This window comes from Allobosea sp. AK1, assembly GCF_006714945.1.
Taxonomy (GTDB): Bacteria; Pseudomonadota; Alphaproteobacteria; order Rhizobiales; family Beijerinckiaceae; genus Allobosea; species Allobosea robiniae.
This window is the reverse complement of sequence record NZ_VFMG01000001.1, coordinates 4,756,032-4,812,366: the sequence shown is the minus strand read 5'-3', so window position 1 is coordinate 4,812,366 and position 56,335 is coordinate 4,756,032. Positions and strand designations below refer to the sequence as shown.

At 67.5% G+C, this 56,335-nt stretch carries 51 protein-coding genes (2 of these 51 only partly in view); 28 read left to right on the top strand and 23 right to left on the bottom strand.

What is annotated here, in order from left to right; all coding sequences use genetic code 11:
• Positions 1–639, top strand: the 3' portion of a protein-coding gene (locus tag FHT98_RS22965; protein WP_061963444.1) for a LysR substrate-binding domain-containing protein. Its footprint begins 240 nt before the window's first position; only the last 639 of its 879 coding nucleotides appear in the window; the start codon falls outside the window, past its left edge; the stop codon is at positions 637–639.
• A 64-nt stretch (positions 640–703) separates the two neighbouring features.
• On the opposite strand, the gene FHT98_RS22960 is transcribed toward FHT98_RS22965, so the two are convergent.
• Genes FHT98_RS22960 through FHT98_RS22945 form a run of 4 tightly spaced genes read right to left on the bottom strand, consistent with a single transcriptional unit; the run spans position 704 to position 5,875 of the window.
• The gene (locus tag FHT98_RS22960; RefSeq protein WP_142115418.1) at positions 704–1,351 is read right to left on the bottom strand and encodes a sarcosine oxidase subunit gamma; all 648 of its coding nucleotides are present in this window, start codon (positions 1,349–1,351) and stop codon (positions 704–706) included.
• Positions 1,344–4,328, bottom strand: a complete 2,985-nt coding sequence (locus FHT98_RS22955; protein ID WP_142115417.1) for a sarcosine oxidase subunit alpha family protein — start codon at positions 4,326–4,328, stop codon at positions 1,344–1,346. Before FHT98_RS22955 ends, FHT98_RS22960 begins: the two co-directional genes overlap by 8 nt.
• The gene (locus FHT98_RS22950; RefSeq protein ID WP_142115416.1) at positions 4,325–4,600 is read right to left on the bottom strand and encodes a sarcosine oxidase subunit delta; all 276 of its coding nucleotides are present in this window, start codon (positions 4,598–4,600) and stop codon (positions 4,325–4,327) included. The genes FHT98_RS22955 and FHT98_RS22950 overlap by 4 nt, the downstream gene beginning before the upstream one ends.
• A gap of 24 nt (positions 4,601–4,624) precedes the next feature.
• Complete coding sequence (locus FHT98_RS22945; RefSeq protein WP_142115415.1) at positions 4,625–5,875, bottom strand: sarcosine oxidase subunit beta family protein; 1,251 nt, start codon at positions 5,873–5,875, stop codon at positions 4,625–4,627.
• Between the two features lie 70 nt (positions 5,876–5,945).
• Here FHT98_RS22945 and FHT98_RS22940 point away from each other — a divergent pair, with 70 nt between their 5' ends.
• From FHT98_RS22940 to FHT98_RS22910, 7 genes are all read left to right on the top strand, one after another.
• Entirely contained in the window at positions 5,946–6,932 is a 987-nt protein-coding gene (locus tag FHT98_RS22940; protein WP_244492673.1) for a GlxA family transcriptional regulator, read from the top strand.
• 89 nt (positions 6,933–7,021) lie between these two features.
• Complete coding sequence (locus tag FHT98_RS22935; RefSeq protein WP_142115414.1) at positions 7,022–7,840, top strand: transporter substrate-binding domain-containing protein; 819 nt, start codon at positions 7,022–7,024, stop codon at positions 7,838–7,840.
• A gap of 155 nt (positions 7,841–7,995) precedes the next feature.
• Positions 7,996–8,736, top strand: coding sequence for an amino acid ABC transporter permease (locus tag FHT98_RS22930; protein WP_061963457.1), 741 nt, complete (start codon positions 7,996–7,998; stop codon positions 8,734–8,736).
• Complete coding sequence (locus tag FHT98_RS22925) at positions 8,733–9,584, top strand: amino acid ABC transporter permease (protein WP_142115413.1); 852 nt, start codon at positions 8,733–8,735, stop codon at positions 9,582–9,584. Before FHT98_RS22930 ends, FHT98_RS22925 begins: the two co-directional genes overlap by 4 nt.
• Positions 9,581–10,339 carry an amino acid ABC transporter ATP-binding protein gene (locus tag FHT98_RS22920; RefSeq protein WP_413813513.1) on the top strand — a complete coding sequence of 253 codons (759 nt, stop codon included), beginning with the start codon at positions 9,581–9,583 and terminating at the stop codon, positions 10,337–10,339. The genes FHT98_RS22925 and FHT98_RS22920 overlap by 4 nt, the downstream gene beginning before the upstream one ends.
• Positions 10,340–10,419: 80 nt before the next feature.
• On the top strand, positions 10,420–12,030 hold the full coding sequence (locus FHT98_RS22915) for an FAD-dependent oxidoreductase (RefSeq protein ID WP_142115412.1): 1,611 nt from the start codon (positions 10,420–10,422) through the stop codon (positions 12,028–12,030).
• A gap of 8 nt (positions 12,031–12,038) precedes the next feature.
• Positions 12,039–13,205, top strand: coding sequence for an NAD(P)/FAD-dependent oxidoreductase (locus FHT98_RS22910; RefSeq protein ID WP_142115411.1), 1,167 nt, complete (start codon positions 12,039–12,041; stop codon positions 13,203–13,205).
• Between the two features lie 21 nt (positions 13,206–13,226).
• Here the strand turns inward: FHT98_RS22910 and FHT98_RS22905 are convergent, their stop codons facing one another.
• The 4 genes from FHT98_RS22905 to FHT98_RS22890 are packed head-to-tail and all read right to left on the bottom strand — an operon-like array spanning position 13,227 to position 17,671.
• Complete coding sequence (locus FHT98_RS22905) at positions 13,227–14,390, bottom strand: serine hydrolase domain-containing protein (RefSeq protein WP_142115410.1); 1,164 nt, start codon at positions 14,388–14,390, stop codon at positions 13,227–13,229.
• Positions 14,387–15,967, bottom strand: coding sequence for an ABC transporter substrate-binding protein (locus tag FHT98_RS22900; RefSeq protein WP_091855332.1), 1,581 nt, complete (start codon positions 15,965–15,967; stop codon positions 14,387–14,389). Before FHT98_RS22900 ends, FHT98_RS22905 begins: the two co-directional genes overlap by 4 nt.
• Before the next feature lie 29 nt (positions 15,968–15,996).
• Positions 15,997–16,332, bottom strand: coding sequence for an AtuA-related protein (locus tag FHT98_RS22895; protein WP_142115409.1), 336 nt, complete (start codon positions 16,330–16,332; stop codon positions 15,997–15,999).
• 4 nt (positions 16,333–16,336) lie between these two features.
• On the bottom strand, positions 16,337–17,671 hold the full coding sequence (locus tag FHT98_RS22890; protein ID WP_142115408.1) for an acyclic terpene utilization AtuA family protein: 1,335 nt from the start codon (positions 17,669–17,671) through the stop codon (positions 16,337–16,339).
• 71 nt (positions 17,672–17,742) lie between these two features.
• Here FHT98_RS22890 and FHT98_RS22885 point away from each other — a divergent pair, with 71 nt between their 5' ends.
• On the top strand, positions 17,743–18,633 hold the full coding sequence (locus FHT98_RS22885) for a LysR family transcriptional regulator (RefSeq protein ID WP_142115407.1): 891 nt from the start codon (positions 17,743–17,745) through the stop codon (positions 18,631–18,633).
• A 126-nt stretch (positions 18,634–18,759) separates the two neighbouring features.
• Here the strand turns inward: FHT98_RS22885 and FHT98_RS22880 are convergent, their stop codons facing one another.
• The 7 genes from FHT98_RS22880 to FHT98_RS22850 are packed head-to-tail and all read right to left on the bottom strand — an operon-like array spanning position 18,760 to position 27,425.
• The gene (locus FHT98_RS22880) at positions 18,760–19,896 is read right to left on the bottom strand and encodes a M24 family metallopeptidase (RefSeq protein WP_142115406.1); all 1,137 of its coding nucleotides are present in this window, start codon (positions 19,894–19,896) and stop codon (positions 18,760–18,762) included.
• Positions 19,893–21,113 (bottom strand): M20 family metallopeptidase, encoded by a 1,221-nt coding sequence (locus tag FHT98_RS22875; RefSeq protein WP_142115405.1) that lies wholly within the window; start codon positions 21,111–21,113, stop codon positions 19,893–19,895. The genes FHT98_RS22880 and FHT98_RS22875 overlap by 4 nt, the downstream gene beginning before the upstream one ends.
• A 17-nt stretch (positions 21,114–21,130) precedes the next feature.
• Positions 21,131–22,750, bottom strand: a complete 1,620-nt coding sequence (locus FHT98_RS22870) for a dipeptide ABC transporter ATP-binding protein (RefSeq protein ID WP_142115404.1) — start codon at positions 22,748–22,750, stop codon at positions 21,131–21,133.
• 3 nt (positions 22,751–22,753) lie between these two features.
• Positions 22,754–23,578, bottom strand: a complete 825-nt coding sequence (locus FHT98_RS22865) for an ABC transporter permease (RefSeq protein WP_142115403.1) — start codon at positions 23,576–23,578, stop codon at positions 22,754–22,756.
• Entirely contained in the window at positions 23,571–24,518 is a 948-nt protein-coding gene (locus tag FHT98_RS22860) for an ABC transporter permease (protein ID WP_142115402.1), read from the bottom strand. The genes FHT98_RS22865 and FHT98_RS22860 overlap by 8 nt, the downstream gene beginning before the upstream one ends.
• A 19-nt stretch (positions 24,519–24,537) precedes the next feature.
• Positions 24,538–26,091 (bottom strand): ABC transporter substrate-binding protein, encoded by a 1,554-nt coding sequence (locus FHT98_RS22855; protein ID WP_142115401.1) that lies wholly within the window; start codon positions 26,089–26,091, stop codon positions 24,538–24,540.
• 11 nt (positions 26,092–26,102) lie between these two features.
• Positions 26,103–27,425, bottom strand: coding sequence for a M20 family metallopeptidase (locus FHT98_RS22850; RefSeq protein ID WP_142115400.1), 1,323 nt, complete (start codon positions 27,423–27,425; stop codon positions 26,103–26,105).
• Between the two features lie 135 nt (positions 27,426–27,560).
• Here FHT98_RS22850 and FHT98_RS22845 point away from each other — a divergent pair, with 135 nt between their 5' ends.
• Entirely contained in the window at positions 27,561–28,373 is an 813-nt protein-coding gene (locus FHT98_RS22845) for a GntR family transcriptional regulator (protein WP_142115399.1), read from the top strand.
• Positions 28,374–28,424: 51 nt separating this feature from the next.
• Here the strand turns inward: FHT98_RS22845 and FHT98_RS22840 are convergent, their stop codons facing one another.
• On the bottom strand, positions 28,425–29,330 hold the full coding sequence (locus tag FHT98_RS22840) for a GNAT family N-acetyltransferase (protein WP_142115398.1): 906 nt from the start codon (positions 29,328–29,330) through the stop codon (positions 28,425–28,427).
• Positions 29,331–29,611: 281 nt separating this feature from the next.
• Between FHT98_RS22840 and FHT98_RS22835 the strand changes: the two genes are divergently transcribed.
• From FHT98_RS22835 to FHT98_RS22815, 5 genes are all read left to right on the top strand, one after another.
• Positions 29,612–30,535 carry a 2-hydroxyacid dehydrogenase gene (locus tag FHT98_RS22835; RefSeq protein ID WP_061963494.1) on the top strand — a complete coding sequence of 308 codons (924 nt, stop codon included), beginning with the start codon at positions 29,612–29,614 and terminating at the stop codon, positions 30,533–30,535.
• A gap of 29 nt (positions 30,536–30,564) precedes the next feature.
• Positions 30,565–30,918, top strand: a complete 354-nt coding sequence (locus FHT98_RS22830) for a cupin domain-containing protein (RefSeq protein WP_091855344.1) — start codon at positions 30,565–30,567, stop codon at positions 30,916–30,918.
• 129 nt (positions 30,919–31,047) lie between these two features.
• On the top strand, positions 31,048–32,511 hold the full coding sequence (locus tag FHT98_RS22825) for an aldehyde dehydrogenase family protein (protein ID WP_142115397.1): 1,464 nt from the start codon (positions 31,048–31,050) through the stop codon (positions 32,509–32,511).
• A gap of 12 nt (positions 32,512–32,523) precedes the next feature.
• Positions 32,524–33,567, top strand: a complete 1,044-nt coding sequence (locus FHT98_RS22820) for a tartrate dehydrogenase (RefSeq protein ID WP_142115396.1) — start codon at positions 32,524–32,526, stop codon at positions 33,565–33,567.
• Between the two features lie 13 nt (positions 33,568–33,580).
• A complete protein-coding gene (locus FHT98_RS22815; protein ID WP_142115395.1) occupies positions 33,581–35,041 on the top strand; it encodes an NAD-dependent succinate-semialdehyde dehydrogenase in 1,461 nt (486 codons plus the stop codon).
• A 65-nt stretch (positions 35,042–35,106) separates the two neighbouring features.
• Here FHT98_RS22815 and FHT98_RS22810 read toward each other — a convergent pair whose 3' ends face one another.
• Both FHT98_RS22810 and FHT98_RS22805 read right to left on the bottom strand, forming a co-directional pair.
• On the bottom strand, positions 35,107–36,384 hold the full coding sequence (locus FHT98_RS22810; protein ID WP_142115394.1) for an NAD(P)/FAD-dependent oxidoreductase: 1,278 nt from the start codon (positions 36,382–36,384) through the stop codon (positions 35,107–35,109).
• Positions 36,385–36,409: 25 nt separating this feature from the next.
• On the bottom strand, positions 36,410–37,078 hold the full coding sequence (locus FHT98_RS22805) for a haloacid dehalogenase type II (RefSeq protein ID WP_142115393.1): 669 nt from the start codon (positions 37,076–37,078) through the stop codon (positions 36,410–36,412).
• A 320-nt stretch (positions 37,079–37,398) separates the two neighbouring features.
• Between FHT98_RS22805 and FHT98_RS22800 the strand changes: the two genes are divergently transcribed.
• From FHT98_RS22800 to FHT98_RS22770, 7 genes are all read left to right on the top strand, one after another.
• Positions 37,399–38,247 carry a GNAT family N-acetyltransferase gene (locus FHT98_RS22800; protein ID WP_142115392.1) on the top strand — a complete coding sequence of 283 codons (849 nt, stop codon included), beginning with the start codon at positions 37,399–37,401 and terminating at the stop codon, positions 38,245–38,247.
• Between the two features lie 14 nt (positions 38,248–38,261).
• A complete protein-coding gene (locus tag FHT98_RS22795; protein ID WP_142115391.1) occupies positions 38,262–39,638 on the top strand; it encodes an aspartate aminotransferase family protein in 1,377 nt (458 codons plus the stop codon).
• 292 nt (positions 39,639–39,930) lie between these two features.
• A complete protein-coding gene (locus FHT98_RS22790; protein ID WP_142115390.1) occupies positions 39,931–40,647 on the top strand; it encodes an HAD-IA family hydrolase in 717 nt (238 codons plus the stop codon).
• A 64-nt stretch (positions 40,648–40,711) separates the two neighbouring features.
• Positions 40,712–42,325 carry an ABC transporter substrate-binding protein gene (locus FHT98_RS22785; RefSeq protein ID WP_091856110.1) on the top strand — a complete coding sequence of 538 codons (1,614 nt, stop codon included), beginning with the start codon at positions 40,712–40,714 and terminating at the stop codon, positions 42,323–42,325.
• 88 nt (positions 42,326–42,413) lie between these two features.
• Complete coding sequence (locus FHT98_RS22780; protein WP_061963512.1) at positions 42,414–43,364, top strand: ABC transporter permease; 951 nt, start codon at positions 42,414–42,416, stop codon at positions 43,362–43,364.
• A 2-nt stretch (positions 43,365–43,366) separates the two neighbouring features.
• Positions 43,367–44,221: an ABC transporter permease gene (locus tag FHT98_RS22775; RefSeq protein ID WP_113585858.1), complete on the top strand. Its 855-nt coding sequence runs from the start codon at positions 43,367–43,369 to the stop codon at positions 44,219–44,221.
• Positions 44,221–45,888 carry an ABC transporter ATP-binding protein gene (locus tag FHT98_RS22770; protein WP_142115389.1) on the top strand — a complete coding sequence of 556 codons (1,668 nt, stop codon included), beginning with the start codon at positions 44,221–44,223 and terminating at the stop codon, positions 45,886–45,888. Before FHT98_RS22775 ends, FHT98_RS22770 begins: the two co-directional genes overlap by 1 nt.
• A 3-nt stretch (positions 45,889–45,891) precedes the next feature.
• Here FHT98_RS22770 and FHT98_RS22765 read toward each other — a convergent pair whose 3' ends face one another.
• A complete protein-coding gene (locus tag FHT98_RS22765) occupies positions 45,892–46,380 on the bottom strand; it encodes an Lrp/AsnC family transcriptional regulator (protein ID WP_113585860.1) in 489 nt (162 codons plus the stop codon).
• 250 nt (positions 46,381–46,630) lie between these two features.
• Here FHT98_RS22765 and FHT98_RS22760 point away from each other — a divergent pair, with 250 nt between their 5' ends.
• The 6 genes from FHT98_RS22760 (at position 46,631) to FHT98_RS22735 (ending at position 52,568) form a co-directional block, all read left to right on the top strand.
• Positions 46,631–47,956 (top strand): NAD(P)/FAD-dependent oxidoreductase, encoded by a 1,326-nt coding sequence (locus tag FHT98_RS22760; RefSeq protein ID WP_142115388.1) that lies wholly within the window; start codon positions 46,631–46,633, stop codon positions 47,954–47,956.
• A 146-nt stretch (positions 47,957–48,102) separates the two neighbouring features.
• Complete coding sequence (locus FHT98_RS22755; RefSeq protein WP_142115387.1) at positions 48,103–48,849, top strand: ABC transporter substrate-binding protein; 747 nt, start codon at positions 48,103–48,105, stop codon at positions 48,847–48,849.
• A gap of 21 nt (positions 48,850–48,870) precedes the next feature.
• Positions 48,871–49,527, top strand: coding sequence for an amino acid ABC transporter permease (locus tag FHT98_RS22750; protein WP_061963525.1), 657 nt, complete (start codon positions 48,871–48,873; stop codon positions 49,525–49,527).
• A gap of 2 nt (positions 49,528–49,529) precedes the next feature.
• A complete protein-coding gene (locus FHT98_RS22745; RefSeq protein ID WP_061965425.1) occupies positions 49,530–50,258 on the top strand; it encodes an amino acid ABC transporter ATP-binding protein in 729 nt (242 codons plus the stop codon).
• Between the two features lie 10 nt (positions 50,259–50,268).
• Complete coding sequence (locus FHT98_RS22740; protein WP_142115386.1) at positions 50,269–51,579, top strand: NAD(P)/FAD-dependent oxidoreductase; 1,311 nt, start codon at positions 50,269–50,271, stop codon at positions 51,577–51,579.
• An 89-nt stretch (positions 51,580–51,668) separates the two neighbouring features.
• On the top strand, positions 51,669–52,568 hold the full coding sequence (locus FHT98_RS22735) for a LysR family transcriptional regulator (protein WP_142115385.1): 900 nt from the start codon (positions 51,669–51,671) through the stop codon (positions 52,566–52,568).
• Positions 52,569–52,578: 10 nt separating this feature from the next.
• On the opposite strand, the gene FHT98_RS22730 is transcribed toward FHT98_RS22735, so the two are convergent.
• The 4 genes in view from FHT98_RS22730 to FHT98_RS22715 are tightly spaced (at most 5 nt apart) and all read right to left on the bottom strand, a layout consistent with a single transcriptional unit that may run on beyond the window.
• Positions 52,579–53,961, bottom strand: coding sequence for an FAD/NAD(P)-dependent oxidoreductase (locus tag FHT98_RS22730; protein ID WP_142115384.1), 1,383 nt, complete (start codon positions 53,959–53,961; stop codon positions 52,579–52,581).
• Positions 53,958–54,269, bottom strand: a complete 312-nt coding sequence (locus tag FHT98_RS22725; RefSeq protein ID WP_142115383.1) for a (2Fe-2S)-binding protein — start codon at positions 54,267–54,269, stop codon at positions 53,958–53,960. Before FHT98_RS22725 ends, FHT98_RS22730 begins: the two co-directional genes overlap by 4 nt.
• A 2-nt stretch (positions 54,270–54,271) precedes the next feature.
• A complete protein-coding gene (locus tag FHT98_RS22720) occupies positions 54,272–56,260 on the bottom strand; it encodes a hydantoinase B/oxoprolinase family protein (RefSeq protein ID WP_142115382.1) in 1,989 nt (662 codons plus the stop codon).
• A 5-nt stretch (positions 56,261–56,265) separates the two neighbouring features.
• Positions 56,266–56,335: the end of a hydantoinase/oxoprolinase family protein gene (locus FHT98_RS22715; RefSeq protein ID WP_142115381.1), read on the bottom strand. The gene runs 1,994 nt beyond the window's last position; the window shows 70 of its 2,064 coding nt (coding positions 1,995–2,064); its start codon lies beyond the right edge, outside the window; its stop codon occupies positions 56,266–56,268.

Below are 56,335 nucleotides of genomic sequence, written 5' to 3'. Positions count from 1 at the left end.
GAATCACTTCTCGCCGGCAGCCGTACATTGCAGCGTGGCCATCTGCGGATCGCGGCCGACAGCGCCACCCATGTGATGCCGGCGCTGGCGCGGATGCGCGAACGCTATCCGGGCCTGACCTTCTCCCTCAGCATCGGCAACTCCTCCGAAGTCGTTGACCGGATCATGGATTTCGCCGCCGACGTCGCGATCACCGCGCGCGCCAATTCCGACCCGCGCATTCACAGCGTCAGGCTGCGCTCGGACGATCTGGTCGCCTTCGTCTCCGACCAGCACGAGCTGGCACGGCACGACCAGATCCCGATCGAGGCTTTCGCCGGCCAGGACATCGTGCTGCGCGAGCGCGGCTCGATCACGCGGGAGGTCTTCGAGAGCCGGCTTTCGCTCGCCGGCATCAAGCCTGCGAACCTGCTGGAGGTGCAATCGCGCGAGGCCGTGCGCGAAGCCGTCGCCTTCGGTTTCGGGATCGGGGTGGTGTTCGCGGCGGAGTTCAAGCCGGAGGCCGGCCTGAAGCGGATCATCATCACCGGGGCCGATTTCGATGTTGGCGAATACATTGTCTGCCGGGCCGAGCGCCAGCGCCTGCCGCTGGTGCGCAGCTTCTTCGAGACCGTTCAGGACGTGATCGGTTCGCGCTGAGAAAGCCTGCGCACGCGCTTGTCCGGAAGCCCGTCGGCGGAGAGCCCTTTGCGGGTTTCGGCCCCTATCGCGGCCTTGGGGCCGGAGCTGCCGATATCGCGCAACCGAACTCGGCCGCCGATGCGGTGAACCAGGCCCAGAAGCTTCCCGCCATGCTGCGCGGAACCAGGATCTCGAACATGGCACCATCCGGCCCGTCGGCGAGCCGCCAGATCTGCACGCCGACATGGGCGATGCTGGTCAAGGCGACATCGCCCACCGCGAAGGCCGCAGGGTGGAGATCGAGCATCACGCCCTTCGCCAGCACGTCGCGGACACGCGGCCCCGAGAGCCTGACGGCGGCGCGCGCATCGCTCTGGTCGCTGACGGCGGCATGGGGGGCGAGTTCGGCAAGGAGCCCGGCAAAGCCGTCACGCGAGGCGGCGCGCAGCAGCCATTGGTCCGGACCAGCCCAGATCGCATCATGAGCCTGACCCGAGGCGATCTTCGGCGCCTGCGGCAGCGGGATGCCGAGCCGCGCCTCGACGATCCGCGACAGGGCCGGCGCCGCGCCCGGCGCAGCGATCAGGGTCGCCAGCCCGAAGCCATCGAGCAGCGTCGCGAGGACGCCGGCCCCTCCCGTTGCACCGAAGGAGCCGGGCTGCGCGATGCCGGCCCAGGCACCGCGCGGCGCCCAGGAAACCGCTGTCGACACGGTCGCGATCTCAGCCATGGAGGCGGGCTCCTTCCGGATCGACGAAGACGGGCGAACAGATCTCGACGACGATGTCGCCGTTGCGGACGGGGTCGTAGGCGCGCACGCGCTCGCCGATGCGGGCTGCGCCTCCCTTGATCAGGCCGAGCCCCATCCAGTGGTTCAGATGCGGGGAATAGGCGACGGAGGTCATGTAACCCTCGTCGTTCTCCATGATGTCCGCCTTACCGATGCCGATGAAATGGGCGCCGGCGCGCAGGCGCTGCGTCGGATCGACCGGCCTGAAGCCGACGAAGGACGGCCTGTCCTTCTCGACGAGAGCCTGACGGCCCGCCATCAGGCGGCCGAGATAGTCCTTTTTCGCCGACATCATCTTGCCGAGGCCGAGATCGCGCGCCGTGGTCTGGCCGTTGAGCTCGTTGCCGGCGACATGGCCCTTCTCGATACGCATCACGCCGAGCGCCTCGGTGCCGTAGGGCGTGATGCCGAAGCGCTCGCCCGCTCGCATCAGGGCCCGCATCATCGCGTCACCATGGTCAGCGGCAACGGCGAGCTCATAGGCCAGTTCACCCGAGAACGAGATCCGGAAGAGCCGGGCCGGGATGCCGCCACCGACAGTGACGGCGCGCGCCGCCAAATAGGGAAAGGCCTCGTTCGAAATGTCATGCGCGGGATCGACGACGGCACGCAGGGTCTCGCGCGCCTTCGGCCCGGCGACAGCGACCTGCGCCCATTGCTCGGAGACCGAGACCATGCGGATGTCGAGCTCCGGCCAGAGCACCTGATGGCAGAATTCCAGATGCTGCATCACCTTGCCGGCATTGGCCGTCGTGGTCGTCATCAGGAAATGGCTGTCGCCGAGGCGGGAGGTCGTGCCGTCATCCATGACGAAGCCGTCCTCGCGCAGCATCAGGCCGTAGCGCGCCTTGCCGACCGGCAGCGCCTTCCAGCCGTTGATGTAGACGCGCTCCAGGAATTCGGCGGCGTCCGCGCCCTGGATGTCGATCTTGCCCAGCGTCGAGACATCGCAGAGGCCGACGCCGGCCCGCACGGCCTGGACTTCGCGGTTGACGGTGGTCAGCCAGTCGGTCTCGCCGGGCTTCGGGTAGTATTGCGCCCGCAGCCACTGGCCGGCCTCGACGAAGACGGCGCCCTGCTCCTTCGACCAGTCATGGGTCGGCGCCAGCCGTACCGGCCGGAATTCCTTGCCACGGTGATGGCCGGCAAGGGCGCCGATCGCCACCGGCGTATAGGGCGGCCGGAAGGTCGTGGTTCCCGTCTGCGGGATCGTCTTACCCGTCTGCTCGGCCATGATGGCGAGGCCGGAGAGGTTCGAGGTCTTGCCCTGATCGGTCGCCATGCCGAGCGTGGTATAGCGCTTGAGATGCTCGACCGGCCGGAAGCCCTCGCGCGCCGCGAGTTCGACATCCTTGTCGGTGACGTCATTCTGGTAATCGACGAAGGCCTTGCCTTTCGCGCCCTTCACCCGCCAGACCGGCTGCAGCGCCGTCGTCTCGGGATCGGTCGTCGGCACCGGCCCCGCAGCGGCCGGCTTCAGCCCCGCCTCGGCGGCAGCCTCCCGGCCGAGCCGTGCGCCATCCTCCAGCGCCTGCGCCAGGGTGAAATGCCCGGCCGCGCTGCCAGCCACGGCCAGCCCCGCCGGTAGGGTTCCCGGCACGAAGCATTGCAGAGCCTCGTCCCAGACCGCCTTGCCGTTCTGATGCGAAGTCAGGTGCAGCGTCGGGTTCCAGCCGTTCGAGACGGCGAGCAGGTCGCAAGCGAGCGCCGTCGTCGCGCCGGAGGCATCGCGAATGGTGACGCCGTCGAGCTGACGGCCGCCCCGCGTGCCTTCGATCACGCCGCCGGCAAACAGCCGCGCCCCGAGCTTGTCGGCGAGCGCCTTTCGTGCCGGATCGGCTTCACCGCGCGCATCGACGATAGCTGCGACCTTGCCGCCGGCAGCCGCGATGTCACGCGCCGTCGTCCAGCCGTCGTCGCCGGCGGTAAACAGCACCGTCTCGCGCCCCGGCAGAACACCATAGCGATTGACGTAAGTGCGCGCCGCGCCGGCCAGCATGACGCCCGGCACATCGTTGCCGGGGAAGACGATCGGCCGTTCCAGCGCGCCTGCAGCGAGGATCGCCCGCCTGGCATGGATGCGCCAGCCGCGCTGACGCGGCTGATGGGGCGCCGGCTCCGGCAGATGATCGCCAACGCGCTCGACCGCACCATAGATGCCGTGGTCGTAGAGACCGAAGACGGTGGTGCGCGACATGATCCGCACCTCCGGCAGGCTTTCGAGCTCGGCCAGCGTCGCGGCCAGCCACTCGGCGGCCGGCTTGCTATCGATCTCGCGCTTCTCTGCCAGCAGGCGCCCGCCGAGGCGGAAATCCTCGTCGCAGAGAATGACGCGGGCGCCGCTGCGCCCCGCCGCCAGAGCGGCCGCGAGGCCCGCAGGGCCGCCGCCGATCACGAGCAGGTCGCAGAAGGCGAAGGCCTTCTCGTAATGGTCCGGGTCTTCGGCGTCAGCAGCGCGGCCGAGGCCGGCGGCACGGCGGATCAGCGGCTCATAGAGCTTCTCCCAGAAGGCCGCCGGCCACATGAAGGTCTTGTAGTAGAAGCCCGCGACGAGCGCCGGCGAGACCAGACCGTTGAGCGAGAGCATATCGAAGGCGAGCGAGGGCCAGCGGTTCTGACTGGTGGCATCGAGCCCGTCGAACAGCTCGGTGACAGTGGCGCGGGTGTTCGGTTCGCGGCGCGCGCCGGAGCGCAGTTCCACCAGCGCGTTCGGTTCCTCCGGTCCGGCCGAGAGCACGCCGCGCGGGCGATGGTATTTGAAGGAGCGTCCGACAAGGCGCACGCCGTTGGCGAGCAAGGCCGAAGCGAGCGAATCGCCGGCAAAGCCCCGATAGGGCTTGCCGTCGAAGCTGAAGTTCAGGGCCCGATCGCGGTCGACCAGGCCGCCGGAGACGAGCCGGAAGGACTGCCCGCTCATGCCGCCGCTCCGGTCTTGCGCGACTTCGCGGCCTCGACCGCAGCGATCGCATGGGTGCGGGTATCGCGGGTCACGATCAGCCAGGCGTGGCAGCCGGCGCCGTGATACCAGAGCTCGCGATGCGTGCCGGCAGGGTTTTCACGCTGGTAGACGTAATCGGTCATCGCGGCTTCGGTCGCCGTCATGCCGTCGGGCCGCTTGAGATCGGCCGCGCCGAGATAGGTGAATTCCTGGGCGTCGCGCGCGCCGCAATGGGGACAGGTGATGCGCATGGCAAGGTCCTCGGCAGCGCGCGGTCAGTGCAGGTTCGGCTGGGCGCCGGCGCCCTTTTCGTCGATCACTCGCCCGGTGGCGAAGCGATCGAGCCGATAGGCGGCCGCGACCGGATGCGGCTCTCCCGTCGCGATCAGATGGGCGAAGCAGAAGCCTGAGGCCGGCGTCGCCTTGAAGCCGCCATAGCACCAGCCGGAATTGAGGTAGAGCCCGTCGATCGGCGTCGTGTCGATGATCGGCGAGCCATCCATCGACATGTCCATGACGCCGCCCCAGTGGCGCAGCATGCGCACCCGGCCGAGGCCCGGCCACAGCGCCATGGCCGATTCCATCACGTCCTCGATCACCGGCAGGTTGCCGCGCTGGGCGTAGGAATTGTAGCCGTCGATATCGCCGCCGAAGACCAGCCCGCCCTTGTCGGATTGGCTGATGTAGAAATGCCCGGCGCCGAAGGTGACGACGGTGTCGATCAGTGGCTTGAGCCCCTCCGACACGAAGGCCTGGAGGACATGGGTCTCGATCGGCAGGCGCAGGCCGGCCATCGCCGCCACCCGCCCCGAGTTGCCGGCGACCGCCATAGCGATTTTCTTCGCCCGGATCGGCCCGCGCGAGGTCTCGACGCCGACGGCCCGTCCACCGACCATGGTAATGCCGGTGACCTCGCAGTTCTGGAGCATGTCGACGCCGCGACTGTCGGCGGCACGCGCATAGCCCCAGGCGACCGCATCGTGCCGGGCCGAGCCGCCGCGGCGCTGCAATAGCCCGCCCTGCACAGGGAAACGGGCATTGTCGTAATCGAGATAGGGCAGCATCGCCCTCACCTGCTCCTGGCCGAGCAGTTCGGAATCGACCCCGGCGAGCCGCATCGCGTTGCCGCGGCGGGCGAAGGCGTCGCGCTGCGCGTCGGAATGATAGAGATTGATCACGCCGCGCTGGCTGACCATGGCGTTGTAGTTCAGGTCCTGCTCCAGCCCTTCCCAGAGCTTCATCGACAATTCGTAGAACGGCGTATTGCCGGGCAGGAGATAGTTCGAGCGGATGATCGTGGTGTTGCGGCCGACATTGCCGGAGCCGAGATAGCCCTTCTCCAGCACCGCGACATTGGTGATGTCGTGCCGGCTGGCGAGGTAATGCGCCGTGGCGAGCCCATGTCCGCCGCCGCCGATGATGATGACGTCGTATTCAGCTTTGGGCTCAGGGTCGCGCCAGGCCGGCGTCCAACCCTTATGGCCCCGGAAAGCCTGGGCGAGCAGCGAGAAGGCGGAATAGCGCATCGGATGATCCGGTCGATCTTGTCATCGAGAGATTGACCGACATAAGTTCGACGACATGCTTGATAGCGACATGCGATTGTCTGGAAGCGACGACGGCACACCGACCCATGTCGGCTTCCTGCTGATCCCGGATTTCGCGCTGCTGCCCTATGCCTCGTCGATCGAGCCGCTGCGGGCCGCCAACCGGTTGTCGGGGCGCCCGCTCTATCGCTGGAGCCATATCTCGATCGACGGAGCGCCCGCCCCGGCATCGAACGGCGTCGCCATCGCGGCGGATGCTCCCGTCGGGGCCGAGCTCCGGCTCGATTACCTGTTCGTCTGCGCCGGGGGAAATCCCGCTCTCTTCCACCACCAGCCGACCTTTTCCTGGCTGCGGCAGCTGGCAAGGCGGGGCGTCCGGATCGGCGGCGTCTCGGGCGGCCCTTATCTGCTGGCGCGGGCCAATCTGCTGAGCGGCTACCGGTTCACGATCCATTGGGAGCATGCGGCCGCTTTCCTGGAAGAGTACCCGCGCCTCGACCTGCGCCGCTCGCTCTACGAGATCGACCGCGACCGGCTGACCTGCAGCGGCGGCACGGCCCCGCTCGACATGCTGCACGCCGTGATCGCCCGCGAGCATGGCAGCGACCTCGCGCTCGCCGTCAGCGAGTGGTTCCTGCAAACGCAGGTCCGGGAGGGCGCAGGGCCGCAGCGCATGCCGCTGCGCGAACGGCTGGGCATCGCGCATGCGCCATTGCTGCGGGTCATCGCCCGCATGGAGCAGACGCTGGAGGATCCGGAGCCGCGCGAAGCCCTCGCCCGCCTGGCCAATGTGTCGCTGCGCCAGCTCGAACGCCTGTTCCGCCAGCATCTCGGCCGGTCGCTGGGCGAGCACTACCTGGCCTTGCGCCTCGACCGGGCGCGCGACCTGCTGCGGCAGACCAGCCTGTCGATCCTGGAAATCGCCCTGGCCTGCGGCTTCGCCAGCGCCAGCCATTTCTCCCGCAGCTATAGCGGGCGCTTCGGCCATCCTCCCCGATCGGAGCGGCTGCCCCACCACCCCATCGCTCGGCGCTAAACGTCAAGAATGCGTCGCATGGGGTCAATTCTGCGTACCGATCCACCTGAAGTCTAAGGCTTCAAATAAAACACAGGGGATCGCGACCGATGAACAAGCTCACCGCTCTCGCGCTGGCGGTCGCCGCCACGCTCGCCGCCGCACCTGCCATGGCGCAGGACACCCTCGCCAAGATCAAGGAGAAGGGCGTCCTCACCGTCGGCGTGAAGAACGACTACAAGCCCTGGGGCTTCCTCGATCCGTCAGGCAAGATCGTCGGCCTCGAGATCGATCTCGCGCAGGAGGTTGCCGCCAAGCTCGGCGTCAAGCTGGAGATGGTGCCGGTCATCGCCGCCAATCGCATCGAGTTCCTGCGCCAGGGCCGCATCGACATGATCGCCGCAACGCTCGGCGACACGGCCGAGCGACGCAAGCAGATCGGCATGATCGAGCCGAACTACTATGCCGGCGCCACCAACGTGCTCGCGCCCAAGAGCGCCGGCCTCAAGAAATGGGAAGACCTGAAGGGCCGCAAGGTCTGCGCCGTGCAGGGCGCCTATTACAACCGCCGCGTCTCGCAGGTCTACTCGCCGGAGCTGGTCGTGTTCCCGTCGGTGCCGGATGGGCTGAACGCGCTGCTCGGCAACAACTGCGTCGCCTTCCTCTTCGACGACACGTTGATCGTCTCGACGCTCTCGGGCGGCGATCCGAAATGGGCGAATTACGAGATGCCGCTCAACTCGGAAGACCCGCAGCTCTGGGCCATCGCCGTGCGTCTCGACGATCTCGACGGCGCTTTCGGCAAGCTGCTCAAGGAGATGTCGGTCGAGTGGCACAAGAGCGGCAAGCTGCTGGCGCTCGAGACCAAATGGGGCATCAAGCAGAGCCCCTACCTGATCGAGACCAACAAGAAGCTGAAGGGCTCGTAAAACCGCCCGCCGATCCTGCTGCCTCCCTCGTCATTCCGGGCGAGCGAAGCGAGACCCGGAATCCATCGTAGAGCACCGACGCCGATCGATGGATTCCGGCTCCGCGCCGCTCGCGCGGCTTGGCCGGAATGACCCGGAGCCAAACGGAAGAGCTCATGATCGCAGCCTTCTTCGAGCGCCTGAACGATACGCAGGGGCTCAACTTCTCGATCTTCTACGATGCTTTCGATCGCTCCCGCTTCCTCACGGGATTGTGGACCACGACCTATATCTGCGTCGTCTCGATCCTGGCCTCGCTGGCGATCGGGCTCATCGGCGTCTGGGTTGCGGGCAGCGGCTCGCGGCTCGGCCGCCTCGTGGTGCGGATTTACGTCCAGTTCTTCCGCAACACGCCGCCGCTGGTGCAGCTCTCCTTCTTCTATTTCGCCGTCGGCAGCATGCTGCCGACGGTCTCGGACGGCTTCGGCGGGCAGTCCCCGCTGGTCAGCGGCACGGGCTGGGCGATCATCGCCTTCTCGCTCTTCGCCGGGGCGTTCAATGTCGAGATCTTCCGCGCCGGGATCGAGGCCGTGCCCGAGACGATGGTCGAGGCGGCGGAATCGCTCGGCTACACCCGCTTCCAGCTCTGGCGCCAGATCGTGCTGCCGCTGGCCTTCCGGATTTGCCTGCCGGCGCTCAACAACAACCTCGTCAATCTCGTGAAGACCACCACCCTCGCCTATGCGATCGGCGTACCCGAACTGCTCTACGCGGCATCGCAGATCTGGTCGGAGATGTTCAACGTCCGCGAGATGATGAACGTGCTGCTCGTCGTCTATGTGCTGCTTGTCGCGGTGCTGGTCTGGGTGATGCATCGCTGGGAGAAGGCCATGCGCATTCCGGGCTACATGCCATGAAGGCGGGCGCCACCGATCTCCCGGTCCTGAAACCGTTCCGCGCCGCGCCGATCGCGCCCAGCGGCCTTGCCGCACCGGCCCTGCTGAGCGCCAGCCTCGTCGCGGGCACGGCAATCGTCTTCGCGGCCTCGCTGGCCGTGGCGCAGGCGACCGGGCCGGCGGCGCGTGACGGCGCCGTAACCATCCTGTGGCGCTGGGCGCCGCTGATCTTCCAGGGCTTCCTGTTCAACCTGCTGATCAGCTTCCTCTCGATGGCGCTGGGTACGGCGGTCGGCGTGCTGTTCGGCATCGGCCAGGTCTCGCCATCCGCGGCGCTGCGCAAGCCGGCCTGGGCCGCGACGCAGTTCTTCCGCAACGCGCCCTGGCTCGTCCTGCTGTTCTACGCGATGTTCCTGCTGCCCTTCGAAATCAGGCTCGGCCCGGTCACCATCGCCTTCCCGGCCTGGATCAAGGCGATCATCGGACTGGCGCTGCCGGTCGCGGCCAACGTCTCCGAGATCGTGCGCGGCGGCATCCGCTCGATCCCCTCCGGCCAGTGGGAATCGGCCGAGGCGCTCGCCTTCACCCGCCGGCAGACGATGTGGATGATCATCCTGCCGCAGGCCTTCAAGCGGATGCTTCCGCCCTGGATGAACCTCTATGCCATCCTGACCATGGCGACGACGCTGATCTCCGTCGTTGGCATCCAGGACGGGCTGACGGTGACGCGCGCCGCGCTCGTCGCCGAGAGCCGGCCGGAGCTGATGCTGCCGATGTACCTGCTGCTGCTCCTGATGTTCTTCGCCTATTGCTACCCGATCGCACGCCTCACCATGGCGCTCGAACGCCGCTTCAACGTGAAGGGATGACCATGGTCGCCAGACACCAACTCGGCGAGCCGGTCGTCGTCATCGAAGGGGTCGAGAAGGCCTTCGGCGCCTTCCCGGTCCTCAGGGATGTCAGCCTCACCATCCGCCGCGGCGAGACCGTCTGCGTCATCGGCCCCTCCGGCTCCGGCAAGTCGACGCTGCTGCGCTGCATCAACGCGCTGGTGCCGATCAACAAGGGCTCGATCACCGTCGCCGGCCGGCAGGTCAACGATCCCGCGCTCGACAAGCTGGCGCTGCGCCGCGACGTCGGCATCGTCTTCCAGCAATACAATCTGTTCCCGCACAAGAACGCGCTGCAGAACGTGATGATGGCGCCGATCCATGTGCTGAAGCAGGACCGGGCCGAGGTCGAGGAGCGGGCCAGGCGCCTGCTCGCCAAGGTCGGGCTCTCGCACAAGCACGATGCCTATCCGGGCGAGCTCTCGGGCGGCCAGCAGCAGCGCGTCGCCATCGCCCGCTCGCTGGCGATGAACCCCAAGGTAATGCTGTTCGACGAGGTCACCGCCGCGCTCGACCCCGAGACCAAGAAGGAGGTGCTGGTCACCATCCGCGACCTCGCCGCGGAAGGCATGACCTGCATCCTCGTCACCCACGAGATGGGCTTCGCGCGCGAGGTCGCCGACCACGTCTATTTCACCGATGGCGGCGTCATCGTCGAGCATGCGCCGCCGGCAGACTTCTTCGGCGCGCCGCGCGAGCCGCGCACGCGCGCCTTCCTCGAACAGGTGCTCTGACACGCCACGCCGCACCAACCGGGCCGAACCTCCGCCGGTATCGACCCGAGACTGAACAGCGTCATTCGCAAGGGTGATCCATGAACATCCCGGCCCCAGACCCCAAATCCGTCACCGGCAAGCCCCTGCCCATCGACGAGAAGGTCGACGTGCTCGTCGTCGGCGGCGGACCGGCCGGGCTCGAAGCCGCGATCGGGGCCGCGGCGCGCGGGCTCGGTGTCCTGCTGGTCGACGAGAACCCGATTCCGTTCACGACGATGGGCGACGATGTGCCCCTGCATTTCGGGCAGGGCATCGCGGCGAATGCCCGCAACCGCAACGCCATGATGGAGGCCTTCATCGCCTCCGAACCGCGGATCGAGGAGGCTTTCGAAGCGGGGGTCGACGTCCGCCTCGGGACGGCCTGCTGGGGGCTCTACGCGAACGGGCCGACACTCGGCTGGATGCCGGGGCTGGTCGCAGGCCTCGCCGACGGAGAGCGCAGCGTCCTGGTGCAAGCCCGGCACGTCATCCTCGCCTGCGGCCGGCGCGACATGGGCCTCGGCTTTCCCGGCTGGGAGAAGCCGGGGGTGCTGGGCGCCACCGCTGCCCTCAATCTCGCGATGCGCTACGGCGCCTTCGGCCCGCGCAAGGTGGTCATTCTCGGCTCGAACACGGAAGCGCTGGCCACCGCGATCGCCTTGCGCGAGGCAGGCGTCACGATCGCAGCGATCGTCGAGCAGGCGCCGGAACCTGTGGGCGACGAGGACCTGCTGGCCAGCCTGCGCGAAGGTGGCACGGACATCCTGACCGGCCATGTCGTGCGCGAGGCGACGGGCCGCGACGCGGTCGAGGCGGCGATGGTCGCAAGACTGGATGAAAACGGCCGGCCGACCGGCGACGAGCGCGCCATCGCCTGCGACGGCATCGTGCTCGCGGTCGGCACCACGCCGGTCGTGGACCTGCTCGATGCGGCCGGCGGCAAGGTATCGTTCCAGGCCGGACGTGGCGGCTATGCCCCGGTTCTGGATGCGGATCAGCGCACCAGCATCGCCCATGTCCATGCGGTCGGCGACTGCGCCGGGATCTGGCCGGCCAAGACCCGCGACCGCACGATCGCCGAGGCAGAGGCCGCGCGCGCCGTGGCGGCGCTGGGTCAGGTTGCGACGGGAAACAAGTCCGAACACCCGCCGGCACCGGCCTACGACATCGGCGACTACCGCCTGGCCTGGGTTCGGGCGAGCGTGATCGAGGCGCGGGCCGAATTCCACGTCTGCCAATGCGAGGAAGTGACGGCCCGCGAGATCCTCGAGGTTCGCCCGCCGCGCTATCTCGACTGGCGGGACGAGCGCCGCAACGATCGCTCGCTGTCGGCGCTGCTCGGCGAGGGCCCGCCCAATCCAGACCAGGTCAAGCGGCTGACGCGGGCCGGCATGGGGCCCTGCCAGGGCCGCCGCTGCCGCGAGCAGGTCGCAGGCCTGCTGGCGCTGGGCGCCGCGCAGCCGCTTTCCGCAATCCCGCTCGCCGGCTACCGCGCCCCGGTCAGGCCGATGCCGCTGGCGATGACGGCGCCTATGCCGGAGGCGCCCGGTCAGGCGGAGCATTGGGACACCTGGTTCGGCATGCACGCGCAGTGGGTGCCGTTCTGGGAAGCGCCTGAGCGCTACACCGTCGCGAGCAATGACGCGACTGGCCCCGTCGCGAGCGAGTGAGAGCCGCCATGAGCGAGATCAAGGGAGCTTCGGTCGTCATCGTCGGTGGCGGCGTCACCGGCCTCTCCGCCGGCTGGTGGCTGGCGCGCGACGGCGTCGACGTGCTGGTGCTGGAGAAGGGGCTGATCGGCTGGGAAGCCTCCGGACGCAATGGCGGCGGCTGCTCGCACCACCATTCGCCTCTTTTCGCCGAGGAGCAGCGGCTCTGGCCGCTCATGGACGAATTGCTCGGCTATCCCACCGAGTTCCGGGGCGAGCGCATCCGCCTCGCCGCCAGCGAGCACCAGATGGCGCTCTATGGGCGCGCGTTGCGCAATGCCGAGCGGCAGGGCTTCCAGTCGGCGGTGCTCGACCTCAAGCAGGCCAAGGAGATGGTGCCGCTGGCGGGCGACACCGTGGTCGGCGGCTATCACTACAAGTTCGGCGGCCACGCCAATCCACACCGCACGCTGCAGGGCTATGCCTGGGCGATGCAGGACCATGGTGGGCGCATCCTGCAGCACACCACCGTCACCGGGTTCCGCAGCGAGGGCGGGCGAGTCACCGCGGTCGAGACCGATCGCGGCCCGATCGGCTGCGACAGCCTCGTGCTCGCGGCCGGCCCGCAGACGGGGCGCTTGTCGGCGATGCTCGGACAAGAGGTGCCGGTGCAGTCCGCCCGCTGCGAGATGATCGTGACGGAGCCCCTGCCCCTGATGCCGCTCGGCGGCGTCGACGGTTGCGGCCTCTATGGCCGCCAGACGCTGCGCGGCAACCTCGCCTATGGCGGCGGGCCGCATGAATGGCTGGCTCTGGCCCAGGAAGGCACGCCGGCGAAACCAACCACCCCGCTGATGCTGCACATGGGCAAGCGCCTCGCCGAGCTTCTGCCCAAGGCCGCCCATGCCCGCATCATCCGCTCCTGGGCCGGCGTGATCGAGAATACGCCCGACGGCCGCCCGGTGATCGACCGGCTCGATGCGCAGGCGAATGTCGTGGTCGCCACGCTGTCGAGCGTCGGCTTCGGCCTGTCGCCGGCGAGCGGCCATGCGATCCGCGATCTCGTGCTCGACGGGGCCTGCAGCTTCGCCGACATCTCCTCCTTCAAGCTATCGCGCTTCGCCGCACTGGAGCCGAACTGGCGCGAGCTGCAGGGCTGGCAGGCATCAGCCGCGGCGACCATGCTGAGTGCGTGAAGCCCGGCTCGACGGCTGTTGTCAGCCGCCCTCCCGGATTCGGTCGAGCACGGCATCCTTGAAGGCGAACCGTTCGGACCTGATATCGATGTCGTAGCTGGCCGCGAACGGGGGCTGGGGCTGGCACGACAGCGTCACGATGACGACATTGGCCTTGCGGTTCACATAAAGCGTCTGCCCGGCGAAACCCACTGCAACCATGGCGCCGTCCGGATCGATCCACCAGCTGTAGCCGTAGCCATCGGCACCATAGCTGTTGGTCGACGGGTCGAGGGTGAACACGCGCGAACCGGCGTCGTCGAGCCAATTCGGTGGCAGGACGGTCTCGCCGCCGATCTCACCGCCATGCAGCAGAAAAAGCCCGAACCGGCCGAAGTCCCGCAGCGCCATGCCCGCACGGCTGCCGCCGATCTCCTGGCCGCCCTCGGACTCGAGGGTGTAGAAGGCATCGAATTCCATGCCGAACCGCGACCAGATCTTGCTGGACATGTAGTCGGCCAGCGTCCGGCCCGTGGCTGCCGAGAGCAACGCTCCGAGAACATAGGTATCGCCGGTGTTGTACAGAAACTGCGAGCCCGGCTTGTGCAGGCCGCGCACGCTTCGCATCAGCGCCAGGACGCCTCCCGGGACCTTATCGCCGAGCGATTTGCTGTAACGATTCACATGGGAATTGCGGTCGGTGTAATCCTCGTTCCAGTCGACGCCCGACGACATGGTGATGAGATTGCGGACGCTGACCGCGTCATAGGCGCTGCCGCGCAGCGCCGGCAGATAGAGCGAGACCGCATCGTCGAGGCTCGCGATCGCCCCATCCTGAAGAGCGGCGCCGACCAGCGTCGTCGTCAACGACTTGATCATCGACATGGATGACCATCGCAGATGCTCCTCCAGGCCCAGCGCATAGCGCTCGAGCCGGATCGCATCGCCCTGCAAGACGAGAAGCCCGGCGACATTGGCCCGATAGATATAGTCGTCGATGCCCCGGCGCTCGCCGCCCGTTTCGTATTCGACCGCGATTTCGGCAGCCCGCTTGAGCGGAAAGGCCTGCTGGCCTCGTCGAATGGACCGGGTGGCGAACATGCTGTCGACATTGCGGTAGGCATAGGCCTGCCATGTCGGCGAGAGCAGGAGGAAATCTTCGCCCCGCGGAACGTAACGACGCGGCTCCGCCTTGTCCGTGCTCATGTCCGGCGCACTCCATAGAACAGCGGCAGGCCCTTCTGCACGCCCGTCAGATTGCTGCGATAGGCGGTCTGCTGGTAGTAAAGGCCGGTCGGTGCGTATGGCACCGCCTCGAAGGCGACCCGCTGGATCTCGGCGCAGATCGCGGCCTGGGCCTTTTCGTCCGCGGCCCGGAACCAGTCCATGCGGAGTTCTTCCAGCCGCGGGATATCGGACCAGCCGAAGATGGCGGAGGTGCCGCTCCCACGCAGGAAGTTGTTGCTCGACGGGTTGAGCAAGCCGACGCCGGCGGTGAACGTCCCGACAATGTGCCATCCGCCCTTGTCGGGGGCCTCCCGGTTGTTTGCACGGGCGAGCACCGTGCCCCAGTCCATCACCTGCATGTCGATGTTGAAGCCGGCCCGCTTGAGCGCGTCGGTCACCACCTCGCCCTGGGCCTTGAGCGTGGCGATGTCGCCCGGCACGAGATAGACGAGAGGCTCTCCCTTGTAGCCGGCCTCCTTCAGCGTGCGCTGCACGAAGTCCCGATCCGGCGGCTCCTTCTGCGCGTCGAGACCGATCGTGCTGGCCATCGGTGTGCCGGGAAGGAAATACCCGACCTTGTCGCGCCAGTATTTGGGGTCCTCGCCGATGACCGCGGTCATCACGTCCTTCTGGCTGATGGCTGCCAATGCGGCCCGCCGGACGCGCACATCGCTCGTCGGCCCCTGCAGGAAGTTGAAGCGGATCACCCCGGCCGACCCGAACGTGTCGATCAGGTCGAGCTTGACGTTGTCCTTGGAGGCGAGCAGGTCCCAGTAATCGGAGGCGGGCTGCTCCCACCAATCGATTTCCCCGGTCTGAAGCGCCGAGGCGGCAGTCGCGACATCAGGCATGACCACCCACTCGACCCTGTCGAAATGAGCGATCTTGGGGCCAGCCAAGGCGCTGGTCTGGCCCCCCTGGCGCGGCACGTAGCCCGCGAATTTTTCATAGGCGAGGCGACTGCCCGGCACCCTCTCGCCGGGAACGAAGCGGTAGGGGCCGCTGCCGACCATCTCCGTCACCTGGACGGTCGCCTCCGTCAGCGCGAGCCGCTCCGGCATGATGACCGCATTGTTGGTTCCGAACTTGCCCAGGGCATCCGGCAGCATCGGGAAAGGCGCCTTGAGCCGAAAACGGACTGCCCGGTCCGAAACGGCCGAAAGCTCGTCCGTGAGCGCCGCCAGGACCTGGCCGACATTGTCGCGCTTCCACCACCGTTTCAGGCTTGCAACCACGTCGCGGGCGAGAACCGGCGAGCCGTCATGAAAGCGCAGCCCCTCCCGCAAGGTCAGCGTCCACTGCAACCCGCCCTGCTCGACGAGATGGCCCTCGACCATCTGCGGCTGGGCCCGGTTATGTTCGTCGGCTCCATACAGCGTGTCGAAGATCAGCATCGCGTGGTTTCGCGTGACGTAGGACACGCTCATGATCGGGTCGAGAATCGCGACATCCGATTGCGGGGCGAATTTGAGGACGGAGGCGCCTTGGGCTCGCACGATGGACGGCATGCTCAGGGCGGATGCCATGCCGGCGAGAAATCCGCGTCTTGTGGCCATTGTCGTTCCCCTCCAGGATTTGTTTGTCGTCATGTCAGCGGGTGCCGCCCGGCGCGCGCCGGTTCCGGCAGTTCGAGATCGAGCAGTGCCGAGCTGAGGCCCTTGCCGTGGGCATCGAGCGCCAGCGAGCGTGTCACGCCGCCGCCGAGGGCGCCCTTCATGACGAAATTCAGGGCACCGAGCGCAGGCAGCTCGTAACGCGTGACAGGACCGCTCGCGACGCCGGCGAAGAGCGCCGCCACGAGCTCTGCCGTGACGTGTTCGGCGATGAAGGGGTAATCGCCTTCATCGAAGGCAATGACGGATATGGTCGCGACATTGCCCTTGTCGCCGGTCCGGGAATGCGCGATCTGGCGAAGCTTCATGGCATCAGGCCTCGAAGAAGCTGAGCTGGGTCGAGACGATGCTCTGGGGCACCAGGGCCGAAGCGATCGCGATGACCGGCCTGACCGATTTCCAGCCCCCGCCGCCGCCGGCCGGGCCGTTGGTGTAGAGCGTCTCGACCTCGTCCCCGATCGCCCTGGCGCTGTCTGCGGCATCGGTGCGCGCGGTAACCCGGATGCGGACCTCGTAGGGATCGCCGCCGCGCGACAGCTCAGCGCCGTGCAAGGCGTCGACGCCGATCAGGTCGAAACGGGCTTCCGTCATGGGGACGCCGCAGAGCGCCAGGCGTTCGCGCACGATCTCGAGCGCCAGGCGGCCACGCTCGACCGCACCAGTGCCCGCATAGGACATCTGGCCCTCACCGACGAACCCGTCGCGATAGCCGATGGAGACCTTGAGCAGGCCGGTGCTGGGCTCTCCGCGCCCGCCTTCGACAGCCACGCGATCGGCTCCTGCCGAATGGACACGCACGCGCGAGAAATCGGCGACGACGTCAGGCTGAAGATAGCGGGCAGGATCTTCGATCTCGTAGAGCAACTGTTCCTTGACCGTGGCGGTCGTCACGGCTCCGCCTGCCGTGTCCAACTTGGTGACGATCAGGTCGCCGTTTTCGCTGACTTCCCCGATCGGAAAGCCCAGCCGCGCGAGACCGGGAACATCCTTCACGCCCGGATCGGCGAAGTAGCCGCCGGTGATCTGTCCGGCGCATTCGAGCAGATGGCCGACCAGCACGCCCTTGCCGAGCTTCTCCCAGTCGTCCGGCTTCCAGCCGAAGGCATGGATGAGGGGCCCCAGGAACAGGGCGGGATCTGCCGCGCGACCGGTAACGACGACATCCGCCCCACGCCCAAGCGCATCGGCGATCGGGCGCGCGCCGATATAGGCATTGGCCGAGATCACGCGATCCCCGAGATCGGCCAGCCTGCCGCCTTCAAGGAGCGCGATGTCGCTGCCGCTAATCTGTTCGAGAACGTCGTCGCCCGTCACCGCCGCAACCTTGAGGCCGGTCAATCCCTGGCGGCGCGCGACGTCGCGGACGAGTTCGGCAGCCGCCAGCGGATTGGCGGCCCCCATATTGGTGACGATCCGGGTGCCAGCGTCGCGGCATGGCCGAAGCACGGCGAGCATGCGCCGTTCGAGCAGGGGATCGTATCCTTTGGACGGATCCGCGAGCCGCGCCTGCTGGGCCAGCGCGATCGTCCTCTCGGCAAGGCATTCGAAGACGAGATAGTCGAGGCGCCCGTTTCGGGCGAGCTCGATGGCGGGCTCGATCCGATCCCCCGCGAAACCTGCCCCAGCGCCAAGTCTGATCGATCTCATGCCGCACAGGCTGAGGGCTCAGTTACGATTAAACAATTGAAATAATTCAATCTCTACAATAGCTTTTTCCTATGGATGTCAGCTTCCGCCAGATCAAGGCTTTCGTGGCCGTCGCGCGATTGAACAGCTTCACGCGCGCAGCTGCGTTGCTGCATGTCGCCCAGCCGACCTTGACGGTGCAGATCCGGAAGCTCGAGGAAGCGCTGTCGGTCCGGCTGTTCGAGCGGACGTCGCGATCGGTCACCCTGACCCAGACCGGGCGGGACCTACTGCCGGTTCTGGCGCGTCTGGTCCAGGACCTGGATGGCGTGATCGGGGACGTCCGCAACCAGGGAACCGGCTATCAGGGCCTGGTCAGGATCGCCGCGCTGCCGACCGCTGCCGCCGGCCTGTTGCCCCGAGCCATCAAGTCATTCCGCACGGCCCATCCCGGAGCCGATTTTCGCATCCGGGATGTCATCGCACGCCGCATCCTGTCCCTGGTGGAGGCCGAGGAGGTCGATCTCGGGATCACCGGCGGTCCGGCGAACACAGGCAATGTCGACGTGCTGCTGGCTTTCGAGGACAGCATGCATGTCGTCTTCCCCCACACCCACCCGCTTGCGGAGGCGCAAGCGGTGACGCCTGACCTGCTCCTGCTCTACCCGCTGATCATGATGGACCCCGATACGAGCGTCCGGGCCGTGGTGGAGGCGGGCTTCCACGCCGCCGGCCTGATCCCGACGGCGGCGGGGGAAGCGACCTACATGATGACGGCGGCCGGGATGGTGCAGGCCGGGCTGGGCATCACCTTCCTGCCTTCCTCGGCCAAGGAGATCGATGCATTCCCGAACCTGCGCTCGCGCCCGATAGAGGCCGTCGGCTTCGTCAGGCAGATCAGCCTCGTCAAGAAAAGCGGCAGGCCGCTGCCTTCGCTGCCGGCCATGTTCGCGCGCCATCTGCGCGAGATGATCGGTGCCTGATCGCGAGCGTCGCAAGAGCCGTCATTCCAACGGCACCCGGCCAGTGTCGCAGCATGCGATCGCTCATCAAGGCAGCTTGGCCGCCTCGGCGCGAAGCGCCACGACCCGAGACTGGATCAGCCCGACCTACCGCGAGCTGGCGGAAAGCAGCGCGCGCGGCGCCGATGTCAGGCGCCGCCCACCGCCCGCCTCCACGACGACGGTCTCGCTGAAGCCCAGGCCACCGGCCGACACATACATGTGAAAGACCATGCCCTCCTCGAGCTGCCAGCGCGCGTTCGGCAGGAAGACGCGGGAGAAGTCGCTGGTGCGCGGCGTGCGGCCATACAGACCGAGCGCATATCCGGTGACGTTGTCATAGACCGGGCGCAAGTCCTCCGCGAGCACGGCGCCGCGCAGGATCGCATCGACCTCGCAGGCCAGGGCGCCTGGCCGCATCGCCGCAATCTGCCGATCCTGCAAGGCCACGAGACGCGCGGCGAGCGGCGACAACCCGCGCCGGTCCGCCCCGATCAGCACCGGCCGCATCAGCCGCGCACCGTAGTTGCGACGCTTCGGGATCAGCTCGACATGCAGGATGTCGCCTTCGGCCAGCGGCTGGGCCGTCATCACGCCATGAAGAAACTCGTGGTCGCCGACGCCCGGCACGATCGGGCCGGTCTCGCCGGTATCGGCTCCGTTCTCCAGGAAACAGGCGGCCGCGACCGCAGCCGCGGCACGCGGCGAGATTCCCGGCAGGGCCTTCGCGACGATGGCCGCCATCGCCTTGTCGGCGATTGCCGCCGCCTCTGCGATCAGGGCGATCTCGGCCGGCGACTTCACCGCCCGCAACAGATCGCTCGCACGCGGCAGGTCGACGAAGCGCGCATCGGGCAGGAGCGCGGCGAGGCGCTCGCGCGTCGCCGCAGTGAAACCGTAGGAGGCATGGTCGGCGCCGATCCGAGCCTGCGCGAAACCGCGCCGGCGGATCTCGTCGGCCATGGCCTGATGCGGCTCCGATGTATCAGCGAAGCCGACGATATCCCCGAACCAGCAGGCATCCCGGCACGGGCCGGCGTCGAGTTCGCGCAGCACGAACCAGGGCTCGCCCTCCCTTGGCAGGAAGGCGGCCCGGTACATCGTCTCGGAGACCGTGTAGCCGGTCAGCCATGCCAGGAACTCGGCATGGTCGACGAGCAGCAGTTCGGCGCCCGCCTCCGTCATCGCCGCGCGGGCCTTGGCGACCCGCCCTGCGAATTCCTCGGACGGAAAGAGCGGGCTCACGCCACCTCGCAGATGTCGAGGATGGTCAGCAGGTAGATGCGAACCATGTCGAGGAAGTCGCGGATATCGACGCGCTCGTCAGGCATGGTGTTGTAGCGCCCGCCCGGCCCGCAGACGATGCCCTCCATCCCGGCCTCGGCATAGAGATGGCCGGCATCGGTGCCGAAGAAGCCCGGCGGCTTGATCGCGCCCGTCGGCTGCTTCTCGCCGCGCACCGCCTCGTAGGCCGCGTTGACGGTCTTGACGATGCGGGCGTCCTTGGCGACCTCGAAGGCCGGCATCGACTGGTGCCCTTCCTTCTTCTCGATGCGGATCGACGCCTTCAGCCCGGGGAAGCGCTGCTCCAGCGCAGAAAGCTCCCGCTGCATGTCGGCGAGCGCGCCCTCCTGTGTCTGCCCGGGCGCGAAGCGGCCTGAGCCCTTGAGCTTGCAGTAATCCGCCACCTGCGGCGCGCGCCATTCGTGCAGCTCCTTGCCGAGCGCGCCGTGGACGACGCCGACATGGACGCGGTTGATCGATTCATGCTCGGCCGACGGCGCGCCCGAGAACGTCATGGCGTTGAGCCGCGGGATCAGGTCGCAGGCCGCCATGATCGCATCGACCGCCTGCTCGCGCTTGGAGAGATGGCGGGTGTTGCCGGTGAGTTCGATGATGAAGGAGAAGGCGCAGGCATGCATGGTGACGGCCTGCAGGTCGGTCGGCTCGCTGTTGACGAAGTAATCGGCGCGGATGCCGCTGCGGATCGCGGCGACCGTGCCGACGCCACCCTGCAATTCGCCGACGACGAAGGTCAGGATCACATCGCCCTTCAGCTTCACGCCGGCGTCGATCAGCGTCTTGACCGCGCAGTAATAGGCCGCGTCGCCCGCCTTCATGTTGGAGACGCCGATGCCGTAGATGAACTCGTCGTCGACCACGCCGCCCCAGGGATCGACGGTCCAGCCCTCGGTCGCCGGATTGGTGTCGAGATGGCCGTTGAACAGCAGGCTCTTGCCGCCGCCCGTGCCCTTCCAGCGGCCGATGGCGTTGGCGCGCCGGCCCTCGTCGAAGGCCTGCGCCTCCGCCTCGATGCCCATCGCCCTCATCTGGCCGACGACATGGTGGACGAGCGCCTTCTCGCCCTCGGTCTCCGAATAGCTCTTGTGCTTCACCCAGTCGGAAAGGAGCGCGAGGCAGGCTTTCTCGTCGAGCGAATGGATCAGGTCGCGGGGATTCATGCGTATGGCCTCGAATGTCAGGCGGCCGTGGCCGGGGCGGGCACGGCTTCGAGCAGGGATTGGGTGTAGGGGTGGAGGGGGCCGGTCGAGAGCGCGGCGATATCGACGAGATCGACGAGGTCGCCGCGATACATCACCGCGATCCGGTGAGCGATCTGGCGCACCAGATTGAGATCGTGGGTGATGAACAGATAGGCCGTGCCGAAGCGCTTCTGCAGATCGACCAGAAGCTCGACCACAGACGCCTGCACGGAGACGTCGAGCGCCGAGGTGATCTCATCGCAGATCACGAGCCTGGGCTTGGAGGCGAAGGCGCGTGCGATGGCGACGCGCTGCTTCTCGCCGCCGGACAACTGATGCGGATAGCGCTCGGCGTAAGCCGCCGGTAGCCTTACCTGCTCCAGCAATTCACCGATCGCAGCCGCGTCCCGGCGGGAGCCCGGCTCGCCATAGAGCGCGAGCGGCCGCGACAGGATCTCCCGGATGCGCTGGCGCGGATTGAGCGAGGAATCCGGGTGCTGGAAGATGATCTGGACATCGCGGCGATAGGCCCGGTCCATATCGCCGAGACCGGTGATCCGCCGTCCGCCGAAGCGGATCTCGCCCTCGAAGCGGTTGAGCCCCGTCATCGCCTTGGCGAGCGTCGACTTGCCCGAGCCTGACTCGCCGACGATGCCTAGGATTTCTCCGGGCATTACCGACAGGCTGACCTCCCGGTTACCCGTGAACTGCGTGTTGGCGCGACCGAGCAGGCTGCCGAGGAAGGGCTTGCGGCCATAGAGCACGCTGACCTTCTCGACCTCGACCAGCGGCTTCGTTGCTTCGGGCGCGCTCGTCTCGACCAATCGGCGGTCCGGCCGCGGCACGGCGGCGAGCAGCTTGCGGGTATAGGCATCCTGCGGCCGGGCGAAGACCTCACCGAGCGCCCCCTCCTCGACGATCCTGCCGCGATGGATCACCGCGACCTTCGTGGCAATCTGCGAGACCAGCGCGAGGTCATGCGAGATGTAGAGCGAGGCGACGCCGGTCTCGGCCTGCAGCTCCTTGAAGAGGTCGAGAATCTGCCTTGCCGTGATCACGTCGAGCGCGGTCGTCGGCTCGTCGAAGATGATGCATTCCGGCTGGCAGGCGAAGGCGGTGGCGATGACCACGCGCTGCTTCTCGCCACCCGACGCCTCATGGGGGTAGCGCCGCATCATCTGCTTCGGGATCTTCAGGCCGACACGGGCGAGCCGTTCCTCGCCCTCGGCCCAGGCCTGTTTCCGCGTCAGGCCACGATGGCGCACCAGCACTTCGGCGAGCTGCTCGCCGAGCGGCAGGGTCGGGTTGAGCGAGGTGCTCGGGTCCTGGAAGACCATGCCGATGCGCTTGCCGCGGATCGCCTCGATCTCGGCTTCCGAAGCCTTGAGCAGGTCCTGCCCGGTCAGGCGGATGGCGCCGGCCTCGCGCGCGCTCGCCGGCAGATAGCGCATGATCGCCCAGGCGAGCGAGGTCTTGCCGGAGCCGGATTCGCCGACGAGGCCGAGCACCTCGCCCTTGGCGACCTGGAGCGTCACGTCGTCGAGGGCGCGCATGAAGCCGGTCGGCGTCGCGTAGTCGAGACCGTAGCCGGCAATGTCGAGGATCGTTTCGCTCATCGCTCAGGTCCTCGGGTTCAGCGCATCGCGCAGGCCGTCGCCGAGCAGGTTGAAGCCGATCGCGACCAGCGCGATGGCAAGGCTCGGCCACAGGATCATCCAGGCGCTCAGATGCATGAAGCGGCGAGCTTCCGCGACCATGAGGCCCCATTCGGACGCCGGCGGCTGGGCGCCCAGTCCGAGGAAGGAGAGCGTCGCGAACAGCATCACCGCGAAGGCGACGCGGATCGTCATCTCGACGATGATCGGCGCCACCACGTTCGGCAGCATCTCGCGCCCGACGATGAAGGCCGCGCTCTCGCCACGCGCCACCGCGGCATTGACGTAATCCTGCTTGCGCACGGCAAGCGCGACCGAGCGCGTCACCCGCGCCATGCCAGGCGCGAAGGCGAGCGCGATGGCGAGCAGCGCGTTGAGGCTGCTCTTGCCAAGCAGGTTCACGATCAGAAGCGCCAGCAGCAGGCTCGGGATCGACATGATCGCGTCGACCGTGCGCATGATCGCCTCGTCGCTGCGCCCGCCGAGGAAGGCCGAGACGGTGCCGATCACGGCGCCGACGAGCGTGCCCAGCGCCGTCGCCAGCACCGCCATCACGACGGTGGCGCGGGCGCCGTGCAGCAGGCGGCTGAGGATGTCGCGGCCATACTGGTCGGTGCCGAGCCAGAACTGCGCGCTCGGCGGCTTGTAGCGCATCAGCGGCGCCATCTTCTCGGGGTCCTGCGGCGCGACCCAGGGTCCGGCGATCACGACGAGCAGGATCAGCCCGACGATCAGGAGGCCGAGCGCGCCTTGCGGCGAGCGCAGCATGCGCCTGAGGATCTCAATCATACTGGATCCTCCGGTCGAGCCAGGCGTAAGCGATGTCGGCGAGGAAATTGGCGACGGCATAGGTCGTCGCCATGATCAGCGCTCCGGCCTGGATCGAGGGCAGGTCGCGCGCCTGGATCGCGACGATGAGCTGGCGGCCGATCCCCGGCAGGGCGAAGATCTCCTCGACCACGATGACGCCGCCGAGCAGATAGCCGACATCGAGCGCGACGATCGTGATCGTCGGCAGCAGTGCGTTGCGCAGGCCATGCTTGAACAGCACCTGCCGCTTCGACAGCCCTTTCAGACGTGCGGCGCGGATATAGTCGGAGTGCAGCACGTCGACGAGCTCCGAACGCACCATGCGCGAGACATGCGCGATCAGAATCATCGAGACCGTCAGCACCGGCAGGACGAGATGCTTCAAGCCGCGCAACGGGTCCTCCGTCAACGGCACGTAGCCCGTCGCCGGCAGCCATTGCAGCCAGTCGGCCAGCACGAGCACGACCAGCGTCGCCGTGACGAATTCCGGCACCGAAACGCCGACATAGGACAGGAAGCTGACGCCGAGATCGGCCGCCCTGCCCCTTCTCACCGCCGCGACGATGCCGAGCGGGATCGCGACCGCCAGCATCAGCAGGATCGAGAACAGGGCGAGCAGCAGCGAGCGGCCGAGCGCCTCGATCATCGCCGGCGCGACCGGCTGGCCGGTGCGCATCGAGACGCCGAAATCGCCGCGGACGACGCCGCCGAGCCAGTGCAGATACTGCATCCAGATCGGGTCGTTCAGCCCCATCTTGGTCCGCAGGGCCGCCAGCGCATCAGGCGTCGCGTTCTCGCCCAGCATCATCACGGCTGCGTCCGCCGGCAGGATTTGGGTGATCGCGAAGACGATCAGCGACACGACGAGCAGCGTGTAGCCGATCAGCAGGACCCGCTTGAGGATATAGGCCGGCGACACGCTGGCTCGCCCCGCTTGCTCAGCTACGCTTCGGCGCGTTGGCGCCGAGCGAGACATGGTCGAGCCGGAACACGGCACCGCGCGGATGCAGCTGATAGCCCTCGACCCATTCGCGCTGGGCGCCGAGCAGGTCGAAGAAGGCCGGGATGATCGAGGGCACCTCGGCATTCATCAGCTTCTGCGCCTCGGCATAGAGCGCGCGGCGCTTGGTCTCGTCGACGGTCGCCCGTGCCTCGAAGACGACCTTGTCGAAGGCCGCATTGTTCCAGCGCGTCTCGTTCCAGGCGGCGTTCGAGGTGTAGAGCAGCGAGAAGATGGCGTCGGCCGTCGCCTGCATGTTGTAGAAGCCGACATAGAAGGAACCCTTCTTCCAGACCTGATCGAGATAGGTCGCATGCGGCATGGTCTCGACCTTGATGTCGAAGCCGGCGGGCTTGGCCATCTCGCGCAGCGCGACCGCGAGCTGGGTGCGCTGGCCCGGCCGATCGGAGGCGATCAGCGTCGCCTCGAGCCCCTTCGGATAGCCGGCTTCCGCCAGCAGCGCCTTGGCCTTGGCGATGTCGGCCTTTTTCGCCGGCAGGTCGGCATAGAAGCGATAGGCCGGGTTGAGCGGCGTATCGTTGCCGGGCGAGCCGAAGCCCTCGGTGACGAAATCGACCATGGCGGCGCGGTCGACGGTGAGAGCCAGCGCCTGGCGCACGCGCACATCGTTGAAGGGCTTCTGGTCGCAGCCGAAATTGACGTTGCAGAACTGGCCCGACGGCACGCGCAGCGCCTTGACGCCGCTCGCCTTCTGCAGGCGGCCGAATTCGGTCGGCGGGGTCGTGCTGATCAGGTCGGTATCGCCAGCGATGAGCGCTGACGCCTCGGCGCTGACATCCGGGAAGACGAGGATCTCGATCCGGTCGAGATAGGGCCGGGCCTTGTCGTAATAGGCGTCGTTGCGGGCGACGACGATCTGCCGCTCCGGCTCGAAGGAGACGAGCTTGAACGGGCCCGTGCCGACGGCTTCGCGGTCGAGCTTCTGGAGGCCACCCTTGATGACCGCGGCCGGCACGATCTTGGCGTTGGTGTAGGCCAGCGTCACCGGCAGGTCGGCGAAGGGAGCCGAGAGGCTGAAGACGACGGTGGCATCGTCCTTGGCCACGACCTTGGCGATCGGGCCGACATTCTGGCGGGCCGGCGAGGCGGTCTTGGCGTCGAGGATGGCTTCGAAGGTCGCGACGACATCGGCCGCCGTGCAGGGCGAGCCGTCATGGAAGCTCAGGCCCTTGCGCAGAGCGAAGGTCCACTCGGTCAGGTCAGCGGAATTCGTCCAGGATTCAGCGAGATCGGGCTCGGCGCTCATGTCGGGCTTGAGCCGGGTCAGGTTGGAGTAGAGCAGTTCGGCGACGAGATATTCCGGGTTCACGCGGGTGACGAGCGGATTGAGCTTGGAAACCGCCTGATCGACGCTGACGCGCAGCGTGCCGCCCCGGCGCGGCGTCTGCGCGAAGGCCGGAACGCCGGACAGGGCGAGGCCGCTGAGAGCGGCGGAAGCGGCGAGGAAATCGCGACGATGGATGCTCGGCATGGAACGCTCCTTCAGCTCTTGGGAGATAGATCGGGGTTGACGTCGGGCCTGAAATCGGCGGCGAGATAGGACAGCACCGCCTGCGCCAGCGAGACGATGTCCGGCACCGTGGTGTATTCGCCCGGCGAGTGGATGTTGCGGTCGGGCCGGCCGAGCCCGCCGAGCAGCACCTCCTGCCGGCCGGTCGCGCGCTGGACCCAGCCGAAATCGGAGCAGCTCGCCGCGCCCCATTTGCGGAAGTCCTCCGGCGCATAGCCGAAGCCCTGCCCCATCGCGGCCTGCCAGCGCGGCCAATGCGGCCCGGCCGGGTCGGCGGTCGGCATCAGATGCCCGACCAGCGCCGTCTCGACCGAAAGGCCCGGCACGGCGGCGATGCTGCGGCGGATCACCGCCTCGATCTCGGCCAGAGCCTCCTCGAAGCGCTCCTCCGGGGCATAGCGCCGGTTGAGCGTCAGCTCGACGAGGGCCGGAACCTGGCCGCCAGCCGTGCCGCCCTGGATCGCCGCGAGGTTGAGCTGGGCTGCGAGCGGCGGCTTGCCGGGCGGCGGCGGCAGGGCCGAGACACGGGTTGCGATCTGCGCCTTCAGCTCCGTCAGCGCGTTGAGCAGCGGCAGCGCGCCGTCGATCGCGTTGAGGCCGGAGCCCTTGCGGTTGCCTTCACCGGCATGGACGGCTTGGCCATGGATGCGGACGAGCAGGTTGAACAGGCCGAAGCAGCCGGCCCAGACCCGCGCCTCGGCGCTGCCGTTGAAGTTGAGGATGTGCTCGGGAAGGCGGCCCTGCTCGGCGAGGTAGCGGATGCCGGGATAGAGGCCGCCCTCCTCGTCGGTGCAGAACAGCAGCATCGGGTCGTAGGCGAGTTCGACGCCGCAGGTCCGGGCGGCGCGCAACGCCAGCAGGATCGCGGCGACGCAACCCTTCATGTCGGCCGCGCCCAGGCCGATCAGGCGATCGCCGTCGCGCTCCATGCGCAGCGGATCGGTTTTCCAGTCCGCCGCGGCCGGCACCGTGTCGACGTGGAAATAAAGGCCGCAGACCGGCCGCCCGCCGGCGCGGCTGGCGATCAGGTTCGTGCGCGGGCCGGCCGCCGGTCCATTCGGCACCTTCCACAGGCTCTCGGGCACCGTGACCCGTTCGGCCTCGAGGCCGAGCGGGGCGACGAGCGCCTCCATGAGGTCGGCGAAATCATCGTAGCCCAGGCCGGGCGGGAACGAGGTGTCGACCGCGATCATTCGGCCGAGCGCGGCGACCGCATCGTCGGCATTGGCGGCAATCCAGCCGCAGGCCTCCGCCAGCGCCGTCTCGTTTTGTCGGAGGGATACAGGCTCGACCATCGTTCAGCCCAGCGACGCCGCGCTTGTCCGGCGCCCGTACGATCTGCGATGGAGCAATCGAAATGCCGCTTCTGGCAATGCCATTTGCGGTCCCCTCTCTTTCATATAAACTATATAGAAATAGGACTCAGCGGCATGCCCCCTGTCAATGCCAAAAATGCGACGGCCGCTGCGGCCGGAACGGGCAGCGATGCCAGAGCGGCGGCGCCGACCCTGCCGAATTTCGGCGCCGGCGAAGCTGCGCCGCTCTATGAGCGCGTGAAGCGACACATGTCTGAAGCGATCCTGGTCGGCGAATGGCAGCCGGGGATGGTTCTTCCCAGCGAGACGTCCCTCGCCCAGGGCTTCGGCATCGCTGTCGGCACGGTGCGCCGCGCGATGAGCGATCTGGTGGCGGAGGGGCTGCTGACGCGCCGCCGCAAGACCGGCACGGTCGTGACCGGCCGGACGCCGCATCACAGCCTGCGCTTCTTCTTCCAGTATTTCCGCCTGCACCGGGCCGATGGCAGTCTCGTCCGCTCGACCAGCCGGTTCCTGAGCGTCGAGGCCCTGCCCGCCACGCCGGCACAGGCGGAGGCGCTGCAGATCAGGGCCGGAGGCGTGATCAGGATTCGCCGCGTTCGCCATGTCGATGGCCGCCCGGTGATGCACGACAGGATGATCATGGCACAGGAACGGCTGCCGGACTGGCCGTGCGGCACCACCGACCTGCCGCCCCTGCTCTATCTCCACCTGCTGGAACGCTACGGTATCCGGATTTCCGCGGTTCGCGAACAGATCACCGCCGATCTCGCCGATGACGAGGATATCGCGCTGCTCGAACTCGGCGGGCGTGAAGCCGTGCTCACCATCGACGAGGTCGCCTACGATCAGGCGGGCGTGCCCACGATCCTCGGATGGCATCGCGCGACGACGGCCGCTCACGCCTATGTCAACGAAGTCAGATAGGCCCGCGCCCCATCCGGGCATGGACCCGGAGCCAGCCTCCAGGCCGCTTCGCTAGCCGAGCGCCTGACTGGCGAGCGCGATGCGGCGCGGACCGCCCGGGATCGACGGCATGTAGGGGGCCCGCCCCAGCCCCATCGATGTGGCGCTGTCGTGGATCTGCATGCCGCTGGCGACGAGGAAGTTCGTGAAGGCGGTATTGCAGGCCGGCGTGTCGGCTCGCAGGAACCTGCCGGCATGGACCTCGACATAGGGGCGCGAGACCGCGATCGCATCGGCCTCGGTCGCAGCGATAACCGGGCCGATGACGTGCCCTCGCCCGAACGGCCGGCAAAGGGCGAAGGAGACGATCTCCTCGTTGCGGATCAGGACATGTCCCTGGGATACCGGAAGCAGGGAACGGAAAACGGCGGAGCGATCCAGGCCGATCGCCGCACAGTCGAGCCGCAGAAGGCTGTCGTGATCCTCGGCCTGGAGCGGACGAAGCGAGCCTTCCGTCCTGGCGAAAGGCATGACCTTTCCAGGATTGAGCGCATCCGGGGCGGCCTCCCCCTGACAACGCAGGACCTTCTGCTCGTACCCGTAGCCGAGCGAGCGATAGAGCCGCTTCGCCTCCCGCGTCGCGGTGAGACCGAAAACGACTCCCGGATTCAGCTCATGCGCCTTCTCCATGAGCCAGCTTCCCGCCCCCTGCTCCTGCAGGCGGGGCAAGGTGATCAGCATGCAGACCATGGCGAAATCCGGCCGGTAGCGGAGCCACATCACGGTTCCGACGACGCGTCCGATCTCGTCGACAGCGGCAAGCCCCTGCCCCAGATCGAGCAGCATCTGCCAGTCGCCTTCCCGATGCGGCCAGCCCACCGAAACGGACAGCGCATGCAGCAGCGTGGGATCGACCTGCCTGATGTCGCGCAAGCTGAGCTCGAACGTGTCGATATGCAGTCGGGCGATCGTCTCCAAATCGCAGCCTCCGCCGTGTCCACGGCTCTGCCCGGCTGTCGATTCCAGCCGGGTACCGATCGGTTCTAAACCAATCCCGCAACAGGAAGCACCGTTATTCCACGGCAATTCGGCAGGGAAGTCCGCGAGGCGGTGCCGAAACGATGCGAAGGCCGGTGCGCCGGCCCTATCATGTCGCCAACGCCGCCTTGACCCGGAGCCGCCCGTGACGGGATGCGCGAACGGCTCGGCGCAGAATTCGTGCAGGAACAGCCTGATCTTCCGATCTCACGGAGCTCGCCTTGACCTTCCTCTTCAACTCCACCGATGAGCGGGCCCGGGTGTTTTCAGCGCGCTTCGCCGAGGAATTGCCGGATATCCGCTTCCTCAAGGCCGGCGATGCCTATGATCCCGCCGATATCCGCTATCTCGTCACCTGGACGGCCCCGGACGATCTCCACCGCCTTGCCAATCTCGAAATCCTGTTCTCGATCGGCGCCGGGATCGACCAGATGAAGACGGACGGATTGCCGCCCGGCGTCCTCGTCGTCCGAATGGTCGAGGAAGGCATCACCCGGATGATGCAGGAATACGTGACGCTCGGCGTGCTCGCCCTGCATCGGCAATGGCCGCTCTACATCGCCCAGCAGAACGCCGCGCATTGGGAGGCGTATGATATCGTATCCGCCACCGACCGCCGGATCGGCGTGCTCGGCCTGGGCATGATGGGATCGGCCGTCATCGACCGCCTGAAGCCCTTCGGCTTTCCGATATCCGGCTGGAGCCGCTCGCCGCGATCGATCGACGGGATACGCTGCCTTCATGGCGCGGCGGGCCTGTCCACCCTGCTCGCCGAGACCGATATCCTGATCTGCCTGCTGCCGCTCACGCCCGAGACGACCGGCATTCTGGATGCGGAGCTCTTTGCGCAACTCCCCGTTGGCGCGGGCCTCGTGCATGTCGGCCGCGGCCAGCATCTCGACCAGGCCGCCCTGCTCGATGCACTCGACAGAGGCCATTTGTCCGGCGCCGTGCTCGACGTCACGGAGCCGGAGCCGCTTCCGCCCGGCCATCGCCTGTGGAGCCATCCCAAGGTGATCCTGACGCCGCATATCGCCAGCAAGGTGGAGGCCGAGCCCGCGGCGAGGGCCGTCATCGAGAATATCCGTCGCCATCGCTCCGGCCTGCCGCCGATCGGCCTGGTCGATCGCAGCCGCGGCTACTGAATCCCCCCTGCCCAACGAAAGGCTTTCCCATGTCTCTCCTCGTCAAGCTCGACCTCGCCGGAACCGGCGAGCCCAAGCATTCAAAGGCGGCCGCGGACCGCCTGATCTCCGGCGATCCCTCCTTCAAGACCTGGGCGCAGGACGAATCCCGCAAGGACCCCGTCCGCACGGGCGTGTGGGAAGCCACGCCGGGCGAGACCCGCTCGATCAAGGGCGAGACGATGGAATTCTGCTACATCCTCTCGGGCGTCGTGGAGCTGACCGAGGAAGGCCAGCCGCCGCGCATCTTCCGCGCCGGCGACAGCTTCGTGATGAAGCCCGGCTATGTCGGCGTCTGGAAGACGATCGAGACCGTCCGGAAGATCTACGTCATTGCCGGCTGAGGGCGCGCCGAAGAATCGGCCGCGCCGCGCGGAGCAAACGGGATTTCCGATCGGCGCCGGCACGTTCAGAGGCGCAAACTGCGGGTGTGGCCGATCTAGCCTGACACGACCGCCAGCTGGAGATCCGCCGTGCCGCTAAGTTTCGATCCCTCCTCGGTCACGCTCCCGCGCGGCCATTTCATCGGCGGCGAATGGGTCGATGCCAAGGATGGCATCGACCTGCATCGCCCTTCGGACGCGGCCGCTTTCGCCGCTTGCCCGGTCGGCGATGCCGGCCTCGTCGACCGCGCCGTGGCCGCCGCGAAGGCAGCCCTGGCCGACAGCGGCTGGGGGCGCCTGGCGCCGCGGGAACGCGCCCGCGCGCTGCATCGCTGGGCCGACCTCATCGAGGCGGAAGCGGAAACGCTGGCGCGGCTGGAGGCCATCGCCTCGACCCGGCCGATCTCCGAGCTCATGGCGGGCGACGTCCCTGTGACGGCCGAGCAGATCCGCTTCTTCGCCGAATTTGCCGACAAGGAAGGCGGCAATCTCGTCCCGACAGGCTCCGGCAGCTTCGGCATGATCGCGACGGAGCCCTATGGCGTCGTCGGCGCGATCACGCCCTGGAACTTCCCGATCAACATGGCCGGCTGGAAGCTCGGCCCCGCACTCGCGGCCGGCAATGCCGTCGTGCTGAAACCTTCGGAGATGACGCCTTTCGCGACGCTCTACCTGGCGGAACAGTCGGTGCGGGCCGGCTTGCCGGCGGGCCTGGTCAATATCGTGCTCGGCGACGGCCGGACCACCGGCACCGCGATCACCGGCCATCCCGACATCGCCAAGGTCTCGTTCACCGGCTCGACCGCCGCCGGCGCCGCGATCATGGAAAACATCGCCCGTACAGGCATCAAGCCGATGACACTCGAGCTCGGCGGAAAAAGCCCGCAGCTCGTCTTCGCCGATGCCGACCTGCCGCTCGCGGCCGGCGCCATCGCCCGCAGCATCCTCGGCAATGCCGGCCAGGCCTGCGTCGCCGGCTCGCGGCTGATCGTGGCGGAGAGCGTCGCGGAGGAGCTCGTCGGGCTCATCGTCGAGCGCATGCGCACCGTCCGGCCCGGCCCGACCTGGGACGCCGCGAGCGCCTATTCGCCGATCATCTCCGAGCGGCAGATCGGCCGCATGGCTGGCATCGTCGATGCGGCGGTGGCGCGCGGCGTCACTTGCCGCCTGGGCGGGCAACGCCTCGACCATGCCGGCTATTTCTATGCGCCGACCGTGCTGGAGGGCGTCGACGCCAGTTCGCCCGCCGTGACCGAGGAAATCTTCGGACCGGTCCTGACCGTCCAGACCTTCCGGGAGGAAGAGGAAGGGCTCGGGCTCGCCGATCATCCGACCTATGGGCTCTGCGCCGGCCTCTACACGCGCGATCTGTCGCGGGCGCTGCGTGCGATCGACCGCCTCCAGGCCGGCACCGTCTGGGTCAACCGCTATGGCCGTTCGCGGGACCACATCCTGCCGACCGGAGGCTACAAGCAGTCCGGCCTCGGCAAGGATCTCGGCCGCGAGGCCTATCTCGCCAATCGCAAATCCAAGAGCGTCCTGATCGCCGTCTGAGGAGACTGCACCGTGAAATCCTACAAGATCGCCCTGATCCCGGGCGACGGCATCGGCACCGCCGTCATCGACGCGACCTGGCAGGTGCTGAACAAGGCGGCGGCCGGCGCGGGCTTCGCGCTCGACGGCACGGGCTTCCCCTGGTCCTGCGATTTCTACGAGAAGACCGGCGCGATGATGCCGCCGGACGGCATCGAGACGCTGCGCGGCTTCGACGCGATCCTGCTCGGTGCGGTCGGCTGGCCGAAGCGCGTGCCGGATTCAGTCTCTCTCCACGGGCTCCTGCTGCCGATCCGCAAGGCCTTCGTGCAATACGCCAATATCAGGCCGCACCGGCTGCTGCCTGGCGTCGAGGGGCCGCTGCGCGCCAGCGCCTTCGACATCCTCTGCATCCGCGAAAACACCGAGGGTGAGTATTCGGGCGCCGGGGGCCGCATCCATAACGGCACGGGCGACGAAGTCGCGGTCGAGACGGCGATCTTCACCCGCAAGGGCGTCGAACGCATCCTGCGCTTCGGCTTCGAGCAGGCCCGCAAGCGCCGCGGCAAGCTCGCCTCGGTGACGAAGTCGAACGCGCAGAAATACTCGATGGTGTTCTGGGACGAGGTCACCGCCCAGGTCGCGGCCGACTATCCCGATGTCGAGGTCGCGAACTACCATATCGACGCCATGGCGGCGCGGATGGTGATGGCGCCGGAAAGCCTCGACGTCGTCGTCGCATCGAACCTGTTCGGCGACATCCTGACCGATCTCGGCGCGGCCATCCAGGGCGGGCTGGGCTATGCGGCTTCCGCCAATATCAACCCGGAGCGCAACGCACCCTCGATGTTCGAGCCGGTGCATGGCTCGGCCCCCGACATCGCCCATCTCGGCATCGCCAACCCGATCGCGGCGATCTGGTCCGGCGCGATGATGCTGGACCATCTCGGGGAATCGCGCGCGGCAGCCGCCGTGATCGGCGCTATCGAAGCCGCAACCGCTCGTGGCATCGGCACGAAGCCCGGCGAGCACAAGACAACCGAGATCACCGGCGCCATCGTCGCGGCGCTGGCTTGAGAGGACAGCAGAGATGACCATCGAAGGCCTTCGCGACCCCGGACTCGTGCAGGAAGCCTGCCTTGTCGGCGGCGAGTGGATCAGCGCGGCCTCGGGCCGCACGCTCGACGTCGTCGATCCCGCCATGCAAGCGGTTCTCGGCACGGTGCCGGACGCCGGCACGCCTGAGACCCGCGCCGCGATCGACGCCGCCACGGCCGCTTTCGAGAGCTGGCGCGCCCGAACCCCGGCCGAGCGCGCGGTGCTGCTGGAAGCCTGGCATGGCCTGATGCTCGAGCATCTCGAGGACCTCGCGCTGATCCTGACCCGCGAGCAGGGCAAGCCGCTCGCCGAATCCCGCGGCGAGATCCGCTACGGCGCCTCCTTCGTGAAGTGGTTCGCCGAGGAAGCCCGCCGCATCTACGGCTCGACCATCCCCGCCCCGACCGCCGACCGGCGCATCATCGTGCTCAAGCAGCCGGTCGGTGTCTGCGGCATCGTCACGCCCTGGAACTTCCCGAACGCGATGATCACCCGCAAGGTCGCGCCGGCGCTTGCCGCCGGCTGCACCGTCGTGATCAAGCCTTCGGAACTGACGCCCTATTCGGCGCTGGCGCTCGGCGTGCTGGCGGAGCGGGCCGGCATCCCGGCCGGCGTCGTCAACATCGTCACTGGCCTGCCGACCGAGATCGGCGCCGAGCTCACCGGCAATCTCGGCGTTCGCAAGATCTCCTTCACCGGCTCGACGCGCGTCGGCGCGCTCCTGATGCGGCAGGCCTCCGACAGCATCAAGCGGCTCAGCCTGGAGCTCGGCGGCAACGCACCCTTCATCGTCTTCGACGATGCCGATCTCGACCTCGCGATCGACGGCATCCTCGCCTCCAAGTTCCGCAATGGCGGCCAGACCTGCGTCTGCGCCAACCGCATCCTGGTGCAGGACGGCATCTATGACCGCTTCGCCGAGAGGCTTTCGGCCCGCGTCACGGCGATGAAGGTCGGCCCGGGGACCGAGGCCGGCATCGATATCGGCCCGATGATCAATGCCGCCGCGCTGGAGAAGATCGGGCGCCATGTCGACGACGCCCTCGCGAAGGGCGCCAGGCGCCTGGCCAGCGCGGCCGGGATGCCGAACGGCAAGCAATACGCCACGCCGACCGTCCTGGGCGAAGCGACGACCGAGATGCTCCTGGCGAGCGAGGAGACGTTCGGCCCGGTGGCGCCGCTCTTCCGCTTCCGCAGCGAGGCGGAGGCGATTACCGTCGCCAACGGCACGCCCTTCGGCCTGGCCGCCTATTTCTTCACGCAGGACATGCGCCGCTCCTGGCGCGTCGGCGAGGCGCTGGAATTCGGCATGGTCGGCCTCAATACCGGCGCGATCTCGATGGAGGTCGCCCCCTTCGGCGGCGTCAAGCAGTCCGGCCTCGGCCGCGAGGGCTCGCAGCTCGGCATCGAGGAATATCTCGAGGTCAAGGCCTTCCACATCGGCGGTCTCTGAAAACAGAATGGGCGCCGGGAGTTTCCCCGGCGCCCATTCGCACTGTCGCGACGGTGCGATGCGCCTCACTGAATCCGGTCGAGCGCCTTGTAGTAAAGTCCCACCAGCGGCAGGAACCAGGGCTTGCCGAAATGGCCCGGAACCGGCGGCCAGGACAGCCCCTTCAGCGGGTTGCGATCCGGCCGGCCGAGGATCGCATCGGCCATGATCATGCCGAGATGGGTCGACATCTGCGCGCCGTGCCCGGAATAGCCCATCGCGTACCAGACACCGTCTTCGTAGCCGGCGCGCGGATAGCGGTCCTTGGTCATATCGACCAGCCCGCCCCAGCAATAGTCGATCTCGACATCCCTGAGCTGCGGGAAGATGCCGGCAAGGCTCGCACGCAGGATCGCGCCGCTCTTTGCATCGGAGGTCTGGTCGGAGGTGGCGGAGAAGCGCGCCCGGCCGCCGAAGATCAGCCGGTTGTCGGGTGCGAGGCGGAAGTAGTTGCCGATGTTCAGCGAGGTCACGGCCGTGCGGTTGCCCGGCATGGTCGCAGCGGCCTCGGCTTCGGTGAGCGGCCGCGTCGCGATCAGGAAGCTCCCGACCGCGATGACGCGCCGGCGAAACCAAGCGAAGGGGCCGGAGGTATAGGCGCCGGTCGCGACCAGCACATCCCTGGCGGAAACGCTGCCGCGCGGCGTGTCGAGGATATGTCGCCCGGCCTCCTGCCGCCGCCCGGTGACCGGGGCGTCTTCATGGATGACCGCACCATGACGCGCCGCGGCGGCGGCGAGCCCGGCGACGAAGCGGCCCATATGCATCATCGCGCTCTTCTTCGAGAGCATCGCGCCATGGAAGCCGTCGGAGCCGATCTCGTTCTTGAGCTCGGCCCGGCTCAGCATCGCGGTATCGGGATCGGCCTCGCGATGCAGCACCTCGAAATTGCGGGTGAGCGAGGCGACGTGCTCCGGCTTCGAGGCGAGCTTGAGCTTGCCGGCGCGGCGGAAGGCACAGTCGATGCCCTCCTCCGCCACGATCCGCTCGATCGTATCGACCGAGTCGTCGAAGGCCTTGTAGAGCGCGACGGCACGCTCGGTGCCGAGGGCCTCCTTGGCACCGACGAAGCTGTGGGCGAGGCCGTTGTTGAGATGGCCGCCATTGCGGCCCGAGGCGCCGTAACCGACGCTTCGGGCTTCCAGGACGACGACTTTCGCACCGGCCATGGCCAATTGGCGCGCCGCCGCAAGACCCGTGAAGCCGCCGCCGATCACCGCCACGTCATAGCTGCCCTCGACCGGCCCGGAAACGGCGCCGTCGAAGGGCGCCGCCGTATCATGCCAATAGGACTTGAACTGCATCGCGCCTATGTCCCCTGCCCTTGCCTCAGAGGCCGAAGACGCCGGGCAGGCCGCCGATGTCCTTGATCTCGGTATAGCCGTAATACGGGTTTGCCGGCTCGTGCCCGCGATTGACCCAGACCTTGTTCCTGATGCCGAGATCATGGGCCGTCATCAGGTCGTAGCGGAACGAGGACGAGACGTGGCAGACGTCCTCCGGCCCGCAGCCCAGCATGTCGAACATGTACTCGAAGCCCTTCATGCGCGGCTTGTAGGAGCGAGCCTGCTCGGCCGTGTAGACGGCATGGAAGGGGGCGCCGAGCCGGGCGACATTATGCGGAATCTGGTCGTTATCCGCATTGGAGAGAATGACGAGCGGGATTTCCTTCGCCACCTTTGCGAGCCCGGCCGGCACATCCGCATGCGGTCCCCAGGTCGGCACCTGCTCGTAGACCCAGCGCGCATCCTCGGGGCGGAAGGCGACGCCGTTGCGGCGGCAGGCGCGCTCCAGCGAATTATAGACGACCTCCTCATAGGGCTTCCAGTCGCCGAGGATCTCGTCGAGCCGATAGGCCGAGAAATTCGTGATGAAGCGCTGCATGGCCGGCTCGTCCAGCTTGTCGCCGTAGAGCGCGCGCGCCGCCTTATCCATCGCGAAATAGATCAGCGTGCCGTGGCAATCGAAGGTGACGAATTTCGGCTTGAAGACAGTCATCCGCGCAAATCCCCTGTGGCGAAACGGTTGTGGCCGTTGCAGGGATCATAGACGGGCCTCAAACGGCGCGAGCACCGCATTGCCCGCGGCGGGAAGCACAAACTGCCGTCCGCCCCCGGGGCTGTGGCACAGTGTTGCGCCTCCCCACCGCAGCCGATGCGCCTCGCGAGGCGGCCCCCGCCCCTTTCCGCCTGGCCGTGGCATTCCATGCGGTCGCCGCACGTTCCTACGGCCGAAGATATCGCCTGAGCCCGTTCCTCGGGAGGAACTGCGCCGGCATGCGGCTTATCCATGATGCAACGGATATGAAGCGAAGCAGCATGGACCAGGAAACGATCGATCTCGTCGCGTTCGAGGAACACCACCTCGACGGCGCCCTTCAGCTCTCGCGCGAAGCGGGCTGGCCGCATCAGCGCGAGGACTGGGCGATGCTGCTCGCGCTCAGCGACGGCTTCGTCATGCTCCAGGGCGACGTCGTGGTCGGCACCGCCATGATGACCCCGTTTGCCGACGAATCCGCCAGGATCGCCATGGTGATCGTGGCTGCCACGATGCGCGGCCGCGGACTCGGCCGCCGGCTGATGGATGCCGCCCTGCAGGCTTGCGGCGAGCGGGAATGCTGCCTCACGGCGACTGCAGACGGCCTGCCCCTCTACGAGAAGCTAGGCTTCCGCGCGGCTCATGAGATCCGCCAGCATCAGGGCAATCTTCGCGAGGGGATAGCGGCTCCGGTCCCGATGCGCGGCATCGCATGGGCGCGCGCCGAGGATTTCGCCACTATTGCCGCCCTCGATCGCCAGGCGCTCGGATTCGATCGCCGCACTCTGCTCCACTTCCTTGCCGAGACCGCGCAGATCGCGGTCCTGCGCGAAGGAGACCGCATCGCCGGTTTCGGAGCCTTGCGCCCGTTCGGGCGCGGCGAGGTGATCGGCCCCGTGATCGCGGAGACCGAAACGCAGGCGCAAGCCATTCTGTCGTTCCTGATGAATGCCCGGACCGGCACCTTCCTGCGGGTCGACACGCCCTTGCCCGCCGGGCTCTCCCCCTGGCTCGCCGCCTGCGGCCTCGCGCATGCCGGCGGCGGCATCGCCATGCGCCGCAACGCGGCGAACCGGCAACCGATCGGCCCCGCCCAACCCTTCGCTCTCGCCAGTCAGGCGCTCGGATAAGCTGGAGAACCGCCATGTTGAGCAATTCCCTGATCGAACTCGATCGCGAACATTGGATTCATCCGGTCGCCTCCTATCGCGGCCACGAGAAGGCCGGGGTGCGCGTGCTGCGCTCGGCGAAAGGCGCGACCATCACGGACGCCTCCGGCAAGCAGCTCATCGACGGTTTCGCCGGGCTGTGGTGCGTGAACGCCGGCTACGGTCATGACAGCATCGTCGAGGCCGCTGCCAACCAGATGCGCGAACTCGCCTATGCGACCGGCTATTTCGGCCTCGGCTCCGAGCCGGCGATCCGGCTGGCGGCGGAACTCGCCGAGCGTGCGCCGGGCGACCTTAACCGCATCTATTTCACGCTTGGCGGTTCGGACGCCATCGACAGCACGGTCCGCTTCATCCGCTACTACCAGCAGGCGCGCGGCAAGCCGCAGAAGGACCAGTTCATCTCGATCGAGCAGGGCTATCACGGCTCCTCGACCGTCGGTGCCGGCCTCACCGCCCTGCCCGTCTTCCATGCCGGCTTCGGCGTGCCCTATGACTGGCAGCATAAAATTCCGTCGCATTATACCTACCGCAACCCGGCGGGCTCGGCGCCCGACGCCGTCATCGCCGCCTCGCTGGCGGCGCTCAGGGCCAAGGTCGAGGCCGTGGGCGGCGCCGAGCGGGTCGCGGCATTTTATTGCGAGCCGATCCAGGGCTCCGGCGGCGTGCTCGTTCCGCCGCCCGGCTGGGTCAAGGCGGTGCGCGAGCTCTGCCGCGAGCTCGACATCCTCTTCGTCGCCGACGAGGTGATCACCGGATTCGGGCGCACGGGTCCGCTCTTCGCCTGCGAGGACGAGGATATCGTCCCCGATCTGATGACCGTCGCGAAGGGACTGACCTCCGGCTATGTGCCGATGGGCGCCGTGCTGATGTCGCAGAAGGTCTACGCGGTCATCGCGGACGGCGCGGGCGCGGCGGCGGTGGGCCATGGCTACACCTATTCGGCCCATCCGGTCAGCGCCGCAGTCGGCCTCGAGGTGCTGCGCCTCTACGACAACGGCCTGCTCGACAACGGCCGCAAGGCCGGTGCGCGCCTGATGGCGGGGCTCGAAAGCCTCAGCGATCATCCCCTCGTCGGCGAGGTGCGCGGCCGCGGCATGCTGGCCGCCGTCGAACTCGTGACCGACAAGGCGAAGAAGACGCCGCTGCCCGCGTCCTCCGCGCCGGCCCAGCGCATCTTCGACCGCGCCTGGGACAGGGGTCTGGTCATCCGGGCCTTCGGCAACGGCGTGCTGGGCTACGCGCCGCCGCTGTGCTGCACCGACAGCGAGATCGACGCGATCGTCGAACGGACCCGTGCGACGCTCGACGAGACGCTGGCCGACTCGGATGTGCGCGCCGTGATGGCGTGACCGCCAGGTCCATCACGTCATCGGGAGCGGACGCAGCTTCTCCTCGCGCCCGCTTCCGCAACAGCCGATATTCCGCGAACTCCGCGAATTCGGAATTTTGTGCCGCCCGGTTTTCGACATTCGGTGAATCCGGCGAGCCAGCGGTGGGAAACTCATTCACGGCCGGCGCAGAGCGGCCGGGGAACAGAACGCAACCGTCGCGACCAGCGACCGAGCAACCCCGAGGCGACGCGACCGCGCTCGCCGACGATCACGGATACCCGCACGCAAAAGCGGGAGAAGCGGAGAAGCGATGGCTAAGGGTTTCGGCGACTTCCGCTACATGACCTTCGACGTCGTGGGCACGCTGATCGATTTCGAGGGCGGCCTTGTCGGCAGCCTCGAAGCCATCGCCCGCGAGGCCGGGGTTCCCTTCGACGGCGAGGAGGCACTGAACCTCTACCGCGCCGCCCGCTATATGCCGGATGTCCAGCACTTCCCCGACGATCTCGTCCGGGTCTACGGCGTGATCGCGCCGAAGCTCGGCCTGCCGGCAGGCGAGAGCCATGCGCAGCGCCTGCGGGACGCCGTCAAGGACTGGCGCCCGTTCCCGGACAGCGCCGAGGCCCTCGCCCGGCTGGCGAAGCGCTACAAGCTGATCGCGATGACAAATGCCCAGCGCTGGGCTTTCGAGCATTTCTCCCGCGCCCTCGGCAACCCGTTCCATGCCGGCTTCACCGTCGACGACACCGGCACCGAGAAGCCGGACCCGGCCTTCTTCGAGCAGGTCTTCGCCTTCGTCGAGAAGGAGGGCGGCTCGCGCGAGCAGATCCTGCATGTCGCGCAGAGCCAGTACCACGACATCGGAATCTCCCGGAAGCTCGGCCTGACTAATTGCTGGATCCAGCGGCGCCACGCGCAAGCCGGCTATGGCGGCACGATCGAACCTGAACGCTTCACCGAGCCTGACTTCCACTTCACCTCGATGGGCGCGCTCGCCGATGCCGTCGAGAGCCGTCTGGTGGCTTGAAGGAACCCGCAACGAAGAAGACCAACGCCGGCGCAACGGCGCAAATCAGAAGAGGGGAATGAGCATGACCGACAAGATTTCTTCCAGCTGGACGAGTGCCGACGACGCCATCGTCGAGAATGCGATCCGCCGCGGCGCCAGCCGCCGCGACCTCCTGCAGATGCTGATGGCCGGCGGCCTTGCCGCTTCCGCCAGCAGCCTCGTGCTGGCGCGCGCCACCTCCGCGCTCGCCGCCACGCCGGTGAAGGGCGGCAACCTGAAGGCGGCCGGCTGGTCGTCCTCGACCGCCGACACGCTCGACCCCGCCAAGGCCTCGCTGTCGACGGACTATGTCCGCTGCTGCGCCTTCTACAACCGCCTGACCTTCCTGGACGGCGACGGCAAGCTGCAGATGGAGCTCGCCGACAAGTTCGAGACCAAGGACGCCAAGGTCTGGACCGTCACGCTCAAGAAGGGCGTCACCTTCCATGACGGCAAGCCGCTGACCTCGGCCGACGTCATCTACTCGCTGAAGCGCCATCTCGACCCCGCCGTCGGCTCGAAGTCGAACTCGCTCGCCAAGCAGATGACCGAGTTCAAGGCGGTCGACCCGCTGACCGTCGAGATCACGCTCGCGGCGCCGAACGGCGACCTGCCGACCATCCTGTCGACACACCACTTCATGATCATCGCCGACGGGACCACGAATTTCGCCAAGGCGAACGGCACCGGTGCCTTCACCTGCGAGTCCTTCGAGCCCGGCGTGCGCTCGATCGCCGCCCGGAACAAGAACTACTTCAAGTCCGGCGGGGCGAATCTCGATTCCTTCGAGTTCTTCGCGATCACCGACGACACCGCGCGCGTCAACGCGCTGCTCTCCGGCGATATCCATATGGCCGCCGCGATCAATCCGCGCTCGATGCGCCTGGTCGAGAGCCAGCCGAACGTCGTCTTGTCGAAGACCACGACCGGCAACTACACGAACCTCAACATGCGGCTGGACATGGCGCCCGGCAACAAGGCGGATTTCGTGGCCGGCATGAAATACCTGCTCAACCGCGAGCAGATCCAGAAATCGGCTTTGCGCGGCCTGGCCGAAATCGCCAACGACCAGCCCGTTCCGCCGATGAACGTCTATCACAACAAGGATTTGAAGCCGAAGGCGTTCGATCCCGAGCGGGCCAAGTCGCTCTTCCAGAAGGCCGGCGTGCTCGGCCAGTCGATCCCGATCGTCGCCTCGGACGCCGCCGGCTCGTCGGTCGACATGGCAGTTCTCGTCCAGCAGGCCGGCAACGCGATCGGCATGAAGTTCGACATCCAGCGCGTTCCCTCGGATGGCTACTGGTCGAACTACTGGCTGAAGGCCCCGGTCCATTTCGGCAACATCAACCCGCGGCCGACGCCGGACATCCTGTTCTCGCTGCTCTACGCCTCCACCGCGCCGTGGAACGAGAGCCAGTACAAGTCCGAGAAGTTCGACAAGATGCTGCTGGAGGCGCGCGGCTCGCTCGACGAGGCCAAGCGCAAGCAGATCTACGGCGAGATGCAGGTGATGGTCGCCGACGAGGCCGGCACCGCGATCCCGGTCTACATCTCGAACGTCGATGCCATCTCGAACAAGCTCAAGGGCCTGCTTCCGAACCCGCTCGGCGGAATGATGGGCTACGCCTTCGCCGAGTACGTCTGGCTCGAAGGCTGAGCCCTTTTTCTCCTGCGGGCCGGGCGCGTGCGCCCGGCCCCCTTTTCATGTCACACTCCACCTGGAGGTGTCAGCTGCGGGAGCGTCGATGAACCTTCACCTGTTGTCCCTGCTGGGCGGACGGCTGCTCGTCGCGCTGCTGACGCTGCTGATCGTCTCGTTCGTGGTGTTCTGCGCCACCCAGATCCTGCCCGGCGACGTGGCGGAGGTGCTGCTCGGCCAGGCGGCGACGCCGGAGGCCGTGGCAGGGCTTCGCACGGCGATGCATCTCAACGACCCGGCGATCCTGCGCTTCTTCCGCTGGCTCGGTGGAATGCTGACCGGCGATCTCGGCATATCCTACGCCAATAACCGGCCGATCGCGGAGCTCATCGCCGGGCGGCTCGGCAATTCGCTCCAGCTCGCGGCCGCGACCGCCCTCTTCTCGGTTCCGATCGCGCTCGCGCTCGGGATCACCTCCGCCATGCTGCGCGGCACGCTCTATGATCGCTCGGTCACGATGGCGACGATCACGGTGATTTCGGTGCCGGAATTCATGATCGCCACGGCGGGCGTGCTGATCTTCGCCGTCTGGCTGAAATGGCTGCCGGCGCTGTCCTTCGCGCGTGACGTCCACTCCTTCGGCGAGATGCTGCGCATCTATGCAATGCCGGTGTTCACGCTGAGCTTCGTCATCTCCGCGCAGATGATCCGGATGTCGCGTGCCGCCGTCGTCGAAACCCTCGACACGCCCTATGTCGAGATGGCGCAGCTCAAGGGCGCCTCCCGCACGCGGGTCGTGCTGCGCCATGCGCTGCCCAATGCGCTCGGCCCGATCGTCAACGCGGTGGCGCTGTCGCTCTCCTATCTGCTCGGCGGCGTCATCATCGTCGAGACGATCTTCAACTATCCCGGCATCGCCAAGCTGATGGTCGATGCCGTGGCGACGCGGGACCTGCCGCTGATCCAGAGCTGCGCGATGATCTTCTGTGTCGTCTACCTGCTGCTGATCACGACGGCGGACGTCATCGCCATCCTGTCGAACCCGAAATTGCGCTGACCATGGCAACCGACGCCACCACCACGATCCTCAAGCCACGCCGGGCGGGATATCGGTTCAACCTCACGGGCTGGATCAGCCTCGTCATCATCCTCGCCTGGGCTGCGATCGCGATCCTTGCGCCCTACGTGACGCCCTACGGCATCAGCGACATCGTCGACACCGACTATTTCGGCCCGATGAGCCTGCAGTTCCCGCTCGGTACCGACTATCTCGGCCGCGACATGCTCTCGCGCATCCTGTTCGGCGCGCGCTACACCGTCGGCATCTCGCTGGCGGCGACGCTGATCGCCTGCTCGATCGGTGTCACGCTCGGCATGGCCGCTGCCGTCAGCGGCGGCTGGTTCGACACGGTGCTGAGCCGCTTCATCGATGCGCTCAGCTCGATTCCCAGCAAGCTGTTCGCTCTCGTTGCCGTTGCCGGCGTCGGTTCCTCGATTCCCGTGCTGATGCTGATCCTCGGCATCATCTACACGCCCGGCTCCTATCGCTTCGCGCGGGCGCTCGCGGTCAACGTCAACACCACGGATTTCGTCACCGTGGCGCGCATCCGCGGCGAGAAGCTGAGCTACCTGATCCGCGCCGAGATCCTGCCCAACATCATCGGGCCGGTGCTCGCCGATGTCGGCTTGCGCTTCGTCTTCATCGTGCTGCTCTTGTCCGGCCTATCCTTCCTCGGGCTCGGCGTGCAGCCGCCGGAGGCCGACTGGGGCTCGCTGGTACGCGAGAATATCGGCGGCCTGCCCTTCGGTGCGCCGGCCGTGATGGCCCCCTCCTTCGCCATCGCCAGCCTGACGATCGCGGTCAACCTGCTGATCGACAACCTGCCGCAGAAAATCCGCGACCGGAGCGAATGATGAGCCCTCTCGTCGAAATCCGGGACCTCAAGGTCGAGGCGACCACCGATGCCGGCCGGCGCGTCGAGATCATCAAGGGCGTGAGCTTCGAGATCGCGCCGGGCGAGATCGTCGCGCTGATCGGCGAAAGCGGCTCGGGCAAGACCACGATCGCACTGACCCTGCTCGGCTATACGCGGACCGGCTGCCGCATTGCCGGCGGCACTGTCAGCATCGACGGACGCGACATGGCCAACCTGCCCGAGAAGGATCGGGCGAAAATCCGCGGCGTCACAGTTTCCTATGTGCCGCAGAGCGCGGCCGCCGCCTTCAATCCGGCGCAGCGGATCATGGACCAGGTGATCGAGATCACCCGCATCCACGAACTGATGCCCCGCGCCGAGGCCGAAGCCAAGGCGGTGGACCTGTTCCGCGCGCTGTCCCTGCCTTCGCCGGAGACGATCGGCACGCGCTACCCGCACCAGGTGTCCGGCGGCCAGCTCCAGCGCCTCTCCGCTGCCATGGCCCTGATCGGTGACCCGAAGGTGGTGATCTTCGACGAGCCGACGACCGCGCTCGACGTCACCACGCAGATCGAGGTTCTGCGCGCCTTCAAATCCGTGATGCGCCAGGGCCGGATGGCCGGCGTCTATGTCTCGCACGACCTGGCGGTCGTCGCCCAGATCGCCGACCGCATCGTCGTGCTGAAGGGCGGCGTCATCCAGGAAATCGGCGCCACGGCCCAGATCCTCTCGGCGCCGAAACATCCCTATACCCAGGAATTGCTGGCGGCCTTCGCACCGCCCGGGCGCGTGCCCGTGCAAGTCGCGAGCCCGGACGACACGGCGCCCCGACCGGTCCTGGAGCTTGCGTCCATCAGTGCCGGCTACGGCAAGCCACGCGCTGATGGAACGCCGCTGATCCTGGCGGTCGACAAGGTCAGCTTCAAGCTGGAGCGCGGGCGCAATCTCGGGATCATCGGCGAATCCGGCTGCGGCAAGTCCACGCTGGCGCGCGCGATCGCCGGCATCATCCCGCCCTCCTCCGGAACGATCTCCTTCGACGGCAAGCCGATGGCGCCCCGCGCGCAGGACCGGAGCGCCGATGAATTGCGAAAGCTCCAGATCGTGTTCCAGTCGGCCGATACAGCGCTCAATCCGGCCAAGCCGATCGAGGACATCCTGGGCCGGCCGCTCACCTTCTACCACGGCCTGCGTGGCGCCGCCCGCGACGCGCGCATCGACCGGCTGCTCGAGCTGGTGCATCTGCCCCGCGCCCTGAAGCACCGGCTACCGAGCGAATTGTCGGGCGGGCAGAAGCAGCGCGTGAACCTGGCCCGCGCGCTCGCCGCGGACCCCGAGCTGATTCTCTGCGACGAGATCACCTCCGCGCTCGACACGGTGGTCGCCGCTGCCATCATCGAACTGCTGAAGGACCTGCAGCGCGAGCTCGGCCTGTCCTATCTCTTCATCAGCCACGACCTGACGACGGTGCAGGCGATCTGCGACGAGGTCGCGGTCATGTATCGTGGCGTGAAGGTCGAGCAGCTGCCTGCAGACCAGGTCGGCAGCACCACCGGCCACCCCTATTCGCGCCTGCTGATGTCGTCCGTGCCCAAGCTCGACCCGGCCTGGCTCGACAAGCTCGAACGCGACCCGGAGCTCGTCGCGGCCTTCGCGAAGCGCTGAAGCTCAACTCGTCGCCGTGACCGGAAACAGGCTGGTCAGCGGCATATGCGGCTTCACGATCGGCGATTTCAGCACGACGAAGCTGAAATACTTGTCGATGCCGATATCGAGGTCGATCAACCGCTCCATCAGGGTCTGGTATTCGATGATGCCGCTGGTGACGAACTTCACGAGATAGTCGTAACCGCCCGAGACCAGATGGCATTCGATCACCTGATCGAGCTTCTCGATGGCGGCCAGGAAGCGGGCGAAGTCGATCTGCCGGTGATTCTTCAGCGTCACCTCGGTGAAGACGGTCAGGGTCTGGCCGAGCTTGCCGACGTTGATGCGGGCGGAATAGCCGGTGATGTAGCCGTCCTGCTGCAGCTTCTTGACGCGCATCAGGCAGGGGCTCGGCGACAGGTTCACCAGCTCGGCCAGCTCGACATTGGTGATCCGGCCGTTCTTCTGCAGCTCGTAGAGGATCTTGATATCGATCTGGTCAAGCTTCATGCGGGCCTCGTCGGGCTTGGCGCTGGCGGGGCGGCATGCGTGCCGGCTCCTCGACGCGACCATGCCGCAAACCGGCACATGCGGCAATGCGACAGCAGATAATGCCGCGCCCAAAAAACAGGCGTGCAGGGGGCTTGCCCAATATTCATCGCGAAATCGGGCGGTCAAAGCGAAGGAAATGCCGTGCCGGCGCGATCTGCGGTGCACGGACAGTTTCGTCGCCGGCTAGTCTCCTGGCAAGGAGACCGTGATGCCGGCGCCACTGTTCGAGATCGAAACCAGCCCCGCTTTGCCGGAGAGCGCCGATGTCGTCGTCATCGGTGGCGGCATCGTCGGCACCTGTGCCGCCTATTATCTCGCCCGCCGCGGCGTGAAGGTCGCGCTCATCGAGAAGGGCCGGATCGGCGCCGAACAGTCGAGCCGCAACTGGGGCTGGTGCCGGCAGCAGAACCGCGACGCGCGCGAACTGCCGATGGCGACCGAAAGCCTGACCCTTTGGGATCGCTTCGCCGGAGAGATCGGAGAAGATCTCGGCTTCCGTCGCTGCGGCCTGCTCTATCTGAGCGATGACGACACACAGCTCGCCAGTTGGGCGAAATGGCGCGATTTCGCCCGCAGCGAGGGTGTCGTCACCAACATGCTCTCGCCGGAGGAAGCCTCGAACCGCGGCAGCGCGACCGGGAAGCGCTGGAAGGGCGGCGTGTTCTCGCCGACGGATGGCACGGCCGATCCTGCCCGGGCCGCACCGGTGATCGCGCGCGGCATCCTCAAGGCCGGCGGGACCGTGCATCAGTTCTGCGCGGCGCGCGGCATCGAGACGGCGGGCGGGCGCGTCTGCGCCGTCGTGACGGAGAAGGGCACGATCCGCACAACGACCGTGATCCACGCTGGCGGTGCCTGGGCGTCCTCATTCCTAAACCAATATGGCATCCGCTTCCCGCAATCCTCTGTCAGATCGTCGATTCTATCGGTCGCGCCCGGCGCGACCGGCCTCCCGGACGCTCTGCATACGGCGGCGGTCTCGGTGACCCGGCGCAGCGATGGCGGCTACACGCTGGCGATCAGCGGCGGGGCCCGCGTCGACCCGACGCCTCAGCAACTGCGCTTCGCCCGCCAGTTCGTGCCGATGTTCCTGCGGCGCTGGCGCAACCTCGCCATCGGTGGGCTGGACGGCTGGAAGGCCGGCCATGAGACGCTCGGTCGCTGGAAGCTCGATGCGCCGACGCCGATGGAGGCCAACCGCATCCTCGATCCGACGCCCGATCCGCGCCAGATCGCCGAGACCCATAAGCGGGCGCAGCGTCTGCTGCCTGCCCTGAAGGCCGTGCCGGTCGCGGCGCGCTGGGCTGGCTATATCGACTCGACGCCGGACGGCGTGCCGGCCATCGGAGAGCTCACGGGTCTGCCCGGATTCATCCTCGCAGCCGGGTTCAGCGGCCACGGCTTCGGCATCGGTCCCGGCGCCGGTCACATGATCGCGGATATCGTGACCGGTGCGAAGCCGATCGTCGATCCGGCACCCTATCGGCCGGAGCGACTGGAGGGCTCTGCCTTCGGCAAGGTGGCCGAGTTCTAGACCGGCGGAACGGTACACGCCCGGACCGCATAAGCCCGGCTTATGGGCCCGGGAAAAATCCGTCTTTTCGCTCGCTGCGCCGGGCACGGATGCTGCATGGGCCAGTTCGGAAAGACGAGCGAATTCGAAGCAAAAAGGGGAACGGGATGATCGGGTTCAGAACGACGGTTGCAGCGCTCGCCATGATGGCCGCCGCAGCGACCGCCCAGGCACAGACGGTCTACAAGGTCGGTTCGACGCCGACGGGCACGCCGTTCACCTTCCTCGACGCCAAGACGAACACCATCCAGGGGATGATGGTCGACGTGATCGAGGAGGTCGGCAAGGACGCCGGCTTCAAGGTCGAGATCCAGCCGATGCAGTTCTCGACGCTGATCGCCTCGCTGACCTCCGGCAAGATCGATATCATTTCCGCCGCCATGTACGGCTCGCCGGAGCGCGCCAAGGTCGTCGACTTCAGCGAGGACGTCTACGCCTATGGCGAGGGTCTCGTGGTCAAGTCGGACGACTCCAAGGATTATGCCGGCTTCGCGGATCTCAAGGGCAAGAAGGTCGGCGGCCAGATCGGCACGCGCTATATCGACGCCCTCAAGGCCTCGGGCGCGCCAGCCGAGGTCGGCGCCTATGACAGCCTGCCCGACATCCTGCGCGACGTCTCCAACGGCCGGCTCGATGCCGGCATCGGCGACTATCCGATCCTGGCCTACAACCTTGCGCAGGGGCGCTTCCCGCAACTGCGGCTGGTCAAGTCCTACAAGCCCTCGGTGCCGGGACCGATCAACATCGCCGTCAAGCAGGGCAATGCCGAGCTGCTGGGGAAGATCAACACCAGCCTCGCGAACATGAAGAAGGACGGCCGATTCGAGACGATCCTGAAGAAATGGGGTCTCTGAGCGCGCGCCATCCATCCAGTCATGACGCATTTTCTCAGCCAGGTTCCGACATACCTGCCGATCCTGATGCAGGGCGTCTACCTCACGCTGCTGGTCACGCTCGGCGCCTTCGTCCTCGCGACGGCGCTGGGCCTGGTCTGGGCCTTCATGCGGGTGAGCGGCATCGCGCCGCTCGCCTGGACGGCGCGCACGATCATCGTCATCGTGCGCGGCATCCCGGGTATCGTCACCCTCTTCTACATCTATTTCGTGCTGCCGGATCTCGGCCTGTCGCTGACGGCCGTCCAGGCCGCCATCATCGGCCTCGGCATCGCCTATTCGCCCTATATGGCCGAAGTCTTCCGCTCCGGCATCGAGGCGATCGACCGCGGCCAGACGGAAGCGGCGCTTTCGATCGGCATGGGCTGGGGCCTGCTGATGCGGCGCGTCGTCCTGCCCCAGGCGATCCGCGTGGCACTCCCGCCCTATGGCAGCACCATGGTCATGCTGCTCAAGGATTCCTCGCTCGCCTCGACGATCACCGTCGCGGAGCTCTCTCTGCAGGGCAAGCTGCTGGCATCCTCCACCTTCGAGAACACCACGATCTTCACGATGGTTGCCCTGATCTACCTCGCGATGAGCCTGCCGCTCACCGCCTTCAACGGCTGGCTCGAACGCCGCCTGAGGCAGGCCCGATGAGCATCATCGAACTGCGCAACATCAGAAAATCCTTCGGCACGGTCGAGGTCATCCACGATGTCTCCTTCTCGGTCGAGAAGGGCGAGGTGGTCTGCATCATCGGACCATCCGGTTCCGGCAAGTCGACCCTCCTGCGCTGCATCAACGGCCTCGAGACCTATCAGGGCGGCTCGATCGCGGTACACGGGCAACGGGTCGACACAGGATCCTCCGCCATCCGGCAGTTGCGGACCCGCGTCGCCATGGTGTTCCAGCGCTTCAACCTGTTTCCACACCGGACAGCACTGGAAAATGTCGCAGAAGGCCCGATCTTCGTGAAGAAGGAGCCGCGCGAGGAGGTGCTGAAGCGCTCGCGGGATCTGCTCACCCGTGTCGGGCTCGGCGCCAAGATCGACGCCTATCCCGCCCAGCTCTCCGGCGGCCAGCAGCAGCGCGTCGCGATCGCGCGTGCGCTCGGCATGAAGCCCGACGCGATCCTGTTCGACGAGCCGACATCGGCGCTCGATCCGGAGCTCGTCGGCGAGGTCCTCGCCGTCATGCGGTCGCTCGCCGACGAAGGCATGACGATGGTCGTCGTCACCCATGAGATGGGCTTTGCCCGCGAGGTCGCCGACCGCGTGCTGTTCCTCGATGGTGGCGTCCTCGTCGAAGAGGGGCCGCCCGACGAAGTTCTAAGCCGTCCGCAGAACCCGCGCACGCAGGATTTCCTGCGGCGCATCCTGCCTTCGTGAGGACATACGCATGGCTCGCCTGACCGGTCCGTTCTTCAGCGATGATGCGGTCGACACACCCTATTGGTGGGATGCTGCGAAACCGGCAGCCCCGGCTGCGGCCGAACTGCCGGCGCAGAGCGAAGTCGCGATCGTGGGGGCCGGCTTCACCGGGCTCAACGCCGCGCTGACGCTGGCCCGGGCCGGCAAGCAGGTTACCGTGCTGGACGCGGAAGCTCCCGGCTGGGGCGCCTCCTCCCGCAACGGTGGCATGCTCGGCCCGGGCTGGGCCACCTTCGACACCGCGATGGCCTATGGGCCCGACAAGGCGCGTGCCATCGTCGAGGAAAGCTTCCTCGCCTTGCAGCACGTCAAGGATGTCGTGGCCCGCGAGGCCATCGCCTGCGACCTTGCGGTGGTCGGCTATTTCCGGGGCGCGATGACGCCGCGCCTCTATGAGGCGATGGGGCGCAATCTCGACCGCATCCGGCAGGTCATGCCCTGCGATGCCTACCTGGTCCCGCGCGCCGAGCAGCAGGGCGAGATCGGAACCGAACTCTACCATGGCGGCCTCGCCATGCCCGGCTATGCCGGCCTGCACCCGGCCCGCTATGTCGCCGGCCTTGCCGAGGCCGCGCGCCACCTCGGCGTGCAGATCGTCGGCGGTGCCCGCGTCACGGCCATCGCATCGCAGGCCGGTGGGTTCAGCCTCTCCGTCGGGGGGCGGACAATCACGGCGAAGCAACTCCTCGTCGCGACCAACGGCTATACCGGAGCGCTCCTGCCCTTCCTGCAACGGCGGATCATTCCGATCCGCAGCGCGCTGATCGCGACCGGACAGCTACCGGCCGAGGTGATGGATCGCCTCATGCCGAAGCGGCGCATGCTGGCGGGCAGCCAGCGCGTCGTGACCTATTACCGCCCCTCGCCCGACGGGACCCGGATTCTCTTCGGCGGGCGCGTGCTCAAGGTGACCGGCGAGAATGTCGGCCACGCCAATGCTACCCATCTGCGCAAGCAGATGCTCCAGGTCTTCCCCGAGCTGGAACGGACGCCGATCACGCATTACTGGCACGGCCAGACCGGCTTCACCTTCGACAAGCTGCCCCATCTCGGCGAGCAGGACGGCGTCTTCTACGCCTGCGGCTACAATGGCACCGGCATCGCGCGGGCGAGCTGGTTCGGCCACAGGATCGCGCAGCGCATGCTCGGCAGCACGGATGCGCCCAGCGCCTATGCCGACCTGCCCTTCCGCAGCCGGCCGCTCTATTACGGCAAGCCCTGGTTCCTGCCGCTCGCCGTGCTGTTCTACGAAATGCGTGATCGCTGGGACCAGCGATAATCCCGGAAGGCCAGCCCAGCGGCGGTTGAGACTGGACATCCGCCTCGACGGCGGCGATGTCTGCGCTATCGCCGTTGATGGGACGACAGATGCGGGCGCGCCAACTCGAAGTCTTCTGCACGCTGATGCGCTGCGGCACGGTGACCGGCGCGGCCGCGATGCTGAACATCTCGCAGCCGGCCCTGAGCCAGATCCTGCTCCATGCCGAGGACCAGCTCGGCTTCAAGCTGTTCAACCGCGTGCGCGGCCGGCTGGTGCCGACGCAGGAGGCCGAGGAGCTCTACTCCCAGGCCGAGCACATCTTCGGCGAACTCGATGCGCTCAGGCGCCGGACGATCGACATGCGGCACGGCCGCACCGGCCTCGTCCGGCTCGCCGCCTCCGCACCGCCTTCCATGTCGATCGTGCCCCGCGCCCTGACCGCCTTCCGGGAAGCCCATCCCGAGATCGTGGTGCGCTCGCTGATCGCCTCGCAGACGGCCATCGTCGAGATGCTGCGCAATGGCGAGGTGTCGCTTGGCATCGCCATGAACAACCTGCCGCATGCCGGCATCCATGCCGAGACGGTGGGGCGCGCCACGCTGGTCTGCGTCGTCTCGGCCGAGCATCGGCTGGCGGGGCTGGACTGCGTCCGTTTCGCCGATATCAGCGACGAGACCCTGATCTCCTATCGCGCCGACACCTTGCCGGGCCGGCTGCTGGCAGCCTCGGCCGAAGCCGAGGACTTCGCCTATGCACCGGCGATCGAGATCGATCTCTCGATCACGGCCCTGCCCTATGTGCGCGACGGGCTGGGCATCGCCATCGTCGACAGCCTCCTGCCCTGGGAGCAGTTCAACGGCGTCGTGACGCGGCCATTCGAGCCCCGGATCGAGGTGCCGATCGCGATCCTGACCAGCAATGACCGGCCGCTCTCGGCCAGCCATGAATTGATGCGCGACTGCCTGCGTGCCGCGTGCCGGGACCTCGGCCGGCCCGGCAACGCCTGAATACGCCGTTCTACCCCTCGACAACCGCATCCTGAAGCAAGGCTGCGACCGGAACCGGCCTCACCGGGGCCTGGCCGCGCAGCCGGCCCGCCGCTGCGACACAACCATGGCCCGCGCTGCCGGCGACGATCTCCGCCGCGGCGATCTCGCAATAGCGCCCCTGGCAGCGCCCCATGCCGACACGCCCCAGCGATTTCGCGCGATTGACCTCGCCGCCGCCGAAATCGACGGTCTTGCGCAATTCGCCGGCCGTCACGCCTTCGCAGCGGCAGATCACCGTCTCATCAGGCAATCCCGCCGCCGTCTCGGCCGGCCAGGGAAAGGCCTCGGCGACGCCGCGTGCGAAGCGGCTCAATCGCGCGAGACGGCGCCTGTCGCCCGCCATGTCCGGTGCGGGCAAGCCAAGGTCCTGCAAGCATGCCGCGGCGGCCAGGCGTCCGGCGACCTCAGCCCCGTCGGCGCCGAGAATCCGGAGGCCGTCACCGGCGAGATAGACGCCCGGTACCGCCCGGCCGACCGCATCGGCCTTCGGCAGCCATTGCCGCCAGGTTTCGTCATAGGCGAAATCGCAACCCGCCAGGTCCGCGAGGCGGGTCTCCGCCCGCAGATGCCAGCCCAGGCCGACCGCATCACAAGCCGTGCGCTGCTCCCGGCCACGGGCGTCGCGCCAGAGCAAGGCAACCGGGCCGCGCTCATCGGCCTCGATACGCTCCAGTTGGACACCGGCATGGTAGAGCCCGGCAAGGCGCCGGCGCATCATCAACCCGCGCAGGGCAAAGAGCGGCCTGGCCGACAGACCGGGAAAGCCGTGCAACTGCCGGCGCATGGGCGCCGTGTCCAGCACCGCCGCAATCCCTGCACCGGCCTTCAGCAACTGCACCGCGAGCAGGGTCAAGAGCGGCCCCGACCCAGCCAGAACGAGGCGCCGCCCCAGCGCCGCCCCTTGCGCCTTCAAGGCGATTTGCATCGCGCCGAGCCCGTAGACCCCCGCATTCTCCCAGCCCGGCACGGGCATGACGCGATCCATCGCTCCGGTCGCGAGGATCAGCCGATCATAGGCGATCCAGCGCGAACCCGCCCCGTCGAGCACCTGCAACCGCCCGTCCGCGATGGCGACGACGGAGCTGCGTGGATGATGAGCGAGGCGGCCCGCCGCCGCCATGGCGTCGAAGGTCTCGTGCAGGGCGACCGCCTTCGCGGTCTCCGAGCCGTAGAGGGTCTCGGGCGGGCGCGTGAAGCCTTGCGGCGGCCTGCGATAGATCTGCCCGCCCGCCCGCTCGCCCTCGTCGATGACAACGGGCTTCAGGCCTGCGGCGACCAATGTCTCGGCGGCGCGGATGCCGGCAGGTCCGGCGCCGACGACGACCACGCGCAGTTCGTCGGGACCGCTCATGGCCAATCGCCGGGAATGTCGGACAGCAGGCGCATGCCTTCAACCAGAGGCGTCGAGCAGGCCCGCAGCCGCGGCCCATCCTCCTGCCAGATCCAGCAATCCTGACAGGCGCCCATCAGGCAGAAGCCGGCGCGAGCCTCCGGGCCGAACTCGGAGCGGCGCAAAGCGGGCGCAGCCGAGAGCACCGCGCTGAGTACGGTGTCGCCCGCCAGGGCGCGATGCTCGCTGCCGTCGAGGACGAAGCGCAGCGGCGCGCGATCCATCTCCGTCAGCCGAACCAGCCGCCCCATCGCCTCTCCTGCAGCCATGTTTACTCCGCAGCCTCGGCATAGGATAGCCGAGGCTGCGGCATCTCGGGAAACCGGACCCTGGCTGCGGCAAAGGCCTCATCCACACCCTGGGCACCGACCCTGCCGGTCATGCGGCGGAAGATCTCGGTCTTGGCGAAGAAGCGCCAATGGGTCGGCAGGCCGGCGAGGATCGCCGTCAGCCTGTCATAGGCACCGGGCGTCCATTGCGCCTCGTAGCCCTCGCGCTCCGGGCCGAAGTGGAAATGGCCGGATACCGGCGAGCGGTCGGCGCGCCTTGCCTTCGTCGCTTCCTCGTCCAGGACTTCGCCTTGCATGACGACGCCGTAATCCCGCTCCGCCGCTTCCGGCGAAACATAGCCGCGCACGACATCCTCCGCGACGCGCCAGGCCTCCCGGTCGAACGGGTGCCCCCGGCCACCGCCGCCGGCCGAGCGGATTTCCAGCACGTCGCCGGGCTGGAGGACGGCGGTATCGATATTGCCGAGCCGCCGCGCTTCCGGCTGCCCCGGGTTGACCACCATGTCGGAGAGGCCCGCGGCCTTTCCGCCCAGCACGCCCCAGGGACGGAAGAAGCTGCGGTCCCGGTTGCGGGCGGTGATGCGGCTGTCGGGCGCGAAGACGCGGAACGCCATTTCGGTGGCGAGGCCACCGCGCCAACGCCCGGCGCCGCCGCTGTCCTGCGCCAGCCCGTATTTGACGAATTCCACCGGCGTCTCGGTCTCGGTGATCTCGATCGGCGTGTTCTTGAGATAGGCGGCATCTGCGCCGGAGCCGTTGGTGCCGTCGCGGTGCGGCATGCCGCCGCCACCGCCCACCACCGGGTTGACCGCAGCAATGACGGTCCGGCTGGTGCGCTCGTCGGTGGTCATCACGTTGACGATGCAATTGTTGCCGGCGGGCGCGGCCGGCAGCCGTTCCGGCACAGCCTGGGAGAACGCCCCGAAGATCACCGAGCGCAAACGCGCACAGGTGAGCGAGCGCATGCCGACCGCCGCCGGGAAGACCGGGTTCAGGACCGTTCCCTCGGGCGCAATGCAGGTGAAGGGGCGCGTCAGCCCGGTATTGAGCAGGATCTTCGGGTTCAGCGTGTAGAGGACGTAGTAGACCCCGACCAGCAGGATCGTATGCCGGGGATTGCCGCCGCTCGGCACGTTGAGCGAGGAGCCGAGTTGCGGATCGGAGCCGGTGAAGTCCAGCACCGCCTCGTCGCCGCGGATGGTGAGCTTGAGCTTCAGGCGGCAGGGATTGGCCTCGACCGAGTCCTCGTCGGCGTAATCCGCGAACTCCCAGGTTCCGTCCGGCATGCCGCGCAGCACCTCGCGCGCCTGCGCCTCGGCGTGGTCGAGCAGCGCGTCGACGCCTTCAAGGAAAGCATCACGGCCGAACTTCTCGATCATCGCCAGAACCTTGCGCTCGCCGGTGTTGAGCGCGCCGACCAGCGCCTTGATGTCGCCGATGTTGAGGTCCGGCTTGCGCACATTGGTCGTCATGATCCTGAGGATCTGCTCGTCGAAGACGCCTTCGTTGACGAGCTTCATCGGCGGGAAGCGGATGCCCTCCTGATGGATCTCGGTCAGCGCCCGCGAGAGCGAGGCGGGCACCGCGCCGCCCATATCGGTGTTGTGGATGTGGCCGCCGGTCCAGGCGACGATCTCGCCCTCGTGGAGGACCGGCTTCCAGAGATGGGTGTCGGGTGCGTGGGTGGCGACGAAGCAGGAATAGGGATCGTTGGTGAAGGCGACGTCGCCGGGCTTGTAGTCGTCGACCATCGCCAGTGCTGGCGCCCAGGACAGCCCGGGATACCAGGTCGCGCCCAGTTCCATCGGCACGGCGAAGGTGTCGCCGCGCCGGCTGATCAACATCACCGTGAAATCCTCCGTCTCCTTGACGAAGGCGGAATGGGCGGTGCGATGCAGCGTATGCGCCATGTTCTCGGCGGCCGCGCGCGCATGGTTGGCGAGCACCTGAAGCTTCATCCGGTCGAACATCGGCATCACTCCGCGAAGGTCAGGTGCAGGTTGAGATGGCTGTCGATCCGCGCCGTCGCTCCGGCGGGGATGGCG

What these genes read in the sequence shown, in the direction of transcription:
- FHT98_RS22920 (WP_413813513.1), top strand. Translation starts at nt 9,581, where the DNA reads ATGACCATGGTCGCCAGACACCAACTCGGCGAGCCGGTCGTCGTCATC.
- FHT98_RS22960 (WP_142115418.1), bottom strand. Translation starts at nt 1,351, where the DNA reads ATGGCTGAGATCGCGACCGTGTCGACAGCGGTTTCCTGGGCGCCGCGC.
- FHT98_RS22870 (WP_142115404.1), bottom strand. Translation starts at nt 22,750, where the DNA reads ATGAGCGAAACGATCCTCGACATTGCCGGCTACGGTCTCGACTACGCG.
- FHT98_RS22720 (WP_142115382.1), bottom strand. Translation starts at nt 56,260, where the DNA reads ATGTTCGACCGGATGAAGCTTCAGGTGCTCGCCAACCATGCGCGCGCG.
- FHT98_RS22910 (WP_142115411.1), top strand. Translation starts at nt 12,039, where the DNA reads ATGAGCGAGATCAAGGGAGCTTCGGTCGTCATCGTCGGTGGCGGCGTC.
- FHT98_RS22855 (WP_142115401.1), bottom strand. Translation starts at nt 26,091, where the DNA reads ATGCCGAGCATCCATCGTCGCGATTTCCTCGCCGCTTCCGCCGCTCTC.
- FHT98_RS22890 (WP_142115408.1), bottom strand. Translation starts at nt 17,671, where the DNA reads ATGAGATCGATCAGACTTGGCGCTGGGGCAGGTTTCGCGGGGGATCGG.
- FHT98_RS22925 (WP_142115413.1), top strand. Translation starts at nt 8,733, where the DNA reads ATGAAGGCGGGCGCCACCGATCTCCCGGTCCTGAAACCGTTCCGCGCC.
- FHT98_RS22935 (WP_142115414.1), top strand. Translation starts at nt 7,022, where the DNA reads ATGAACAAGCTCACCGCTCTCGCGCTGGCGGTCGCCGCCACGCTCGCC.
- FHT98_RS22830 (WP_091855344.1), top strand. Translation starts at nt 30,565, where the DNA reads ATGTCTCTCCTCGTCAAGCTCGACCTCGCCGGAACCGGCGAGCCCAAG.
- FHT98_RS22885 (WP_142115407.1), top strand. Translation starts at nt 17,743, where the DNA reads ATGGATGTCAGCTTCCGCCAGATCAAGGCTTTCGTGGCCGTCGCGCGA.
- FHT98_RS22955 (WP_142115417.1), bottom strand. Translation starts at nt 4,328, where the DNA reads ATGAGCGGGCAGTCCTTCCGGCTCGTCTCCGGCGGCCTGGTCGACCGC.
- FHT98_RS22940 (WP_244492673.1), top strand. Translation starts at nt 5,946, where the DNA reads ATGCGATTGTCTGGAAGCGACGACGGCACACCGACCCATGTCGGCTTC.
- FHT98_RS22875 (WP_142115405.1), bottom strand. Translation starts at nt 21,113, where the DNA reads ATGAATCCCCGCGACCTGATCCATTCGCTCGACGAGAAAGCCTGCCTC.
- FHT98_RS22865 (WP_142115403.1), bottom strand. Translation starts at nt 23,578, where the DNA reads ATGATTGAGATCCTCAGGCGCATGCTGCGCTCGCCGCAAGGCGCGCTC.
- FHT98_RS22730 (WP_142115384.1), bottom strand. Translation starts at nt 53,961, where the DNA reads ATGAGCGGTCCCGACGAACTGCGCGTGGTCGTCGTCGGCGCCGGACCT.
- FHT98_RS22905 (WP_142115410.1), bottom strand. Translation starts at nt 14,390, where the DNA reads ATGAGCACGGACAAGGCGGAGCCGCGTCGTTACGTTCCGCGGGGCGAA.
- FHT98_RS22725 (WP_142115383.1), bottom strand. Translation starts at nt 54,269, where the DNA reads ATGGCTGCAGGAGAGGCGATGGGGCGGCTGGTTCGGCTGACGGAGATG.
- FHT98_RS22760 (WP_142115388.1), top strand. Translation starts at nt 46,631, where the DNA reads ATGCCGGCGCCACTGTTCGAGATCGAAACCAGCCCCGCTTTGCCGGAG.
- FHT98_RS22850 (WP_142115400.1), bottom strand. Translation starts at nt 27,425, where the DNA reads ATGGTCGAGCCTGTATCCCTCCGACAAAACGAGACGGCGCTGGCGGAG.
- FHT98_RS22800 (WP_142115392.1), top strand. Translation starts at nt 37,399, where the DNA reads ATGGACCAGGAAACGATCGATCTCGTCGCGTTCGAGGAACACCACCTC.
- FHT98_RS22765 (WP_113585860.1), bottom strand. Translation starts at nt 46,380, where the DNA reads ATGAAGCTTGACCAGATCGATATCAAGATCCTCTACGAGCTGCAGAAG.
- FHT98_RS22740 (WP_142115386.1), top strand. Translation starts at nt 50,269, where the DNA reads ATGGCTCGCCTGACCGGTCCGTTCTTCAGCGATGATGCGGTCGACACA.
- FHT98_RS22895 (WP_142115409.1), bottom strand. Translation starts at nt 16,332, where the DNA reads ATGAAGCTTCGCCAGATCGCGCATTCCCGGACCGGCGACAAGGGCAAT.
- FHT98_RS22950 (WP_142115416.1), bottom strand. Translation starts at nt 4,600, where the DNA reads ATGCGCATCACCTGTCCCCATTGCGGCGCGCGCGACGCCCAGGAATTC.
- FHT98_RS22810 (WP_142115394.1), bottom strand. Translation starts at nt 36,384, where the DNA reads ATGCAGTTCAAGTCCTATTGGCATGATACGGCGGCGCCCTTCGACGGC.
- FHT98_RS22805 (WP_142115393.1), bottom strand. Translation starts at nt 37,078, where the DNA reads ATGACTGTCTTCAAGCCGAAATTCGTCACCTTCGATTGCCACGGCACG.
- FHT98_RS22750 (WP_061963525.1), top strand. Translation starts at nt 48,871, where the DNA reads ATGACGCATTTTCTCAGCCAGGTTCCGACATACCTGCCGATCCTGATG.
- FHT98_RS22775 (WP_113585858.1), top strand. Translation starts at nt 43,367, where the DNA reads ATGGCAACCGACGCCACCACCACGATCCTCAAGCCACGCCGGGCGGGA.
- FHT98_RS22945 (WP_142115415.1), bottom strand. Translation starts at nt 5,875, where the DNA reads ATGCGCTATTCCGCCTTCTCGCTGCTCGCCCAGGCTTTCCGGGGCCAT.
- FHT98_RS22780 (WP_061963512.1), top strand. Translation starts at nt 42,414, where the DNA reads ATGAACCTTCACCTGTTGTCCCTGCTGGGCGGACGGCTGCTCGTCGCG.
- FHT98_RS22915 (WP_142115412.1), top strand. Translation starts at nt 10,420, where the DNA reads ATGAACATCCCGGCCCCAGACCCCAAATCCGTCACCGGCAAGCCCCTG.
- FHT98_RS22930 (WP_061963457.1), top strand. Translation starts at nt 7,996, where the DNA reads ATGATCGCAGCCTTCTTCGAGCGCCTGAACGATACGCAGGGGCTCAAC.
- FHT98_RS22795 (WP_142115391.1), top strand. Translation starts at nt 38,262, where the DNA reads ATGTTGAGCAATTCCCTGATCGAACTCGATCGCGAACATTGGATTCAT.
- FHT98_RS22755 (WP_142115387.1), top strand. Translation starts at nt 48,103, where the DNA reads ATGATCGGGTTCAGAACGACGGTTGCAGCGCTCGCCATGATGGCCGCC.
- FHT98_RS22770 (WP_142115389.1), top strand. Translation starts at nt 44,221, where the DNA reads ATGAGCCCTCTCGTCGAAATCCGGGACCTCAAGGTCGAGGCGACCACC.
- FHT98_RS22790 (WP_142115390.1), top strand. Translation starts at nt 39,931, where the DNA reads ATGGCTAAGGGTTTCGGCGACTTCCGCTACATGACCTTCGACGTCGTG.
- FHT98_RS22900 (WP_091855332.1), bottom strand. Translation starts at nt 15,967, where the DNA reads ATGGCCACAAGACGCGGATTTCTCGCCGGCATGGCATCCGCCCTGAGC.
- FHT98_RS22845 (WP_142115399.1), top strand. Translation starts at nt 27,561, where the DNA reads ATGCCCCCTGTCAATGCCAAAAATGCGACGGCCGCTGCGGCCGGAACG.
- FHT98_RS22735 (WP_142115385.1), top strand. Translation starts at nt 51,669, where the DNA reads ATGCGGGCGCGCCAACTCGAAGTCTTCTGCACGCTGATGCGCTGCGGC.
- FHT98_RS22785 (WP_091856110.1), top strand. Translation starts at nt 40,712, where the DNA reads ATGACCGACAAGATTTCTTCCAGCTGGACGAGTGCCGACGACGCCATC.
- FHT98_RS22815 (WP_142115395.1), top strand. Translation starts at nt 33,581, where the DNA reads ATGACCATCGAAGGCCTTCGCGACCCCGGACTCGTGCAGGAAGCCTGC.